General features: G+C 44.6%; 57 protein-coding genes (2 of these 57 cut by a window edge). 38 read left to right on the top strand and 19 right to left on the bottom strand.

Annotation, left to right across the window (positions count from 1 at the left end):
* The 8 genes from ACOJUR_RS13285 to ACOJUR_RS13250 all read left to right on the top strand — a co-directional run.
* Nucleotides 1-376 carry the 3' portion of a sulfurtransferase TusA family protein gene (locus tag ACOJUR_RS13285; protein WP_072874801.1) on the top strand. Its footprint begins 236 nt before the window's first position, so the window shows 376 of its 612 coding nt (coding positions 237-612); the start codon falls outside the window, past its left edge; it ends in the stop codon at nucleotides 374-376.
* On the top strand, nucleotides 373-1,518 hold the full coding sequence (locus tag ACOJUR_RS13280; RefSeq protein WP_420950272.1) for an MBL fold metallo-hydrolase: 1,146 nt from the start codon (nucleotides 373-375) through the stop codon (nucleotides 1,516-1,518). Before ACOJUR_RS13285 ends, ACOJUR_RS13280 begins: the two co-directional genes overlap by 4 nt.
* A gap of 106 nt (nucleotides 1,519-1,624) precedes the next feature.
* A complete protein-coding gene (locus tag ACOJUR_RS13275) occupies nucleotides 1,625-2,419 on the top strand; it encodes a sulfite exporter TauE/SafE family protein (RefSeq protein ID WP_306952516.1) in 795 nt (264 codons plus the stop codon).
* A gap of 15 nt (nucleotides 2,420-2,434) precedes the next feature.
* Entirely contained in the window at nucleotides 2,435-2,821 is a 387-nt protein-coding gene (locus ACOJUR_RS13270) for a rhodanese-like domain-containing protein (protein WP_072875450.1), read from the top strand.
* A gap of 90 nt (nucleotides 2,822-2,911) precedes the next feature.
* Nucleotides 2,912-3,172 carry a metal-sensitive transcriptional regulator gene (locus ACOJUR_RS13265; RefSeq protein WP_072875451.1) on the top strand — a complete coding sequence of 87 codons (261 nt, stop codon included), beginning with the start codon at nucleotides 2,912-2,914 and terminating at the stop codon, nucleotides 3,170-3,172.
* Between the two features lie 14 nt (nucleotides 3,173-3,186).
* Complete coding sequence (locus ACOJUR_RS13260) at nucleotides 3,187-3,573, top strand: DUF302 domain-containing protein (protein WP_072875452.1); 387 nt, start codon at nucleotides 3,187-3,189, stop codon at nucleotides 3,571-3,573.
* Nucleotides 3,574-3,600: 27 nt separating this feature from the next.
* Nucleotides 3,601-4,167, top strand: a complete 567-nt coding sequence (locus tag ACOJUR_RS13255; RefSeq protein ID WP_072875454.1) for a class I SAM-dependent methyltransferase — start codon at nucleotides 3,601-3,603, stop codon at nucleotides 4,165-4,167.
* Between the two features lie 49 nt (nucleotides 4,168-4,216).
* Nucleotides 4,217-4,660 carry a DinB family protein gene (locus ACOJUR_RS13250; protein ID WP_072875457.1) on the top strand — a complete coding sequence of 148 codons (444 nt, stop codon included), beginning with the start codon at nucleotides 4,217-4,219 and terminating at the stop codon, nucleotides 4,658-4,660.
* Between the two features lie 101 nt (nucleotides 4,661-4,761).
* Here ACOJUR_RS13250 and ACOJUR_RS13245 read toward each other — a convergent pair whose 3' ends face one another.
* Nucleotides 4,762-5,538, bottom strand: coding sequence for an IclR family transcriptional regulator (locus tag ACOJUR_RS13245; RefSeq protein WP_306952527.1), 777 nt, complete (start codon nucleotides 5,536-5,538; stop codon nucleotides 4,762-4,764).
* Nucleotides 5,539-5,743: 205 nt separating this feature from the next.
* Between ACOJUR_RS13245 and ACOJUR_RS13240 the strand changes: the two genes are divergently transcribed.
* The 6 genes from ACOJUR_RS13240 (at nucleotide 5,744) to hpaI (ending at nucleotide 12,009) form a co-directional block, all read left to right on the top strand.
* Complete coding sequence (locus ACOJUR_RS13240; RefSeq protein ID WP_238413722.1) at nucleotides 5,744-6,229, top strand: flavin reductase family protein; 486 nt, start codon at nucleotides 5,744-5,746, stop codon at nucleotides 6,227-6,229.
* A gap of 83 nt (nucleotides 6,230-6,312) precedes the next feature.
* Entirely contained in the window at nucleotides 6,313-7,059 is a 747-nt protein-coding gene (locus tag ACOJUR_RS13235) for a fumarylacetoacetate hydrolase family protein (protein WP_072875347.1), read from the top strand.
* 41 nt (nucleotides 7,060-7,100) lie between these two features.
* Nucleotides 7,101-8,576 carry a 5-carboxymethyl-2-hydroxymuconate semialdehyde dehydrogenase gene (gene hpaE, locus ACOJUR_RS13230; RefSeq protein WP_420950554.1) on the top strand — a complete coding sequence of 492 codons (1,476 nt, stop codon included), beginning with the start codon at nucleotides 7,101-7,103 and terminating at the stop codon, nucleotides 8,574-8,576.
* Between the two features lie 28 nt (nucleotides 8,577-8,604).
* A complete protein-coding gene (hpaB, locus tag ACOJUR_RS13225; RefSeq protein WP_306952532.1) occupies nucleotides 8,605-10,086 on the top strand; it encodes a 4-hydroxyphenylacetate 3-monooxygenase, oxygenase component in 1,482 nt (493 codons plus the stop codon).
* An 11-nt stretch (nucleotides 10,087-10,097) separates the two neighbouring features.
* A complete protein-coding gene (hpaD, locus tag ACOJUR_RS13220) occupies nucleotides 10,098-11,096 on the top strand; it encodes a 3,4-dihydroxyphenylacetate 2,3-dioxygenase (protein ID WP_306952534.1) in 999 nt (332 codons plus the stop codon).
* A gap of 28 nt (nucleotides 11,097-11,124) precedes the next feature.
* Nucleotides 11,125-12,009 (top strand): 2,4-dihydroxyhept-2-ene-1,7-dioic acid aldolase, encoded by an 885-nt coding sequence (gene hpaI, locus ACOJUR_RS13215; protein ID WP_420950271.1) that lies wholly within the window; start codon nucleotides 11,125-11,127, stop codon nucleotides 12,007-12,009.
* 38 nt (nucleotides 12,010-12,047) lie between these two features.
* On the opposite strand, the gene ACOJUR_RS13210 is transcribed toward hpaI, so the two are convergent.
* From ACOJUR_RS13210 to rnz, 4 genes are all read right to left on the bottom strand, one after another.
* The gene (locus tag ACOJUR_RS13210; RefSeq protein ID WP_420950270.1) at nucleotides 12,048-13,049 is read right to left on the bottom strand and encodes an ABC transporter ATP-binding protein; all 1,002 of its coding nucleotides are present in this window, start codon (nucleotides 13,047-13,049) and stop codon (nucleotides 12,048-12,050) included.
* Nucleotides 13,042-13,821 (bottom strand): ABC transporter permease, encoded by a 780-nt coding sequence (locus ACOJUR_RS13205; RefSeq protein WP_072874341.1) that lies wholly within the window; start codon nucleotides 13,819-13,821, stop codon nucleotides 13,042-13,044. The genes ACOJUR_RS13210 and ACOJUR_RS13205 overlap by 8 nt, the downstream gene beginning before the upstream one ends.
* Before the next feature lie 8 nt (nucleotides 13,822-13,829).
* On the bottom strand, nucleotides 13,830-14,837 hold the full coding sequence (locus tag ACOJUR_RS13200; RefSeq protein WP_420950269.1) for an extracellular solute-binding protein: 1,008 nt from the start codon (nucleotides 14,835-14,837) through the stop codon (nucleotides 13,830-13,832).
* A 109-nt stretch (nucleotides 14,838-14,946) separates the two neighbouring features.
* The gene (gene rnz / locus ACOJUR_RS13195; protein WP_420950268.1) at nucleotides 14,947-15,864 is read right to left on the bottom strand and encodes a ribonuclease Z; all 918 of its coding nucleotides are present in this window, start codon (nucleotides 15,862-15,864) and stop codon (nucleotides 14,947-14,949) included.
* 284 nt (nucleotides 15,865-16,148) lie between these two features.
* On the opposite strand from rnz, the gene ACOJUR_RS13190 reads away from it, so the two are divergent.
* The 4 genes from ACOJUR_RS13190 to ACOJUR_RS13175 all read left to right on the top strand — a co-directional run bounded on the left by ACOJUR_RS13190 (nucleotide 16,149) and on the right by ACOJUR_RS13175 (nucleotide 20,953).
* Complete coding sequence (locus ACOJUR_RS13190; protein ID WP_072874338.1) at nucleotides 16,149-17,171, top strand: NADH:flavin oxidoreductase/NADH oxidase; 1,023 nt, start codon at nucleotides 16,149-16,151, stop codon at nucleotides 17,169-17,171.
* Between the two features lie 30 nt (nucleotides 17,172-17,201).
* The gene (locus tag ACOJUR_RS13185) at nucleotides 17,202-17,921 is read left to right on the top strand and encodes a 3-ketoacyl-ACP reductase (RefSeq protein WP_420950267.1); all 720 of its coding nucleotides are present in this window, start codon (nucleotides 17,202-17,204) and stop codon (nucleotides 17,919-17,921) included.
* 228 nt (nucleotides 17,922-18,149) lie between these two features.
* Nucleotides 18,150-19,763, top strand: a complete 1,614-nt coding sequence (locus ACOJUR_RS13180) for a sodium:solute symporter family protein (protein WP_420950266.1) — start codon at nucleotides 18,150-18,152, stop codon at nucleotides 19,761-19,763.
* A gap of 182 nt (nucleotides 19,764-19,945) precedes the next feature.
* Nucleotides 19,946-20,953 carry an LLM class flavin-dependent oxidoreductase gene (locus ACOJUR_RS13175; RefSeq protein WP_420950265.1) on the top strand — a complete coding sequence of 336 codons (1,008 nt, stop codon included), beginning with the start codon at nucleotides 19,946-19,948 and terminating at the stop codon, nucleotides 20,951-20,953.
* Nucleotides 20,954-21,030: 77 nt separating this feature from the next.
* Here the strand turns inward: ACOJUR_RS13175 and ACOJUR_RS13170 are convergent, their stop codons facing one another.
* Together ACOJUR_RS13170 and ACOJUR_RS13165 are read right to left on the bottom strand one after the other, a co-directional pair.
* Nucleotides 21,031-22,206, bottom strand: coding sequence for a S53 family peptidase (locus ACOJUR_RS13170; protein ID WP_420950264.1), 1,176 nt, complete (start codon nucleotides 22,204-22,206; stop codon nucleotides 21,031-21,033).
* Between the two features lie 62 nt (nucleotides 22,207-22,268).
* Nucleotides 22,269-23,333: a G1 family glutamic endopeptidase gene (locus tag ACOJUR_RS13165; protein ID WP_420950263.1), complete on the bottom strand. Its 1,065-nt coding sequence runs from the start codon at nucleotides 23,331-23,333 to the stop codon at nucleotides 22,269-22,271.
* 327 nt (nucleotides 23,334-23,660) lie between these two features.
* On the opposite strand from ACOJUR_RS13165, the gene ACOJUR_RS13160 reads away from it, so the two are divergent.
* From ACOJUR_RS13160 to ACOJUR_RS13145, 4 genes are all read left to right on the top strand, one after another.
* On the top strand, nucleotides 23,661-24,869 hold the full coding sequence (locus ACOJUR_RS13160; RefSeq protein WP_420950262.1) for a helix-turn-helix domain-containing protein: 1,209 nt from the start codon (nucleotides 23,661-23,663) through the stop codon (nucleotides 24,867-24,869).
* Nucleotides 24,870-25,154: 285 nt separating this feature from the next.
* Nucleotides 25,155-26,021: a glycosyltransferase family 2 protein gene (locus tag ACOJUR_RS13155; protein WP_420950261.1), complete on the top strand. Its 867-nt coding sequence runs from the start codon at nucleotides 25,155-25,157 to the stop codon at nucleotides 26,019-26,021.
* 47 nt (nucleotides 26,022-26,068) lie between these two features.
* Nucleotides 26,069-27,049, top strand: coding sequence for an aldo/keto reductase (locus tag ACOJUR_RS13150; RefSeq protein ID WP_420950260.1), 981 nt, complete (start codon nucleotides 26,069-26,071; stop codon nucleotides 27,047-27,049).
* Between the two features lie 150 nt (nucleotides 27,050-27,199).
* A complete protein-coding gene (locus tag ACOJUR_RS13145; protein WP_420950259.1) occupies nucleotides 27,200-28,399 on the top strand; it encodes an ornithine--oxo-acid transaminase in 1,200 nt (399 codons plus the stop codon).
* Nucleotides 28,400-28,485: 86 nt separating this feature from the next.
* Here ACOJUR_RS13145 and ACOJUR_RS13140 read toward each other — a convergent pair whose 3' ends face one another.
* The gene (locus ACOJUR_RS13140; protein ID WP_420950258.1) at nucleotides 28,486-28,842 is read right to left on the bottom strand and encodes a winged helix-turn-helix transcriptional regulator; all 357 of its coding nucleotides are present in this window, start codon (nucleotides 28,840-28,842) and stop codon (nucleotides 28,486-28,488) included.
* 152 nt (nucleotides 28,843-28,994) lie between these two features.
* On the opposite strand from ACOJUR_RS13140, the gene trxA reads away from it, so the two are divergent.
* From trxA to ACOJUR_RS13120, 4 genes are all read left to right on the top strand, one after another.
* Nucleotides 28,995-29,315: a thioredoxin gene (gene trxA / locus ACOJUR_RS13135; RefSeq protein WP_072874328.1), complete on the top strand. Its 321-nt coding sequence runs from the start codon at nucleotides 28,995-28,997 to the stop codon at nucleotides 29,313-29,315.
* 284 nt (nucleotides 29,316-29,599) lie between these two features.
* The gene (locus tag ACOJUR_RS13130) at nucleotides 29,600-30,784 is read left to right on the top strand and encodes a M20 family metallopeptidase (protein WP_072874327.1); all 1,185 of its coding nucleotides are present in this window, start codon (nucleotides 29,600-29,602) and stop codon (nucleotides 30,782-30,784) included.
* Between the two features lie 22 nt (nucleotides 30,785-30,806).
* A complete protein-coding gene (locus ACOJUR_RS13125; RefSeq protein ID WP_072874326.1) occupies nucleotides 30,807-30,995 on the top strand; it encodes a DUF3311 domain-containing protein in 189 nt (62 codons plus the stop codon).
* Nucleotides 30,996-30,998: 3 nt separating this feature from the next.
* The gene (locus ACOJUR_RS13120) at nucleotides 30,999-32,438 is read left to right on the top strand and encodes a sodium:solute symporter family protein (protein ID WP_420950257.1); all 1,440 of its coding nucleotides are present in this window, start codon (nucleotides 30,999-31,001) and stop codon (nucleotides 32,436-32,438) included.
* Between the two features lie 63 nt (nucleotides 32,439-32,501).
* Here the strand turns inward: ACOJUR_RS13120 and ACOJUR_RS13115 are convergent, their stop codons facing one another.
* A complete protein-coding gene (locus tag ACOJUR_RS13115; RefSeq protein WP_072874324.1) occupies nucleotides 32,502-32,897 on the bottom strand; it encodes an acyl-CoA thioesterase in 396 nt (131 codons plus the stop codon).
* Between the two features lie 132 nt (nucleotides 32,898-33,029).
* Between ACOJUR_RS13115 and ACOJUR_RS13110 the strand changes: the two genes are divergently transcribed.
* Both ACOJUR_RS13110 and ACOJUR_RS13105 read left to right on the top strand, forming a co-directional pair.
* Nucleotides 33,030-34,154, top strand: coding sequence for a zinc-dependent alcohol dehydrogenase family protein (locus ACOJUR_RS13110; protein ID WP_072874323.1), 1,125 nt, complete (start codon nucleotides 33,030-33,032; stop codon nucleotides 34,152-34,154).
* A gap of 12 nt (nucleotides 34,155-34,166) precedes the next feature.
* On the top strand, nucleotides 34,167-35,267 hold the full coding sequence (locus ACOJUR_RS13105; protein WP_420950256.1) for an NAD(P)H-dependent flavin oxidoreductase: 1,101 nt from the start codon (nucleotides 34,167-34,169) through the stop codon (nucleotides 35,265-35,267).
* 22 nt (nucleotides 35,268-35,289) lie between these two features.
* Here ACOJUR_RS13105 and ACOJUR_RS13100 read toward each other — a convergent pair whose 3' ends face one another.
* The 5 genes from ACOJUR_RS13100 to hutU (ACOJUR_RS13080) form a co-directional block, all read right to left on the bottom strand.
* Nucleotides 35,290-36,252, bottom strand: a complete 963-nt coding sequence (locus ACOJUR_RS13100) for an agmatinase family protein (RefSeq protein ID WP_420950255.1) — start codon at nucleotides 36,250-36,252, stop codon at nucleotides 35,290-35,292.
* Nucleotides 36,253-36,270: 18 nt separating this feature from the next.
* Nucleotides 36,271-37,539 (bottom strand): imidazolonepropionase, encoded by a 1,269-nt coding sequence (gene hutI, locus ACOJUR_RS13095; protein WP_420950254.1) that lies wholly within the window; start codon nucleotides 37,537-37,539, stop codon nucleotides 36,271-36,273.
* Between the two features lie 82 nt (nucleotides 37,540-37,621).
* Nucleotides 37,622-39,286, bottom strand: coding sequence for a urocanate hydratase (hutU, locus tag ACOJUR_RS13090; RefSeq protein ID WP_420950253.1), 1,665 nt, complete (start codon nucleotides 39,284-39,286; stop codon nucleotides 37,622-37,624).
* Between the two features lie 177 nt (nucleotides 39,287-39,463).
* Nucleotides 39,464-40,414: an AraC family transcriptional regulator gene (locus tag ACOJUR_RS13085; protein ID WP_420950252.1), complete on the bottom strand. Its 951-nt coding sequence runs from the start codon at nucleotides 40,412-40,414 to the stop codon at nucleotides 39,464-39,466.
* Nucleotides 40,411-42,024 carry a urocanate hydratase gene (gene hutU, locus ACOJUR_RS13080; RefSeq protein WP_420950251.1) on the bottom strand — a complete coding sequence of 538 codons (1,614 nt, stop codon included), beginning with the start codon at nucleotides 42,022-42,024 and terminating at the stop codon, nucleotides 40,411-40,413. Before hutU (ACOJUR_RS13080) ends, ACOJUR_RS13085 begins: the two co-directional genes overlap by 4 nt.
* 153 nt (nucleotides 42,025-42,177) lie before the next feature.
* On the opposite strand from hutU (ACOJUR_RS13080), the gene ACOJUR_RS13075 reads away from it, so the two are divergent.
* The 3 genes from ACOJUR_RS13075 (at nucleotide 42,178) to ACOJUR_RS13065 (ending at nucleotide 46,720) form a co-directional block, all read left to right on the top strand.
* Complete coding sequence (locus tag ACOJUR_RS13075; protein ID WP_420950250.1) at nucleotides 42,178-43,545, top strand: purine-cytosine permease family protein; 1,368 nt, start codon at nucleotides 42,178-42,180, stop codon at nucleotides 43,543-43,545.
* 142 nt (nucleotides 43,546-43,687) lie between these two features.
* Nucleotides 43,688-44,932, top strand: coding sequence for a beta-ketoacyl-[acyl-carrier-protein] synthase family protein (locus ACOJUR_RS13070; protein WP_420950249.1), 1,245 nt, complete (start codon nucleotides 43,688-43,690; stop codon nucleotides 44,930-44,932).
* Nucleotides 44,933-44,980: 48 nt separating this feature from the next.
* On the top strand, nucleotides 44,981-46,720 hold the full coding sequence (locus tag ACOJUR_RS13065; protein ID WP_420950248.1) for a class I adenylate-forming enzyme family protein: 1,740 nt from the start codon (nucleotides 44,981-44,983) through the stop codon (nucleotides 46,718-46,720).
* Nucleotides 46,721-46,865: 145 nt separating this feature from the next.
* Here ACOJUR_RS13065 and ACOJUR_RS13060 read toward each other — a convergent pair whose 3' ends face one another.
* On the bottom strand, nucleotides 46,866-47,171 hold the full coding sequence (locus tag ACOJUR_RS13060) for a LysM peptidoglycan-binding domain-containing protein (protein WP_420950247.1): 306 nt from the start codon (nucleotides 47,169-47,171) through the stop codon (nucleotides 46,866-46,868).
* 172 nt (nucleotides 47,172-47,343) lie between these two features.
* Here ACOJUR_RS13060 and ACOJUR_RS13055 point away from each other — a divergent pair, with 172 nt between their 5' ends.
* The gene (locus tag ACOJUR_RS13055) at nucleotides 47,344-48,264 is read left to right on the top strand and encodes a DMT family transporter (RefSeq protein ID WP_420950246.1); all 921 of its coding nucleotides are present in this window, start codon (nucleotides 47,344-47,346) and stop codon (nucleotides 48,262-48,264) included.
* Between the two features lie 85 nt (nucleotides 48,265-48,349).
* On the opposite strand, the gene aceA is transcribed toward ACOJUR_RS13055, so the two are convergent.
* The 3 genes from aceA to ACOJUR_RS13040 form a co-directional block, all read right to left on the bottom strand.
* A complete protein-coding gene (aceA, locus tag ACOJUR_RS13050) occupies nucleotides 48,350-49,630 on the bottom strand; it encodes an isocitrate lyase (protein ID WP_072874312.1) in 1,281 nt (426 codons plus the stop codon).
* Between the two features lie 79 nt (nucleotides 49,631-49,709).
* The gene (locus tag ACOJUR_RS13045; protein ID WP_072874311.1) at nucleotides 49,710-49,913 is read right to left on the bottom strand and encodes a hypothetical protein; all 204 of its coding nucleotides are present in this window, start codon (nucleotides 49,911-49,913) and stop codon (nucleotides 49,710-49,712) included.
* A gap of 151 nt (nucleotides 49,914-50,064) precedes the next feature.
* Entirely contained in the window at nucleotides 50,065-52,107 is a 2,043-nt protein-coding gene (locus ACOJUR_RS13040) for a S9 family peptidase (RefSeq protein ID WP_420950245.1), read from the bottom strand.
* Between the two features lie 137 nt (nucleotides 52,108-52,244).
* Between ACOJUR_RS13040 and ACOJUR_RS13035 the strand changes: the two genes are divergently transcribed.
* Entirely contained in the window at nucleotides 52,245-53,366 is a 1,122-nt protein-coding gene (locus ACOJUR_RS13035; RefSeq protein ID WP_420950244.1) for a hypothetical protein, read from the top strand.
* A gap of 47 nt (nucleotides 53,367-53,413) precedes the next feature.
* Here the strand turns inward: ACOJUR_RS13035 and msrB are convergent, their stop codons facing one another.
* On the bottom strand, nucleotides 53,414-53,851 hold the full coding sequence (gene msrB, locus ACOJUR_RS13030; RefSeq protein WP_072874309.1) for a peptide-methionine (R)-S-oxide reductase MsrB: 438 nt from the start codon (nucleotides 53,849-53,851) through the stop codon (nucleotides 53,414-53,416).
* A gap of 134 nt (nucleotides 53,852-53,985) precedes the next feature.
* Here msrB and ACOJUR_RS13025 point away from each other — a divergent pair, with 134 nt between their 5' ends.
* From ACOJUR_RS13025 to ACOJUR_RS13005, 5 genes are all read left to right on the top strand, one after another.
* The gene (locus tag ACOJUR_RS13025) at nucleotides 53,986-54,357 is read left to right on the top strand and encodes a hypothetical protein (protein WP_072874308.1); all 372 of its coding nucleotides are present in this window, start codon (nucleotides 53,986-53,988) and stop codon (nucleotides 54,355-54,357) included.
* 134 nt (nucleotides 54,358-54,491) lie between these two features.
* Nucleotides 54,492-54,629, top strand: coding sequence for a hypothetical protein (locus ACOJUR_RS13020; protein WP_420950243.1), 138 nt, complete (start codon nucleotides 54,492-54,494; stop codon nucleotides 54,627-54,629).
* A 208-nt stretch (nucleotides 54,630-54,837) separates the two neighbouring features.
* Entirely contained in the window at nucleotides 54,838-55,650 is an 813-nt protein-coding gene (locus ACOJUR_RS13015) for a DUF4430 domain-containing protein (RefSeq protein WP_420950242.1), read from the top strand.
* Nucleotides 55,647-56,582 (top strand): energy-coupling factor transporter transmembrane component T family protein, encoded by a 936-nt coding sequence (locus tag ACOJUR_RS13010; protein ID WP_072874306.1) that lies wholly within the window; start codon nucleotides 55,647-55,649, stop codon nucleotides 56,580-56,582. Before ACOJUR_RS13015 ends, ACOJUR_RS13010 begins: the two co-directional genes overlap by 4 nt.
* Nucleotides 56,579-56,750, top strand: the start of a protein-coding gene (locus ACOJUR_RS13005; protein ID WP_420950241.1) for an ABC transporter ATP-binding protein. The gene runs 1,550 nt beyond the window's last position; only the first 172 of its 1,722 coding nucleotides appear in the window; its start codon is at nucleotides 56,579-56,581; its stop codon lies off the right edge, out of view. The genes ACOJUR_RS13010 and ACOJUR_RS13005 overlap by 4 nt, the downstream gene beginning before the upstream one ends.

The raw sequence follows: 56,750 nt of genomic DNA, 5'->3' as shown, positions 1-56,750 counted from the left end.
CAGACACTATATTCGCAAATCTGATCCAAACGAAGTAAAACCAGATACAAAGTTTCCTCATGTGATATCGAATGAGGAATTAAGCAAGCGGCTGGAGGCCAATCCCATTCTTTTGGATGTTCGTGAACCCATGGAATACGCCTTTGGTCATATTCCAGGTGCTCGTCTTGTTCCGCTTGGAAAATTGGAAGAGGAAATCCCTCAACTGAAATCATTTGCTGATCAGGAAGTGTTAGTGATTTGCCGTACAGGGCAACGCAGTGATATGGCTTGTCACATTTTAAGTGAACATGGCTTCCAGCATGTCTTTAACGTCAAACCGGGTATGTCAGAATGGCAAGGACCAATAGAAACAACGGAGGTGAAAGAATCATGAGTATCACACCCGAACTCAGCAGCATGACAGCAGCTGATGTTTTTGGGAAAATATTGTCAGCTGAGCCTTTGTTCATTCTGGACGTGCGTAATCCAGAAGCGTACTTGGATTGGAAAATAGAAGGAGATCAAGTGACTTCTATCAATGTTCCTTATTTTGATCTCATAGATGGAGTTGAACCTATTCTTCATCAACTACCTAAAAACCAGCCTATTTTAGTGGTATGCGCCAAAGAAGGTTCATCTGTCTATGTTGCGGAACAGTTAGTAGCTGCAGGTATATCACAGGTTTATTATCTACAGGGCGGCATGAAATCCTGGAGTGAATACCTGTATCCGGTCAAAATTGGTGATTTAAAATCCGGAGGTTCTATTTATCAATTTGTTCGTGTTGGTAAAGGGTGCTTGTCTTATGCCATTGTTTCCGATGGTGAGGCAGCTATTATAGATACAGCTCGAATGATAGAACCTTATCTGAACTTCGCCAAGGAACAAGGTGTGAAAATCAAATATACCATTGATACTCATTTGCATGCCGATCACGTTTCAGGCGGAAGAAGGCTTGCTGAACAAACGGGGGCAGCCTATTATCTGCCGCCTAAAGACGCTACGGAGGCAACTTTCCAATTTCATCCGTTAGAAGACGGAAATGATCTGCTGGTGGGAAGTACGGTTGTTAAAATTCACCCGATTTATTCTCCTGGACATACGATTGGCAGTACTTCGCTGATTGTTGACGATGCTTATTTGCTCTCGGGGGATATTCTCTTTGTCCAATCCATTGGACGTCCCGACCTTGCGGGTAAGGCAGGAGATTGGGCAGGAGATTTACGCAATACTTTATACGATAAATATAAAAAGTTAAACCAACGCCTGATGGTATTACCAGCTCACTATGCTGACTCTAGCGAAATGGATCAAAAGGGACGAGTCGCTGCTCCCTTGCAAGAACTCTATCAAACCAATGCGGGATTGCAGATTGATGATGAAGCAGAGTTTCGCAAAGCGGTTACGGAAAATTTGCCTGCTCAACCAAATGCGTATCAAGAAATTCGCCTTACGAATATGGGAAAACTAACGCCTTCAGAGAGTGAGCAGAGTGAAATGGAAATTGGACCGAATCGCTGTGCAGTTCATGGTTGAGATAGCCTATACAGGGTAAATACCCTGTATAGGACTCTTTTTTGTTACGATTCCTTATATACTCATACAACTATACGTATGGAGTGGTTGAGAAGGGAGATTATTCATGATTGCTATTCATTTGACCACTGCCCAGACCATCCTTTCCGTTATTTCAGGTGGGTTAGTTGGCTTTACGCTTGGATTAATTGGCGGCGGAGGTTCTATTTTAGCCGTTCCGTTGCTGCTGTATGTTGTGGGCATTCATGATGCTCATGTTGTCATTGGTACAACCGCATTAGCTGTTGCAGTCAATGCTTTTGTCAATCTTATTCCTCACTGGCGCGCTGGACATGTTCGTTGGAAAGCAGCAATTTTGTTTGCCATTCCGGGAGCGGTTGGGGCTGTTTTGGGTTCTTTCATTGGAAAAATGGTAGACGGTAAGGCTTTACTGTTTCTGTTTGCTATACTCATGCTAGTGATTGCCATTCAAATGTTGCGAAAGAAACAGGTGGACCAACAAGATACTGCAAGGCAACAGATCAAAATAGGTCCTGTACTGGGTACAGGAGCAGCTACAGGGATGATTTCTGGATTTTTTGGTATTGGCGGAGGATTTCTTATTGTACCTGGTTTGATATTGGCAACAGGAATGACCATGATAGATGCCATTGGAAGCTCTTTGTTTTCTGTAGGTACATTTGGGCTTACAACAGCAATTTCTTACGCACTCTCAGGTTTGGTGGACTGGTGGGTTTTTCTGCTTTATGTGATTGGCGGTATCTTGGGCGGTATAGGAGGAGCCCTGCTATCGAATCGATTGGGTAAAAACAAAAGAACATTACAAATCGTTTTTTCCATGATCATTATCATCGTGGCCATTTACATGCTTTACGACAATCTGTCGACTCTACATTGGTAGGTGAAAACGAATACAATGGAAAATATCATTTGGATTATTTTATTGATAGTCGTTTTATTTATGGTAATAAGGAGGGTATTGCCGACTAAGGGCATATCCTCCATTCAGGCAGAAGAGTTGCAAAATTATTTGCAACGGAAAAATACAGACAGGCCAGAGTTTATTGATGTAAGAGAACCGCATGAATTCAGCTCTGGACATATCCCTGGGTTTCGCAATATCCCTTTAAGTAAGCTTGGAAGTTCAACGGATCAGTTGCCGAAAGATAAAGAAATCGTAGTGATGTGCAGAAGTGGTATGCGAAGTATGCAAGCTGCGCGAATTTTAAAAAAGAAAGGATTTTCCAAAGTCATCAATGTCTCGGGAGGCATTATGGCCTGGAGAGGAAAAACGACGAAATAAGCGTTTTACTACATGAAAATAGAGAAAATGATATGTTGGTTACAGGTTCGATATAGAGTATAAGAAAAACTGCAAAGGGGGATGACAAGAATGAATTATAACGATCAAATGAAAAATCGGCTGAAAAGAATAGAAGGCCAAGTACGAGGTGTACTTGGAATGATGGAACAGGATAAAAGCTGTAAAGAAGTAGTGACCCAATTAACGGCAATTCGCTCTGCGGTCGATCGCGTTATCATGTATGTAGTTGGGCAGAATATGGAAGATTGTATCCGAGAAGAAGTTTCAGGCGGAAAGTCTGCAGATAAAGTGGTCAAGGAAGCTATAGAATTATTGATGAAATCCAGATAGAGGTGTTACCTGATATGGATTTTTATTATTCAGTTGTGACAGAGAAAACGGTTGACGAAGCAGTCCGTGCTTTGGAAGAAAGTTTGCAAGCTCATCAATTCGGTGTTCTCTGGAAGCTCGATCTTTCATCCAAGTTGCAGGAAAAAGGTGTTGATTTTAGAATACCTTACCGTATACTTGAAGTCTGTAATCCTCATGAAGCCAAAAAAGTATTGACACAGAATTTGCTTGTTGGTTATTTCTTGCCGTGCAAAATAGTAGTCTATGAGCAGAATGGGAAGACACATATTGGTTTGCCGAAACCAAGTCAATTAATGGACATCATTGGAGATTCCACATTGTCAAGTATTGCTCAAGATGTTGAAACAAGTTTGGTTCAGGCGATAGATGCAGCCAAATAAATATTTTTAAGAAAGGTTGAGTTGGGTATGGGGCATCGTTTTAATCCAGCGCATGTGGACAGGCTTTTGAGTGAAGAGCGGCGAACGATTCTACCTCCTGAACCCATACTGTCTCAACTCGACATCCAATCTATGCATACGGTGGCTGACGTTGGTTGTGGTCCTGGCTATTTTACTCTACCAGCCGCGCAAATGACTCAGTCCAGTGTTTATGGAGTAGATGTTTCTTCGGAGATGCTCGCCTATTTGACGGATCGAGCTAAAGAAGAAAACATGCCAAATATCATTCCTATTCAGAGTTCAGCGGAACAGATTGACTTACCTAATGAGAGTATTGACCGATTACTATGTTCTTTTGTTTTACATGAAGTCGATAATTTACAGAAAGTGCTTTCTGAGTTTCAGAGAATTATTAAAACCGATGGAAAAATGCTGTTTCTGGAATGGGAAAAAAAGATGACTGGCTTTGGTCCACCTGTAGATGAACGTTTAGATGCGGAGACTTTGGAGGCTCATATAAAAGAGATGGGTTGGCGCAGTCAGCGTTTTCAGCCCAATACCAATCATTATGGACTACTGATTGAACGCGTATAAATTAAGGAATTTGTTAGTCAGTAAATTGAACAAGAGGGGAATGACGTGTATGTTAAAAGAAGTTGAAGATCAATATCAAGTACTGACCATGGTTCATCAAAGTATCGATCAAATGTTGGAAGGTCTTCATCAGGACGACTGGCAGAAATGTCCCAAGGCAGGCTTTAATTCGATTGTTTCTATTCTCGATCACGTAATTCTTGTAGAAAAAAAATTCTTTTCTGCTGTTTCAGGGAATCCCATGGATATGGATACTCAGTTACCCTTTAAAGTCGATCATTGGGATGTTTCTGCTGTACAACAGGCGTGGTCGGAAATACTTCCCTACGCTCAATCGGTTTTAGAGCCTTTGAACGCGTCAGATCTTGAAAAACCAGGATTAAACTTACGAGTGGGTCAATTGAATCGCAGACAACTGATTACTTATGCTATTGGACATACCACCCATCATCGTGGACAAATTCCGTTGCTTCTCAAGTTGCTTAAAGGATAAGCGTTAGCAGTAGGAAATATCTGAACGATGGCGTGCTGATGAATCGCAGTGCGCCATTCGTTTGGTTATCCATAGAAATAAATCCCTATTCTACATAGATTTCATTTTGCAGAAGCATAGCCCAGTTTCTGAGATATCTTTTCAGATGCCGCTTGAACAGCCTTTATACATTCCTCTAAGTGCGTGTCAACCATGGTCATGGTAGGTCCGTTGATGCCCACAGCTGCTACAAATTTTCCTTGCCCATTCAATACGGGTGCAGCAACTCCGGTCACACCATAAATCGCCTCGTCACGTTCAATATAAATTCGTTGCGAACGAATGGCGCGAATTCGTTCTTGAATGATCGATACATCTGTAACTGTAGCAGGAGTGAAAGCGGGAATGGGTTTGCTGAGAATCGTTTTTTGCGAGCTTTCGTCCAGGTAGGCAAGTGATACAAGACCGAATGCTCCATAAACTAGAGGTCGTTGAGGTCCTTCAAACAAGGATACTTTCAGTCCCTCGCGCACTTCTTTTTGATAAACGTAGACAAGATGATCGTCCTCGACAATCGAAAGAAAGACAGTTTGATTTACCTGCTCGTGTAAGGCTTCCAAAATGGGTTCCGCTTCTTTTCGAATATCCAGATTAGCCGTTACAATGTCTGCGTATTCCAAAAATTTAAGGCCAAGTTTATAAGTCAACGTCTGTGGATTAAACGTAACCCATCTTCGGCGTTCGAGAGTATATAAAACACGGTAAACAGTAGCTTTAGGAAGCTTGACTCGGTGCGTAATCATTTCAATGGTCAATTCAGAATCTTGATGGCGAAAAGCATTGACTACATCAATAGCTCGGTCAATAGCACGTATGGAATCCATTTTTACGTCACGCAAGTGAATTTCCTCCTATACTAAAGGTTACTTTTCAATTTAGTAAAATGACAAGCAGAAATGATTGACATTTCTGCTTGATCGCGTTACGCTTTTTTCTGAACAAAATGAATTATATAACTCATCAGATGAATTGACAATCTCTATATGAAGTGTCTTTTTCTCGTTTATTCCATTCTCTCCAAAGGAGATGGTCGCTTTGGAAAAAGTGCTGGATGATACGTTGTTTAAGCGAGCTATGGGTTCCTTTGTCACTGGGGTTACCGTTTTGACCACTGAAGTACAGGGTAAAGTTCATGCAATGACTGCCAACGCGTTCAGTTCACTTTCTCTTCATCCTCCATTACTGCTGGTTTGTATTCATGAGAACGCTAAAATGTCTGAATTGCTGGCTCATGGACATCCATTCTGTGTAAACTTACTCTCACAATCGCAACGCGAATTGTCCGGTTACTTTGCCGGATTTAGCACAACGGCCACATTTCCCGCCTTTTCTTTTCTGCCTTTTGCACATACGCAAAGACTTGATGGCGCTATCTGTTCCGTCGCTTGTCAGGTTGAAGAGCGAGTTCACAGCGGAGATCATGTCATTGTGATCGGACGCGTACAAGAAGTCGTTTTTCCGGATGAGATGACACAACCCCTGGTCTACTTTCAAGGTCAATATTATGACCTGCAGAAACTAGAAAATTAATCAATTCAACGAGCAAGATTTGTAAGCGTTTACTTCCAACTCTACCAACTATCATAAATTCTTTATAAAAAGTGAGGGATACGATGAAACATGCTAGATTTTTTTGGCAAGGTGGCATCCATGAAGGGACGGTCGACGCGGGAGGTCGTCTGCGCGATGAAGCAGGGCGAGAAGTTTCTACCACAGATATTGCCTGGTTACCGCCACTTGTACCACACACTGTTTATGGATTGGCTTTGAATTATTCCGATCACGCTAAAGAACTTCAACTGGAAGTTCCCAAAGATCCGGTTCTCTTTATCAAGGCGCCCAATACGTTCATTGGCCACGGTGCTCCTGTCGTATATCCCAGTGGTGTGGCATACATGCACTATGAAGTGGAGTTGGCTGTTGTCATTGGAAAAACTGGCCGGAACATTAAAAGAGAGCACGCGATGGAGTATGTTTCCGGGTTCACCATAGCCAATGATGTGACAGTCCGGGATTTTGTGGGAAATTTATACCGCCCTCCTATCAAAGCGAAAGGTTTTGACACGTTTGGTCCTATGGGACCCTGGCTGATTGATAAAGAGGACATTGACGACCCGCACCAATTGACGCTTCGCACCTATGTCAACGATGAACTCCGTCAGGAAGGAAACAGCAGGGATTTGATTTTCACTATCGACTACTTGATTGAGTATATCAGCTCATTTACTACACTTTATCCAAATGACATGATTTGGACGGGCACGCCGAAAGGAGTTTCCCATGTTTATCCGGGTGATGTGATGCGTCTTGAAATTGAAGGAATTGGAGTTTTGGAAAACAGGGTGGTGGCTGAACAGTGACAACACAAACACATAACTATCAAATAACCGGCAATCGTCAGGTGGAAATTCAACCGGCACGTCATTTTATCCAGGGCGCATATTGTGATGGCGTACAGGGGAAATGGTTTGAAACCATCAATCCCACCAATGGCGAAGTGATAACCCAAGTAGCAGAAGGGTTTGAAGAAGATATACATCGTGCTGTATGTGCTGCGCATCAAGCTTTTCATGAGGGACCCTGGCGGCGAATGTCAGCTAAAGAACGCAGTCGACTCATGGTGAACATAGCCGAAGGATTAGAAAAGAACGGAGAAGAACTTGCCTATCTCGAAACATTAGACACTGGACTACCCATTGCGCAAGCACGAGGTCAGGCGGCACGAGCAGCGGACAACTTTCGCTTTTTTGCCAAGAAGGCGGAAGAAATGACAGGTGAGACCTATCCAGTAGATGAGTCGTTTCTCAATTATACCGTGCGTAGACCCGTAGGCGTGGCCGGTTTAATTACGCCTTGGAACACGCCTTTGATGCTATCCACTTGGAAAATAGCCCCTTGTTTAGCTACCGGAAATACAGCCGTACTCAAACCAGCAGAATGGTCGCCGTTAACAGCTACAAAATTAGCTCAAATTATTCATGATGCTGGCATACCGGAGGGTGTGTTCAATGTAGTCCACGGCTTTGGAGAAACTGCTGGTGCCGCTCTTGTAGCCCATCCGCTCGTCAATCTCATTTCATTTACGGGTGAAACCACAACAGGTAAAGAAATCATGCGTAACGGTTCGAGCACTTTAAAACGATTTTCTATGGAACTAGGTGGGAAATCGCCAGTTGTTGTATTTGCTGACGCCGATTTAGAACGTGCCTTGGACGCTGTTGTGTTTGGATTGTATTCCTTGAATGGAGAACGTTGTACAGCAGGATCGCGCTTGTTGATTGAGCGCAGCATCAAGGATGAATTTGAAGAGCGTCTAAAGGAGCGAGTCGCTCGTATTCGTTTGGGCGATCCGTTTGATCCGAAAACTGAGGTAGGGCCATTGATTCATCGTAATCATTATCAACGTGTTCAGGAATATATCCGTGTGGGTTTAAGCGAAGGTGCGACTCTTGCTGTTGGTGGTTTTTCGCCAGATGATCAAGTTGGCAATTTTGTGCGTCCAACGCTTTTTACGAATGTGCGCAATGGTATGCGTATCGCTCAAGAGGAGATTTTTGGTCCAGTACTCGTCAGCATCCCTTTTGATTCTGAAGAGGAGGCTGTTCATTTAGCCAATGATGTTGCTTATGGTCTTGCCGCTTACGTATGGACCAACAATTTAACAAAAGCGCATCGTGTTGCTGGACAAATTGAATCTGGAATGGTGTGGATCAACTCGCAAAATGTTCGAGACTTGCGGACGCCTTTTGGTGGTTCCAAAAATAGCGGTATAGGTCGTGAAGGAGGACACTACAGTTTCGAGTTCTACACAGAATTGAAAACCATTCATGTGTCCATGAGTCATCACCCTATTCCTAAATTCGGAAAAGTTGAATGAGTCTATAGAACGGGAGGAGGAATTGAGGATGGGAGCAAGACGTGGGCAAGACTATTTGCAGCGGCTGAACGCAGAATCTCGGGATGTATGGATTGATGGACAACGTGTTCAGGGTTCTGTGACGGAACATCCTGCTTTTACAAACGTAACAGAGAGCATGGCCAAATTGTACGATTTACAATTTAACCCTAATCTGAGGGACATCATGACCTATGAAGAGGAAGGAGAACGTTACGGTACGTCATTTATGGTTCCAAAGACGAGTGCTGATTTAGAAAAACGTCGACAAATGCATAAAATTTGGGCCGATGCTACTTGCGGAATGATGGGACGGTCCCCTGATTATCTAAACAGCGCTTTGATGGCTATGAGTCAGGCAGGAGATTATTTTGCACAAAATAATCCAATGTTTGCTGAAAACATTCGTGCCTACTATCGCTATGTTCGTCAGCACGATTTAAGTCTGACTCACACACTCATCAATCCGCAGGTTAATCGTGCGCTCAGTGTCAGTCAGCAATCTGATCCAGACGTTGCGGCGCATGTGGTCGATAAGAATAAAGATGGTGTGGTCATTCGTGGCGCACGATTGCTCGCCACACAAGGTCCCATAACGGACGAAATCATGGTTTTTCCGTCCACCCTTCTTAAAGGAACAGAAGAAGATAATCCTTACTCGTTTGCTTTTGCCATTCCCAATTCAACTCCAGGTCTGCGTTATCTTTGTCGAGAAACTTTCGATTACGGCAAATCTCATTTTGACCATCCACTTGGCTCTCGTTTTGAAGAAATGGATGCCGTAGTTGTTTTTGATGATGTCCTAGTTCCCTGGAATCGAGTATTTTTGCTGGAGGATGCAAAACTTTGCAACGATTTGCACCAGATGACTGGGGCCACCATTCATATGACCTACCAAGTTTTGCAAAAAAATATTGCGAAAGCTGAGTTTGTGCTCGGAGTGGCAGAAAATATTGTCGATGCTATAGGTATCGGTCAGTTCCAACATGTGCAGGAAAAGGTCAGCGAGATCATGCTCGCCGTAGAGACAATGAAAGCGTTTGTACGATCTTCAGAAGCTGATGCTTCCCTGAATCGTTGGGGAGTCATGACGCCTAAATGGGAGCCTTTGAATGCGGCTCGACAAATTTTTCCCAAACTTTATCCGCGATTGGTAGAAATTTTACAGTTGCTGGGAGCGAGCGGATTAATGGCTATTCCTTCAGAAACCGATATGACCAGCGATGTGCAAGCGGATATCCATAAGTATCTAGTTTCTCGCAATCGCAATGCGGAAGATAGATTGCGATTGTTCAGGCTCGCTTGGGATGTTTCGCTCAGTGCGTTTGGCTCTCGCCAAGTTCTCTATGAACGCTATTTCTTTGGTGATCCGGTTCGCATGGCAGGAGCCTATTACCATTCGTACAATAAAGCGCCAATGGTGGAGCGCGTTCAACGTTTTTTGCATCAAGATGATCCTGTGCAGGTTGAGGTAGCGTCTACCCAGGCATGAGGAGGAATCATATGTCGCACCATCCATTTCAAATTTTACGGGCGGCGCATGCAGAACTGAGAGTTTCCGATTTGTCAAAATCACGTGCGTTTTATGTGGATGCGCTCGGGTTTGTGGTCAGTGATGAAACGTCAACTGAGATTTATTTGCGTGGTGTTGAGGAACGAAATCATCACAGTTTGATTCTCAAAAAGAGCGATACACCAGCTGTGGGACATCTCGGATTTCGTGTAGCATCCAATGAAGATGTGGAAGCACTCTATCAATTCTATTTACAACAGGGCTGCTATGCCCGGCTTCGTGAGCCCAATGAAGAAAAAGGACAGGGTTTGGCTGTTCTGGTTCAAGATCCCTTTGGCTTTCCTGTTGAATTTTTTTCAGATATGACGGCTTTGGAACCTTATCATCAAAAGTATCATTTGCATCGCGGCGGAGCAGTACGAAGAATGGATCATTTTAATCTTTTTGTGCCCAATTTCTCGGCAGCTTTCGAATTTTGGCAGAAAGAACTTGGTTTTAAGCTCACAGAGTATGTGGAAACAGACGAAGAACCACAGGAAAAGACAGCAGCTTGGCTCTGTCGCAAACCCAGTGTCCATGATATCGCTCTCATGAAAGGCGCAGGTCCACGAGTGCATCATATTGGATTTTGGATGGACGATATGATGAGTATTATTCGCGTGTGCGACATTCTGGGCGGTGCAGCTATGCATGAACATATAGAGCGTGGTCCTGGGCGGCACGGCATCTCCAATGCGTTTTTTTTGTATTTGCGCGACCCTGATGGACATCGTATCGAACTTTATACGAGTGATTATTTAACCATCGATCCGGATTTGCAACCGATTCGATGGAGTGCTCAGGATCCGCGGCGACAAACACTTTGGGGGCACAGTACGCCAGAAAGCTGGTGGAAAGAGGCTTCTCTGGTGCTAGATGTTCAAACTTCTCAGAGGGTTGCAGTGAGCGATTGTCCGCCCAATGGAGTGGCAGCCCAATATATCAAATGAATATAGAAAATTAGGAGGAATATGGAAAATGGCAGAATTGGTTGGTTCTATTGCGCCTATGGTCACGCCATTTTTAGAAGATGGTTCATTTGACGAAACAACATTTCGCGAATTAATAGAATGGCATATTGACAGCGGAACACACGGTATCTCTTGTACCGGTACAACGGGTGAGCCGAGTTCGTTGAGTATTGCAGAAAGAAAACATATTATGGAAGTTACTGTTGATCAGGTGCGAGGACGTGTGCCCACTGTATTAGGGACCGGATCGACCCATTTTGAAGAAACCATGGAACTTACTTTGCATGCCCAAAAAATTGGCGCAGATGCAGCTTTGGTTATTGTACCGTATTATTCTAAACCTTCTCAGGAAGGTCTCTATCAACATTTTTGCAGTGTGGCTGATGCAGTCGATATTCCTATTGTCATATACAATATTCCTGGTCGGACAGGGGTGAATATGGAACCCACAACGATGGCCAGATTGCGAAAAAATTGTCCTAACATTATAGGTGTAAAAGAGTCAAACAAAAATTTTGAACAGATTAGCCATGTCCTGCACGCCTGCGGAAGAGATTTCAATGTCTATTCGGGCATAGAAGAATTGTGTTATCCTATGCTCGCGCTTGGTGGAAAAGGGCATATCAGTGCTACTGCCAACTTAATGCCCCGTGAAGTATCAGAACTTTATAATCTATGTGCGGCAGGGAAGTGGGAGGCTGCGAGAGATTTGCATTTTCAACTTTTAGAAATCAATCAGGCGCTTTTTTGGGAAACCAATCCTGGTCCACTGAAAGCTTGCATGGCGATGATGGGGAAAATTCGTCCGGTGATTCGAAAACCTTTAGTATTACCAGATGATGAAATGCAGGATAAACTTCGTAATGTACTCCAAAAATACAGTTTGATTTGAAATTCAAATATAGAATTATGCACCTGTAGCTGTAGATGTTATATGTTTTCAGAGATTACAAATTCATGTGAAAAATATGGGGGATGAACGGTAGTAAATGGCTGTATTTCTCCGGGTTGAATATCCGTGTCTATAGGCACGGATATTTCTACGTTTGAATCATCTGGATAAACTGACCTATCCATGAGTTTTATGGTTACTCGACACTCTCCCTCATACCAGAATCGACGTTGAATCCTACCTTGCAGAACAGGACCTAAGTGTGGATGATTGCCAAGTAATACGCGATTGGGATGAAGAGCAAATTTTTGTCCACGAATGTCTTCCAGTAAGTGAGTGTAGCCAAGTAGCTTTGCGGTTTGCCAGGAATGAGGATGTAACATCAATTCTTCAGGTGTTCCTTCTTGCAACAGCTTACCGTTATGGAGAATACCTAATCGGTCAGACATGCGTTGAGCTTCTGACAATTGATGCGTGACCATGATGATTGTAGTGCCCAGTTCTTTTTGTAAATCCATAACAGCACCTTGGAGAGTACGGCGAAGTGGTCCATCCAATGCAGAAAAGGCTTCATCCAGAAGCAACATTCTTGGCCTTTTGGCAAACGCGCGTACGAGTACGGCCCGCTGAACCAAGCCTCCTGATAATTGTTTGGGTTTGGCATCCAAATAAGGTGCCAACCCGAATTCTTCTATCCATTTCTCTAACTCGTCTTGGTGATGTCGATTCACAGCATAATAGATATTTTGTTTAACGGTTAAATGAGGAAAAAGTAAAGAACCTTGTTCTATAAGAATAATGTTGCGTTGCCAAGAAGGGACATTGATGGTTTTTTTTCCACCTACCTGAAGCAGAACCTGGCCATCGACAGAAAAATATGCTTGTTGCATTCTGTTCTCAAAACCGGCCATGACATGTAATGTACTTGATTTTCCCGCAGCAGACGGGCCAAAGAGACTATAGACTGTTCCTGATTCAATTTGTAAACGAATATCTAGTGTGAATGTATGGCGTGGAAGTTTGCAACTCAATTCAATCATGGTGTACTCTCCTCCACAACACGGTAGCCAAAGGTAATGGGAGGGCTACCAGAATTAAAAGCAGCGCTAATGGTAAAGCGCTGGGCAGGCCCTGTTCTTCCAGCGCAATCCATATACTGACGGGGAGTGTGTTGGGATAATAAGCAACGACAATGACGGCTCCAAACGCGCCAATGGCGCGAGCAAAGGCCATAGCAAAACCAATCAAAAGTCCAGGACGAGCAAGTGGGAAAATCACTCGTCGCAAGGTTTGCCATGGTGAAACACCCAAAGACAGAGAGATACGTTCAAATTTAATATCGATTTGACTGAAAGCAGCTTGAGCGGCAAACACATAATATGGCACAGATTCATATAACTGCGCTAGAACAACGGCTAGAATCGTATTGGTTGCGCTGAGTCCAAAGTGTGTCAAGAGATGACCCATAATTCCGTATGGTCCATAAAAATAGACGAGTAATAGACCTATTACGAGCGGGGGCATCAACAGCGGAATCAATAATAAAATCTCTATAGCCTTCCATAGGATCCCCTGACCGCGTGCAAGATACCAGCCAAGAGGAGTACCAAATAAAAGAGTGACGCATAAGCTGATAGCGGTGCTCCACAATGAATAAAAAAGCGGCGTGCCACCACTCTCTATCCAGACAGACCAAATATTACGCCAAGATAGATGAAGTAGCAGCGATACAAAAGGCAGGATAAGAAATGCTGTGCATAACCATCCAGCAAGAATTGCAACAGATGGAGCCAAACGCAATTTCTTCATCATTCACGAACCTATCCTTGGATTTCGCTATGTATAGACGCAGGAATATCTTGCTTGTTCCCCCAAATTTGAAATGGGGTGATGGAGTAACCGTTTTTCTTGTAAATTTTTATTCCTTGTTTAGATAAAAGAAAGGAGATAAATTTTTCTCCCGCTTTCTGATCTGGGTTGCCTGGTACAGTAGTGATGTAGATTTCAATCGGTTTTCCCTGAATGGTTTTGCCGTTTATATTCATGTGAACGCTGGCATAGACAGTCTTGTCAGACGGATCGCCCATATTGATGGTAGCTGGCAAGCGGATGAACGGTAAGTGATGCTGTATGGCTTCAGGTAAATAAGCGCTGGTTGCGTCCAATTGTCCAGCTTGCAAACGAGATAGAATGGCTTCTTCGGCAAATAATTGCTTGGGATTGGTATATGATCCAATAATTTTTTGCACCGTTCCAGAAGGCAGATGAAATTCTTTCTCCGCCAATTTAAGCATGAGAATAAACGCTTGCCCTTGTGGATCGGTTGCAGGATTCGTCCGTCCGAGATGAAATCCCGGTTGCTCCATTAGGGTAAAAAGATTACGCAGTGGCTTTTGGTCATCGGCAATCTCTTGCAATTTTGAGGCGAAGGGACTATTCGGTGAATAGGCAATAACGAGCGGAGAGCTTGCAAATCCAATGGCCCATTTAGGCGTCTTTGCTCCCATTTGCTCGAGAGGAGCAGTTCCTATACTTTCAAAAACATTCGGTGAGATTTCGTTGTTTGCAATGAGGTGCGCTACGCCAAGTGCTCCTCCTCCACGTCCTTCGTAAGGAATACCCGTAACTTTTGTGAAAGCAGGTCCAATGAATTGGTCATTCACGAGTTGCAGTGAACCAGCATAAGCCACATTGGCTGTCCCTGAGGTTGGATTCGCGACTGTAGAACGGTTTGTTTGAGAAGAAGGCGAATGTGTTCCGCAGCCCGTCACGAATGTTAGGATAGTCAACGTACTCAGAATGGCCCAGTATCTCGATTTCGTTTTCACAGATTCACCTCATCATGAATATGAGCTTCCTTCCTAATTGTCCATAAAAACTCTTCTTTTGCAACGAGGCTAAGATGTATGGTTGTGCTGGTGAGGTCTGATTTTTTCATCATGACAACGGGATCGACATATAATCGTGCGCTATTAGAGTATTGGGGAATATAGCAGCCGCCTCTTGCCAATAGTCATGTAATTCTTTTTCATTGTAGCGGGCACTCAGATGGGTAAGAATTAAACATTGGCTACCAGCTTTTTTAGCAATCATGGCGGCTTCCACATTCGTGGAATGGCCATGGGTTAGAGCAAGATGAGCATCTGAATGTCGATAGGTTCCTTCATGAACAAGCCAATCGCTTTGTTGAGCCAGATCAATAGAAACTTCTGTAGGTCTGGTGTCTCCCAATAGAGTAATGATGCGTCCAGGTCTGGGTGGGTCAAGGTAATCTTTGCTACGCAGAATGGTGCCGTCTGGGAGTCTGACATCTAACCCTTTTTTCAAATCTCCATACAGAGGTCCAGGCGAGATACCGAGCAGTTGAAGTTGTTTTGCTCGCAATCTCCCTGGTTTTTCTTTTTCTTCTATTCGAAATCCGTAGGAAGTTATAGTGTGGTTGAGCACTCTGCAATGTATTTGGAACTGGTCATCCTCAAACGACCATCCATCATAAATCGTGACAAATTGAACATGATAGGGTAAATAAGTGTGACTGACAGAAAACGCTGTTTTCAAAAAATCTTCCACGCCATGAGGACCATAAATCACTACAGGTGATTCTCCACCTTGAAAACCACGGCTGGCCATCATTCCTGGTAGACCATAGAGATGGTCGCCATGAAGATGACTAATAAATACTTTTTCTAATTTTTGAGGACTGAGCGGCGAGTTCAGCATACGTTGTTGAGTTCCTTCACCACAGTCAAACAACCAAAAGCTAGATCGCTCACTTTCTAAACGCAGCGCCAACGAAGAAACATTGCGTCGCTTGCTCGGCAATCCAGCTCCCGTTCCCAAAAAATAAAGTTCCACACCTCAATCCTCCTTTCCCTTGCTGGAGCAAGTTTACCAGTAAAGTGAGTATGGCAAACCAGTGAACTGTTCATTCTGAAGGATTCCAATGGTAGTCAGTCTCATCTGTATAGGCATAGATGCAAACTTTAAGTTCCTGTGTAAATATATTATACTGACTATTGGTTAGGAAGTTATGTTCATCCATCAGCCAGATAAAAGCGTTGCGAACTCATCTTTCTGGATATAGGAGATACGACAGTATATCCTATACGGGTGGCGAAACGCCTAAAGGAGGAAGAGAAATGGCCTATCTATTTACCCCATTTCAATTAAAAGGGTTAGAGTTAAAGAATCGAATTGTCATGGCACCCATGTGTCAATATTCGGTTACTGCGAAGGATGGCAAACCGAATGATTGGCATTATACTCATTTGACCAGTCGGGCTATAGGCGGTACCGGGCTCATTTTGGTTGAGATGACCGATGTAGAACCAGACGGAAGAATTACAGATTACGATCTCGGTCTATGGTCTGATGATCAGATTCCTGCATTTGCTCGAATTATTGATGCTTGTCATAATTATGGTTCGAAGATTGGCATTCAAATTGCCCATGCTGGCCGAAAAGCGGAAGATGCAGTACAGCCAGTAGCGCCTTCGGCCATCCCTTTTGAAGGACCTCGATATAAAACTCCCAAAGCGCTTTCCACAGACGAAGTCAAAAGAATGGTGGAGAAATTTGGACAAAGTGCGCGCAGAGCTGTTCAAGCAGGTGTTGATACCATTGAATTACACGGGGCGCACGGCTACTTAATCCATCAGTTTCAATCGCCTTATACCAACCATCGAGACGATGAATATGGTCAGGATTTGGCTCGATTTGGAGTGGAAGTCATTCAAGCGGTCAAGAGTGAAATGCCAAGCAACATGCCGTTGCTGATTCGTGTTTCTGCGGTGGAGTATGTTGATGGCGGTTATGGATTAGATCATATGATCGAGATCGGCCGCAGATATAAGGAAGCTGGCGTGGATATGTTTCATGTCAGTTCAGGTGGGGAAGGAAGACCAGGGGCACGGAAACCCGGCAATTATCCTGGTTATCAGGTGCCATTTGCGCGTGCTATTAAAGAGGCACTCAATGTACCTGTGATTGCTGTCGGCATTTTGGAAGATTATCAATTGGCTGAGTCGGTGATTGGCAATCAGGACGCTGATTTGGTGGCAATTGCTCGAGGCATGCTGCGTGATCCGTATTGGGCCACTCATGCTGCCAAGGCTCTGGGTGTTGAACCCAACGTGCCTAAACAGTATGAACGTGCTTATTAAGTTTGAATTTCAGATAGGGTGATGATGAAGATGCAGTTCAAAGGTAAAGTCGCACTCGTAACTGGTGCAGGAAAAGGCATTGGTCGGGCTATTGCGCATCGATTGGCTGCTGAAGGTGTACATTTGGGTTTATTAGCCCGTAATGAAACAGATTTACAAACGCTGAGTGAAGAATTAACCCGCTCTTACCATGTCAAAACCTCTTTTGTCAGTGCGGATGTGGCTCAACGGGATCAAATAAATTCGGCAGTTGCGAAATTAACACAATCACTCGGTCCGATAGATATTCTCATCAATAATGCAGGTATGGCAAAGTTTGGTACGGTGGCAGAAATGGATCCGGATGAATGGGAGCAGATTGTCAAAGTTAATTTATTTGGCACGTATTACGTTACACGCGCCGTTTTGCCGGAGATGATGAAGCGCAATACAGGTAACATTATCAACATCAGCTCTACGGCAGGTCAGAAAGGGAATGCTACCACTTCCGCCTATTCAGCGTCCAAGTTTGCCGTCCTTGGATTTACGGAGTCTTTAATGCAAGAAGCGCGTAAATTCAATATTCGTGTAACGGCGCTGACACCTAGCACCGTCAATACAGAAATGGCGAAATCAATCGGTTTAAAAATAGGTGAGGAAGATAGGATGTTACAACCGGAGGACGTTGCCGAGCTCATTTACTCCATTTTAAATCTGCCTGATCGCGCTTTTGTCAATTTAGCAGGGATTTGGACGACAAATCCGCAATAACGCTTGTATAGTTTTCTGTTTATCCTTACAGATCAGCAAAAAATCCAGTGCTTGGCCTGGAAAAATCAGAGCTGTCCCAATTGTGGTCAAACCACAGACGGGGCAGCTTTTTTGGTATGAAAATTTATGAATAAAAAGTCTTAAATTTAAACTTTTCCGATTGACAAACTCGGATAAATAACGATATAGTATGACATCGGAATGATTTAGCGCCGAGGGGGTGCAGGAATGCTTTTTTTGTTCTTGATTCTTCTTTATACATGTTTACTTTTGCTTCTTAGTCAATTTGCAAAACGACGTGCCCAAACTGCTAGTCAATTCATGGATGGTGGGCGGCGTTTTGGTGTATGGAACGTTTTTATCATGATGACCGCTATGTGGGGTTCATCCATGTTTGCTGTGGAGATAGATACGGCTTATCAAAGTGGTATTTCTGCCCTTTGGTATGGGGTCTCAATCATTGTTTCTTCTCTCGTCGTTGCAGCGTTTTTGCTTAAACCTTTCCGTAATATTGGATATTTAACAAGTTCTCATTTGTTGGGTCAAAAATACGGAAACAAGGCTCGAGATGTTGCTGCGCTTGTGATTGGAATAACATTTCCTATTTTTGCAATGAAAAATGTATTGGCAGCTGCTTCTTATTTGCATGTCATTCTTGGCTGGAGTTTGCCTATCGTATTGATTGCTACGACTTTGTTGGTGATTATCTATGTTTCTCTTGGTGGACTGTGGTCATTGGCTTATGTCCAGGTAGCTAATCTGCTTCTTTTTACGGTTGGACTAGGTGTCGCTGCATATTTTAGTTTCCGGGGAACACGCTCGGTTCATGTCACTCATCTTCAAACCTTGCCTGTTTCGTTTCACGATTTGTTTGGGGTTGGTGCTAGCACTTTATTAGTCTGGTTTGGCATGAATCTTTTAAATTCCGTTAGTGCTCAGGCTGAATTTCAGACAATTGCTTCGGCTAAAAATGTAAAGAAAGGCAAGATGGGAGTTTATTTGTCATCGGTCGTTTTAATTGCATTTGCCGTAGTACCAGCTTGGCTAGGTGTGGCTGCAAGAATGGGTCATCCTTTACAAAAAAATGGCTTATTGGCTTTTCCTGCTTATTTAAAAATCGTGGCACCTCATTGGGCCATTGTCTTGGTAGGGTTGGGATTTTGGGCTTCTGCGCTCATCTGGTGTGCGCCACTAATGTTTTCTGGAGCATCAAGTTTAGGATTGGATCTCTTGAATCGTAAGAGTCTTTCCCATAACCATGATCGTATTCGTTGTTTGGTTCGCTTGTCCATGTTGATTCAGGGAATGATGATTGTTCTATATGCATTGGCGAGACCGGGAGATCTTGCTTGGTGGGCTGTATTCGGTTTAACATTGCGCAATGCTGCGATTGTTGGCCCTACTTTATCTGTTTTGCTTTGGCCAGCCGTACGGGAAAAAACTATAGTTTTTTCGATGATTGCCGGAGTTTTGGCTGGATTTGGCTGGAATGCTGTGACAGGTTTGTCAGCAACGGTCTTTCCTTTCGGGATTAATCCTATGTGGGTAGGCAGTGGTCTGTCATTGCTGGTTATTTTGCTAGGAACACTCATCGAAAACAGAGACAACTTACAATGGACAGCCGTCAAAGCAAGACGTCGATGGAGTGCTGTATTTATCTTTTTCTGTGTGGCATTGCTAATTTTAGGAGTTTATCTGCCCAAATTGCATTTTCAATCGTTTTTAGGAGCGGATTTATTTCTAATGATTTTCACGCTCTTCCTAGCGACAGTTCTGTCTACAGAAAGAATTCAGGATACCTCCCCTGTACCGTTTTCCATGGGAAACAGGGTTCTTTCCTGAAATTCCTTTACTTTTCGCTGATTTATTTTTCTGACAAGATAGAAATATGCCGTTTGGGATGATGTTCGTTTAACGATTGGGTAAAATAAAAGAATACAATTCATTTATTGGAAGAGCTGCTCCAGGCGGCTTTTTATCTTGATGATCTCATCTTTATGAAAATTTTTAGGGGGATATATAGGTTGTCTAAAACATTTGCGGATACTGGTGTCCGTTTGTCGGTCTTGGATTTAGTGCCCATCGTGCAGGGAAATACGGCAGCAGATGCCCTTCGTAATAGTTTGGATTTAGCTCAACATGTTGAGAATTGGGGATATCATCGTTATTGGCTGGCCGAGCATCACAACATGCCCGGTATAGCGAGTTCTGCTACATCGGTGGTTATTGCGCATATTGCTGCAGGTACCCAAAAGATTCGCGTAGGCTCAGGTGGAATTATGTTACCCAATCATTCTCCGCTCATGATTGCTGAACAGTTTGGAACATTGGAATCATTGTTTCCTGGTCGTATCGATCTCGGTCTAGGACGGGCACCTGGCTCCGATCGTGCAACCATGCGGGCTATCCGCAGGGGATTACAGCAAGATGGCGATGATTTTCCTGAATTGCTGAATGAATTGCAACAGTATTTTGAACCGCATGGTGAAGAAAGGCGCGTTCGAGCTATTCCCGGTGAAGGATTGTCCATTCCTATATGGTTGCTCGGATCCAGTGATTTCAGTGCCAGACTAGCTGCGCGACTTGGACTTCCTTTTGCTTTTGCTAGTCATTTTTCTCCAGGTTATCTGCTGTATGCTATTCAACAGTATCGACAACTCTTTCAATCTTCATCAGCTGAAGCTAAGCCATACGTAATGGTAGGTGCAAATGTGATTGTCGCTGAAAGTGATGAAGAGGCAAAATTCCTGGCTACCTCCATGCAGCAGCAGGTGCTCAGTTTAATCAGAGGAAAACCTGGTCAACTGCCACCACCTGTGGAGAATATAGATGAACTGTGGAATCCAATGGAAAAGGCAGCGCTAGAGGAAAGAGCAAGGTATACTTTTATTGGAACTCTTTCTACAGTTGAAGCAAAGATTCTAGACTTCATTAGAGAAACATCAGCGGATGAAATTATTATCAGTTCGTCTATTTATAGTCATTCTGCAAGAGTAGAATCTTATCGCCGGCTGGGCAAATTATTGCAATAGTTTGTTGGCGGTTATGTATCGCGTTGCATCATTGGCATTTTTGCCAATGATGCAACGCATATTGGCTTACGGTTACATCATGGAGCTGAAACAAGCGCGCCTAGCAAATTGTTCATTTGCCCACTGCCAATTCCAGTGACCAAGTCGTAACCGGGTAAAGCTGGGTTGCCATTACTGCCGGAAGTAATATCGTGAAAGTAAGTTTCGTATCCAGTGCTATCTGTTGTACCCGCAAGATTATAGAGATCGGTATTTAATTGAATGTTGGAAAATGGATTTTTACCGGCAGCTACTCTTCCTTCATCAGCCAATGCTATCATGGCTGCCCAACTAGGAGCTCCAACACTGGTTCCGCCAACTACAAACCAACCTGACTGTCCTTGATCGGGCGTACTGTCATAGATAGCAACACCTGTACTTGGATTGGCATCCCAAGCCACGTCAGGAATACCACGTTGCGTACCTACGACGGATTGCCAGTTGTTTTGATAAGCTGGACGGGACTCATATTGACTGGTCCCTCCGCCTGAGTCTGACCAAGCTGTCTCGCTTTGCCATGTACCATTGCTGTTTAGATTTAGAGTTGTGCCACCGACAGAGAGGACGTAAGGAGAAGCGGCTGGCCATTCTGCACCAGCTCCACTATCACCTGCAGAGGCGGTATAAACAATCCCTTGATGTTGAAAATCGCTGTCGTAACTTGTTTCACCTGAAAATTCGGAACCACCCCAACTATTGGAAACCACTTGAGCCCCATGAGAAGACGCATAGTTAATAGCATCAACTAAATCGGATGTAGAAGCTGATTTGGCTACCACTAATAGGATTTTGGCATCAGGTGCTAAAGCATGTACCCATTCGACGTCAAGGGAAGTCTCTAAAGCCCAACCACTGTCAGTTTTATTCGGTGTTCCATCAGGATAAGCAATCGTTACATTGGCGCTTGGCAAACCAAATTGAGAATCAAATGTATTCAAATCGCTTTGGATTGTTGGACTGCCATACGCGTCTATAATCGCTACGGTTTCTCCTGCACCGGTATAGGATGTGCTGTTTATGCCATAAGCTGTTTTAATCTGTAAAGGGGTATATCCTGATTGATAAGAAGATGTTGCATTGCCTCGAATGTGAATAGGAGGATGGGCTTCCCACACGGGCTTATGAACACTGACTTGTGGCGAAGCAATTCCGACAAGAGCGAGAGGGCTTAAAGAGAATAAGCTTATAGGTAATTTCCAATTTTTAATTCCCATTTTCTGCCACCTCATTAAGATGTAAGTTATTTATATGGGATATTTTCGTTTAGAAAATTGGATTAATTTCCACTTGCGTACCATGTGGCATTAAAGGACGTCGAAGAGAGTAAAGAACCTACACCGGATAACAGTTGACCACTGGAATCATACATATCAATTCCACTGTTGTTGTCATCTCCAAGATTTTCCCAATTTCCTGTATATGCGTTATAGGCTTGGGCTTGTGTCCAGGTTTGAGATCCATAATTGGCTAATTGCGAAAGGCTTCCATTAATCTCTGGACGTTCATTAATCCATTCCGCAGTTGATCCATCATAGTAAGCAGAACCTAAATTGACCGTGGCAGATTGGGATGTTCCGTTCGTTTCGTCCTCTACATAAAATTGGGCTTGTCCATTGTTAGGATTGTAGGACACAAACGTGTACATCTCGTCGCCTGGATTGACGGTGATATTGTTAAAATTAATCTCCGGTACCCCTAAACCCCCGTTACCCAGATATTCATACCAAGCTCCATACTGTCCTGCGTTCATTTGTGTTCCATCCTGAATGAGTGCCCCTGAATTCACTCCGCCGAGGCCAACCCAACTCGATTCGAATTTATTAGCAGATGTAGAGTAATCGGTGGGTTGTGCAAATGTCCCCTGTACGGCATCCCATTGATTGTAGCTTGAGTCTGTATAGTATCCGGACCAATTGGAGGATTCTGCTGTATTGTGCATTTGACGGGAGAGTTTGTGCAGAGGTTGATTGTAAATTTGAGTAACGGTAATTACAGGAGCGGGAGATGCTTTCCAGGCAGACATTGCTTTTTTCCAAACTGCAAGTTGTGCAGGATTCGTTGGTCGAGTTGGAAATCCATACATTTTTAATTCAGTATTACTCGCAGTTAGTGGATGAAAATCAATCGGTGGGGTGGTGATAGTGTTAACAGCGCCATCTACGGTAAATTCGTATTGTTTGGCACCATTTCCAAGACTTCGTACCATAGTTGGATGAATAGTCATTGGACCTGGATGGGACAAAATTGGAGGAGCCGCGGCGCCCATTGTCGCTAAAGGAATGCAAACCATTCCAGCCAACATACTGCTGCCAATCAACATCTGCTTAACTTTTTTCCCCATATTTATGCCTCCTTTGGATGGTCGGCTAAAAGAAATAAACTTTTTCTTTTAGCCTTACCTAGTGGTTATCGACTCTACTTTTGTGTAGGTCGTGTTTCTATTATCCGATATATTCAGAAGATTGCTAGAAAAAGTTGATTAACAAAATGTTAAATGATATATCATTTCAGTCGATGTGATTCAGTGAATTCAGTCTAAAAAAGAGGAAAATGCACGAAAAATGCGAATTCTAAAGATTTATTAAAGATTTATAAACGGTTGAGAAAATAGTTTGTAAAAGTAGTCATCATTTTGTTAAGCAGATTTATCGACTCGGGAGGTGAAAAAATGCCCACATTCGGTGAGATATTACGTACAATACGTACAGAAAAACACTTAAAGCAGACTGATATTGTAGTTGAAGGGATAACATCGGCTACCATTAGTCAGTATGAAAGCAATAAGCGGTTGCCCTCGTTTGAGATCTTGACAGCGCTGGCTAAGAAATTAAATGTATCAGTTGCCGTTTTTTTCCCTGACTCAAACAATGAGGGATACAATCAGGTTTTCGCAACGCTGATGAATCAAGCGGAACGACATGAACGGCGCAAGCAATGGGAAGAAGCTCTCGAAAGTTGGGAAGCCGCACTATTATTCTGTCGCTCCCATCATTACACCAGTTATCTTTTTCAGATTTTACAACATAAAGGAATTGTTTTGGCAGAATTGAATCGCAATCAAGAAGCGATAGATACGCTTCTTGGACTCTTAATCCATCCTGAATTTACGCACGATCGCGACGAGTCCTACCAAATTCTTTCCGTGCTTGGCAAATGTGCTCGAGAACTCGGGCAAACAGAACAGTCTATCACTTTTGCCCAATTAGCAGCGAGTTTGGTAGGCCCTTCTGACGAACGATGGATTCGAATGCAGATCAATTTAGGTTCTGGTTTTCAAAATCTTGGTGAATGGGATCGCGCTATTTATTATTTCGAAAATGCAGTTGCTCGTTCTCGAGAAATTGGACATGGACTTTTAGAAGCATGGTCATTGGTAGGGCTTATTTCGGCGTATTTGAGCAAAGAAGAGCTGGATTATGTGAATGAGTATTTTGAAAGAGCCAGACAGTTGGCTGAATTATTACAAGATTTGAAACTTCGCAGATCGATTCAGCATACAGAAATCGTTTATTATCGGCTAAAAAAACAATGGATGCATGCTAAACAAACGCTTTTTGAGTTATTGCAGAGTGATGAATTATCTGATCAAGTTCGCGCAGAGTTGCTTCATGAACAGTTGTTGATAGCGGCAGGTAGTAAAGACTTCAGACTGGGTGAGGAGGCGCAACATGCGTTTGAATTTCTTTCGGTGTCGAGCTCCATGATGGGATTATTTTGGCTAGGTGCAGCTGAGTTTTATATTTCCTTTCAGAATGAAGAAAGGGCCAATGAAATACTTAGGCATGCAGCTAGTTTTTTAAAAGTCTCCCATTATCACGACACCAAACAATTATTGCAGCTTGCTAGTCTGCTTGAAAGGAGGGGCAGTCATGCGTAAAAGTCTATTTAACCAATGGATAGTTGCCACTTCGGTCTTGGCAGTAGTCGCCATTGTAACAGTTGCACCGCTTATTGGTCCTTCTCCGCCGTGGCTTTAATACCATTTACATTTGCTCTTTAACGGAACTTTTTTGATTTTTCTATTTGGCAAGTTCGTGCATTTGTAAGGATGCCGCAATCACCACGAGCTTTTCTGGCTCGGGGTGTTGCGGCTTGTTTGTCCTGCTCAAAATCGGGTCCTCTTTCATACCCTGAAGTATAAAGGTGGACAGGAAGTGAAGATGTGGAATCCGATCGTTTGGCTATTATTGTAATAAGTTATAATACGAGAGAAAAAACAAAACGTTGCATCGAACATCTCTTGCGTAATACAGATTTGCCTTTTTTACTGTGGATCGTTGACAACGGATCGACGGATGGCAGTCTAGAGATGCTGCGTGCGTTTCAACAGAGATATGAAAAAAAGATTACTCTTTTGGAAAACCGCATAAATTTAGGGTATGCAGGTGCTATGACTCGTGTTTATAGGCAAATACCTGAGGACTATCATGTGGCGTATGTCAATTCTGATGCCTATGTAGGTCCGGGGTGGGCAAGTCGTTTGTGTCGGCACTTCTATCGAGATGAACGAGTCGGTGCTGTAGGACCGCTTGGCGCGATTCTAGGCGGCCAACATGATTTTCTACATCGTTTTGGTTCTATTCCCGTAGATTTAGCGCAACCTTGGTCATCTGTACATGAAGTATTCCTGACGAAAATCAATCAGCAATTGTCAAGTCAAGAAGTTGTGGCAGAAACCAGCAAACTGCTCATTGGTGCTGTCATGATGGTCAATGCTAACGCTCACCAGCAGTTGGGAGGGCTCGATCCGCTCTATACTTTTGGGGTGGACGATTTTGATTATTCACTCAGGTTGCGTATTGCATCTTGGAAACTTCTCATCGCGTTAGATACGTTTGTATTTCATGACAATCGTTCTACAGTCCAACTGGTCGGGCAAGGAAATCATTTCACAGAAACTGCTTGGAACTACTTTAACCGTAAGTGGAGTGGCTGGTTTTCTGATCTGAACTGGGACGATTTATTTCTTAACCGCGCTTCTACAGTTTGGCCACCATTTGAGTATAAAGAATATTTGAGTGTAAACTAAATTTTAACGTTTCATGATGGAAGGAAACGGGGACGGAGGGGTGATTTATGGAATATGTTAAATTTGGCCGTACAGGACTTGAAGTTTCGCGAATTTGTCTGGGTTGTATGAGTTATGGTGTACCGGAACGAGGTAATCATCGATGGGTATTGCCGGAAGCGGAAAGTCGACCTTTTATCAAACTTGCTTTGGAACTTGGCATTAATTTTTTTGATACGGCTAATGTGTATTCTGACGGGACGAGTGAAGAGATTTTAGGAAGAGCTTTGCACGATTTAGTTCCACGCGAGGAAGTGGTTATTGCCACTAAGGTGCATGGAAGAATGCGTTCGGGTCCAAATGGTGCGGGATTGTCACGTAAGGCAATTTTTCATGAAATTGATCAGAGTTTGCGTCGTTTGGGAACAGATTATGTTGATCTTTATCAAATTCATCGATGGGATTATCAAACTCCCATAGAAGAAACCATGGAAGCCTTGCACGATCTCGTTAAAGCAGGGAAAGTTCGTTACATAGGTGCTTCATCCATGTATGCTTGGCAATTCATGAAAGCTCAGCGGGCGGCGGAACGCAATCATTGGACACGTTTTGTTTCCATGCAAAATTATGTCAATCTGTTGTATCGAGAAGAAGAACGGGAGATGTTACCGCTTTGCAAAGAAGACGGAGTCGCGGTTATCCCATGGAGCCCTCTTGCTCGTGGTCGTCTGACACGCAAATGGGATGAGGTAACGGCACGCTCGGAAACGGATGAGTTCGGTAAGTCGTTATATGCGGTAACTGCTGATGCGGACAAACGTATTGTGGATACTGTGGAGGCCATCAGCCGGGAAAGAAACTTACCCATGGCACAAATTTCACTCGCTTGGCTCCTGCAAAAAGAAGGCATTACCGCGCCCATTATTGGAGCTACAAAGATGAGACACTTGAAGGACGCTGTCGCTGCACTGGATGTACATCTAACTCATGAAGAAGTGAAACGATTAGAAGAGTTTTATGTACCGCATCCGGTATTAGGATTTCGTTAAGTTTTGATTGAAGATTTTCTTCATTTCGGCTTGTCTTGCAAATTATTTGCAATCTTTCTCACACAATTTGGGCGAATTCGATAGAATAGAGTATATAGGCGCAAGCGCCGCCAATAGGCGGCGCTGCGTATGTAGAAAGGGGACAGTCTGATGCAGGCGGTCAAGGCTATGGACTTAGAAGAACAATTAGGAGCACATAATTATCATCCTTTACCGGTGACACTGGTCAAAGGTGAAGGTGTTTGGGTTGAGGATGAGCATGGCAAACGTTATATGGATATGTTGAGTGCGTATTCAGCGCTTAATCAAGGGCATCGCCATCCTAAAATTATTCATGCTCTAAAGGAACAGGCAGATCGGATTACTTTAACTTCACGCGCGTTTCATAATGACAAACTAGGAATTCTTTATGAACGACTAGCTCAATTGACAGGGAAAAACATGTTTTTGCCGATGAATACAGGTGCGGAAGCGGTGGAAACAGCTGTTAAAGCAGTTCGACGCTATGCTTACGATATCAAAGGCGTACCTGACAATCAGGCAGAAATTATTGTAGCAAGCGGTAATTTTCACGGGCGAACGACTACAATTATTTCCTTTAGCTCAGATGTAGAATATCAGCGTGGATTTGGACCGCTTACACCAGGTTTTCGTATTGTACCCTATGGAGATATTGAGGCATTAAAAGAGGCTATTCAACCCCATACGGCTGCCTTTTTAGTCGAACCTATTCAGGGGGAAGCGGGGATTATCATTCCGCCCAAAGGGTATTTGCAACAAGCTTATGAACTTTGCCAAAAACATCAGGTGTTGTTTGTGGCAGATGAAATACAAACGGGGCTGGGCCGAACCGGAAGAATGTTTGCTTGTGATTGGGAAAATGTTACACCTGATATGTACATCATTGGTAAAGCTCTGGGCGGAGGAGTCTTTCCAGTTTCGGCTGTTGCTGCAAATCGAGAAATACTTGGTGTTTTTGAACCTGGTTCACACGGTTCAACATTTGGCGGAAATCCATTGGGGAGCGCCGTAGCAGTAGCAGCATTGGATGTTATAGTTGAGGAGAAGTTAGCCAATCGTTCTGCAGAATTAGGAGAGTATTTCTTAGAACAATTGCGGCAATGCCAAAGTCCGGTCATTCGTGAAGTGCGCGGGCGAGGTCTGTTCATTGGAATGGAGTTAACCCAACCAGCGCGGCCATTTTGTGAGGCGTTAATGAAAGAAGGTCTGCTTTGCAAGGAAACACATGAAATGACCATTCGCTTTGCTCCACCGCTTATTATTCAAAAACAAGAAATTGATTGGGCTGTAGAGAGAATAAAAAAAGTGATCATGGAAGCCGGTCAATAAGTCAAATCAAAACTAACCCCCTGGATGGTTTATTAGGGGGTTAGTGATATCCAATGGATTCATATAGCCCGACATACGATCTAAGTTCACGCTCTCTGGCTATTTGATGGAACTGTATTATCCTCCTGTTGCCCTTTGCACCATTTGTTAGCCCAAACTTGAATGGATTCCAGAGCTGGCGCTAAATCGCGGCCTTTTTCTGTAAGTTTATATTCTATACGAACGGGAGTTTGCGGATAAACAATCCTCTCCAGAATTCCAGCGTTCTCTAATTCTTTAAATCTTTCTGTCAGCATACGCGCACTCATTCCAGGAATAGATTCTTCTATTTCTGAAAAGCGCTTGGCTCCATCCAGCAGGGATCGCAAAATAAGACCTGTCCAGCGCTTACCCAAAAGCGAGAAAGCTTCTTCAAATTTAGGACAGACAGTATATTCCTGCATGATTCATCACCTCGATAGATTCATCTTAACATATCTGCTTGACAAAAGTAATTAAATTATATAGTATGATATTAGGTTACTAAAAATAATCTAATTACACAAACTAACCCTATTGTGAAGGATAACGTTGAACTGAGAAAGGAGTTTTCTAAATGGCTACACAGAAAGTTACTGATCAAACATTTGCTTCGTTGCTTCAACAAGGCAAACCCGTTCTTGTTGATTTTTGGGCGGCGTGGTGTGGTCCATGTCGCATGATGGCTCCTGTACTGGAGGAATTGTCTAACGAATATGCTGATAAACTGATTGTGGCTAAGCTTGATGTGGACGAAAATCCCCAAACCGCAAGTCAATTTGGCATTATGAGCATCCCTACGCTGCTTTTATTTGAAAATGGTCAAGTAAGCAAATCAGTTGTTGGTTTCCGTCCCAAAGAACATTTAGTGGCGGAATTATCTAGCGTACTTACTTAACTTTTCCTTTAAAAAAATTCTATAAGATTGCATGTGTGATTAGAAATAAATTTCTATTGCCGACTGGGTGTACATGATGGATACTGCCAAGTCGGCAGTTTTTTGCGCTTTTTTGCAGATAGAGTATGAAACTTTTTTCCACAGTACATATGGAATTTCTACTTTCAACAAAGTGCGTACATATTTGGTTTGTCGTGATCGTACTTATCATTCTATATTTGTCAATCTTGTCTATAGGGCATTTGAGTCAAGCAGAATTTTAAAATCAGTAGGGAGGCGTTGGAATGTCTGTAGAAATATCAGAATTATCGGATATGATTGCTTCCATGCGAGATCAGTTAATCCGTTGGAGACGACATTTACACCGAAATCCAGAGCTGTCGTTTCAAGAGAAGAAAACATCTCAATTTGTCTATGACACGCTAGTTCAGTTTCCTAATTTGCTACTTTCTAGACCTACACCTACGAGTGTCATGGCTCGCCTTATAGGAGCACATCCTGGTCCGGTACTGGCGATTCGAGCCGATATGGATGCTTTGCCTATTCAAGAAGAAAATCAATTTGATTTTATATCTTCAGTGCCGGAGACTATGCACGCTTGTGGCCACGATGGACATACTGCCATCTTGCTTGGTACAGCGAGGATTTTGAGTGAATTGCAGTCCGAATTGCATGGGGAAGTTCGCTTCCTTTTTCAGCATGCTGAAGAATTGTTTCCAGGTGGAGCTTCACAAATGGTGGCTGCTGGTGTCTTGGATCATGTAGAGGCTGTTATAGGGTTACATCTTTGGTCGCCGCTTGAAGTGGGAAAGATTGCCATTAAATCCGGGCCGTTTATGGCAGCCCCAGATGTATTTCATATTACCATTCAAGGCCGGGGGGGTCATGCCGCTATGCCTCAAGCTGTGGTCGATCCGATTCTTACGGCTGCCCATGTGGTCACCGATTTGCAACAAATTGTTTCACGCAGAATAAATCCATTACAACCAGTTGTTCTTTCTGTGACGCAGTTTCATGCGGGTACAGCTCATAATATTATTCCTGAGAAAGTTGAATTAAATGGGACGGTACGTACTTTTCAGGCAGAATTGCGCAAACAGATACCACAGATGATGGAACAGATTGTCGCTGGGATTTGTAGTGCACATGGTGCAACCTACTCTTTCCACTATGAAGAAGGATATCATCCTGTGGTCAATGATGAACCATTGACGGATAAAATTCGAGCCGTGCTGATTGAAGTTTTTGGGGATGAGACTGTCATTGAAGGAGAACAGCATATGGGGGGAGAGGATTTTTCAGCTTACCAGCAATCGGTGCCAGGTACGTTCTTTAATGTGGGGGCTGGAAATGTGGAAAAAGGAATTATATATCCGCATCATCATCCCAGATTTACGATTGACGAGGATTCCCTACCAGTAGGGGTCAAGGCGTTTGTCAGTATAGTTCTACGTACAATGGTCGATTGATAACCAAATAGGAGGGGTGAAAATGGCCATTCGTTGGCTAGCTTGTTTACCTATTATTGTAATTTTTGGAGGCGTTTTTTTTGTCAATCATGTTTATCCTATTTTACTAGGTATGCCATTTCTCTTCTTTTACATGGTGATGGCTATTCTTTTCACTTCTGTTTGTATGGCTGTCATATATCATTTCGATCCGGCCAATAAGGAGGAATAGAGCATGCATGAAGCTCCCATCATTCTCATATTTGCAACCATGTTGGTGGCACTATGTCTGGCGCTTTTATCGAAAAAAAGAAAACGTTTGGATATGGAACAATGGTCGGTAGGCGGCAGAAGATTTGGAGTTCTTTTTGTTTTTCTTTTGTTGGCAGGAGAAATTTACACTACGTTTACGTTTCTTGGTGGCAGTGGATGGGCTTATGGAACAGGTGGTCCAACAGTCTATATTTTGGCTTATGGAGCAGTAGCCTATTTGTTCTCTTATTTTCTCTTGCCTCCTATTTGGAGATATGCCAAACGTCATCAACTCATTTCTCAACCAGATTTTTTTGTTCGTCAATTCAATAGCCCTGCTTTAGGTGTTTTAGTTGCTTTGGTGGGAGTTGTCGCTATTATTCCTTATCTTCAGTCACAGATGACAGGGCTTGGTCTGATTGTTCAAATGGCTTCGTATGGCGCTTTGCCTCAATGGGTGGCTATTGCTATAGCCATGTTTCTGTTGGCGATATATGTAACCGTTAGTGGCATTTATGGTACGGCATGGACAGCTGTATTAAAAGATATACTCATTCTGGCAGTTGTTCTAGTTGTAGGTATTGCTTTACCCATTCGTGCTGGTGGCTTACATCAATTGATGGTTCATATAAATCAAGAGAAGCCTGGGTTTTTAACACTTGGGCAACATGGCATGGGAATTCCTTGGTTTCTCTCCACAGTTGCCTTGACAGGACTCGGATTCTATATGTGGCCACATGCTTTTGGTGCGGTTTATACCGCTAAAAATGAACGAATCTTTCGAAGAAACGCTACTTTTTTACCGCTGTATCAACTGATTCTATTGTTTGTCTTCTTTGCAGGGTTTGCTGCCATATGGATTGTACCTGGTCTTAAAAATACTAACCTAGCATTGCTGGCTGCAGTCCAAAAGACATTTCCGGCTTGGCTTGTTGGTGTGATAGGTAGCGCAGGTGTGTTGACAGCGATTGTGCCTGGTTCACTCATGATGATGTGTGCAGGGACACTTGTGGCAGAAAATCTTTACAAACCATACTTTAAGAATGCTTCTTCTCAACAGGTGCAACGGGTGGCGCGTGTTGTAGTTTGGTTGGTAGCCATTGTCACTTTTCTTTTTTCCATTCATAGCAATGCTACAATCGTTGCGCTGTTACTCATGGGATACAATTTTGTTTCTCAATTTTTCCCCACTGTGCTTTTGACCTTATTTGCTCCATCGAATGTGACAAAAGCAGGGGCTTTCAGCGGGATCGTCATAGGGGTCGTTTTGGTGGTCTACTTTACGCTCACTAAACAATCCATTCTTTGGGGAGCCAATACAGGTTTTTGGGCGCTCCTCGTCAATATGCTGGTTGTACTCTTGGTTTCTGTTGCGACACGTCAGAAAAGTTTATCTCCTGTGCAAGTCAACACAGGGATGTAAGGTTTCTATAGACTTGCCAATTCAGCGGCCGAGATTGGATCGGCCGCTTTTGGGTTGTGAAAATTATTTTTCAATGAGATGTGCTAATAATTGATGGCGTATAGTTTCAGGAATGGGTTCGCTTTTTTGATGGATAAAGTTAAAGTTGACATAGACAGTTGTCGCAGTGACACAGAGGTTGCCCTCCTGCTCAATCTCTTCGTTGAGGGTCAAACTGCTGTTGCCAATGCGTTCAATGGCTGTGCGGATTTCTACTTTTTTACCATAAAAAATTTGGTTGAGATAACGGATACGCGTTTCAGCTACAACCATCTTCCAATCAGCAAAGGATAAGTTGGGTGTAAAGAGACGAAACAGTTCTTCTCTTCCAGCCTCAAGCCAAACAGGGATAGTGGTATTATTGATATGTCCTGAACCGTCGGTTTCTGAGACTCTTGGTTGAATGATGGTTCTCCACATTGTTTTTATCGCTCCTCATCGCCATTCTATGGATGATTTTAACCTTTGCTTTAACTAAGGCAAATTTGATAAGTAAGTTTTCTTTTTATGGAATAGAAAAAAGATAAAAAGTTCAAAATGAGGTGTATCTAGTTGAAAATGCGTGCCGCTGTTTTGCGAGAAATGGGGTTACCCAAACCGTATTCTCAGAGTAAACCATTGTCTATTGAAGAAGTAGAATTGCATCCGCCTCAAGCGGGGGAAGTATTGGTGAAAATTCATGCTGCCGGGCTCTGTCATTCGGATTTATCTGTTTTAGAGGGTAATCGCCCACGTCCCATGCCTATGGTACTGGGGCATGAAGCGGCAGGAGAAGTGATAGAAGTCGGGGCGGGGGTGCAAGATATTCGTCCAGGACAGAAAGTCGTCTGCGCTTTTGTGCCAAGCTGCGGACATTGCGCGCCATGTCGCGAAGGCAGGCCAGCCCTCTGTGAACCAGGTGCGGTAGCCAATGGAGCAGGAGAGTTGTTGACGGGAGGTCGACGTCTCTATGCTGGGAAAAATGTACTCCATCATCATCTAGGAGTTTCAGCGTTTGCTGAATACGCCGTGTTATCGCAACATTCTATCGTCCCTGTGGAGACAGAACTTCCTTTTTCTCAATTAGCTCTATTTGGATGTGCTGTCATGACCGGAGTAGGGGCGGTTATTCACACAGCCCGTTTACCTGTTGGGGCGAGTGTTGCTGTGGTTGGTCTGGGAGGTGTTGGCCTTTCAGCGTTGATGGGAGCACGGTTGGCGGGAGCTCGCCAAATGATAGCCATTGATACCCAGCCGGCTAAATTAGCTCTTGCAAGCGAGCTTGGTGCTACGCATACGTACGACGCTCGTTTGGACAATCTGGTTGAACTTGTCAGAGAAGAAACTGGTGGTGGCTTGGAGTTTGTCTTTGAGACGGCTGGCGTGGTTACTGCCTTGGTCAATGCTTATCAGATTACACGTCGAGGAGGGACCACAGTTACTACTGGATTACCTCATCCTCATCACATGTTCTCTATTCCACAGGTATCAATTGCTGCTGAAGAACGAACAATTAAAGGCTCGTATGTAGGTAGTTGTATCCCCTCGCGTGATATTCCACGCTTCATTCAACTTTGTGAACAAGGTTTGCTGCCTGTACAGAAGTTGCTTTCCAAAACAATGCCATTGGAAGATATCAATCAAGGATTTGATGAACTGGCTGGCGGTGAAGCTAGTAGATTGGTAGTTGTCATGTAAGGGGGAGATGTTTTGGGAATCGATTGGATAACAAAAGTTGGCATTCAAATTCCTATCATTCAAGCTGGTATGGCAGGAGGACCTACGACTCCTCAATTGGTAGCATCGGTTTCCAATGCTGGCGGTCTAGGAACGCTTGGAGCTGGATATATGAAGCCTGGCGATTTGCGTGATGCCATTCGCCAAACGAAATTACAAACAGAAAAACCGTTTGCGGTCAATTTGTTTATTCCAGAAAAAAATAATCGATCGATTCATCAAGAGCATGGTCAGCAGATGGAAAAAGCTCTTCAAAAGATCCGCCTTAGACTGGGACTTGCCGAGCAAACCCAAACCCAATGGCCTCAGAGTCAGGAATCACTTTTTGAACAACAAATGGAAGTTGTCATCAATGAAGAGGTTCCTGTTTTCTCGTTTACATTCGGACGATTATCGCAAGAATGGATAAATCTTTGTAAACAAGCAGGGATTTATATGATAGGTACGGCCACAAGTGTGCATGAAGCTGAACAATTGGAAAAATCTGGTGTGGATGCAGTAGTCGCGCAAGGCTACGAAGCTGGCGGACATCGTGGTACGTTTGATCACGCTGTGGAAGAGGCTTGTATAGGGAGCATGGCTCTATTGCCTCAAGTGGTGGATGCTGTGCAAATCCCGGTCATAGCCGCAGGAGGTTTGATGGACGGCAGAGGTGTGGCGGCCGCATTTTTGCTAGGCGCGCAAGCTGTTCAAATGGGAACGGCTTTTTTGACTTGTTATGAGAGTGGAGCACACCCTGCTTATCAAGAAAAACTTCTTCAAGCTGAAGAAACGGATACGCGTTTGACAAAAATTTACTCAGGAAAATCTGCTCGTGGTTTGATCACGGCAATGATGAATGAACTGGCTGATTTGGAAGATGCCACGTTGCCGTATCCTATACAGAACGAGTGGACTCGCGATATTCGCAATCGTGCCGCACAAATAGGAAATGTGGACTATATGTCACTTTGGGCCGGACAAGGAATTCGTTTGCAACGCAGGCGTCATGCTGCAGAACTCGTAAGCGAGACCTGGCAAGACGCCTTACACCGATTGGACGACTGGGGAAAGATTGCCCGCAGTTTCCTATAAAAGTCCAAGTACAATGCTTGCTTTATTTCGTGGATGAATTGAGTGCCTGCCCTGTCAGAAAGCTCATTAATAAAGTCGTAGCAGCACGCACAGTCAAGTCACGCACATCGCGTTCTGGGTCAATACAAACGAGATCGAAACCTATAACGTCTGGCTGGCTGCCGAGCCATTCCAGGGCTTCAATTGCTTGCCACATATCCAGACCACCGCTGCTCGGCGCTGGTACAGCGGGCGCAAAACTTTGGTCTATGACATCCATGTCAAAGCTGACGTAGATAGCGTCCACCTGCTTACGCAATCGATTTACTTCTTGCTCGATTAAAGTCATCAGCCCAGTATGTCGCACTTGCCGGGCGCTGTGGACTGTTACTCCGTGTTGCAGAACGTACTCATGATAGATCCGGCTGTTTACATAATCCTGGATACCAATCTGTACAATATTTTTGCCCTTAAAATTCCCCGACTCTAGTACCGTACGAAATGGAGTGCCATTGCTGCGTCCGCCATCTTGCAAGTTACGCACATCATGATGCGCGTCAAAATGGAGGATTCCATAGTTTCCCGGTCGAGCTTGAGCCAATCCGAGCAGCGATGCCCCGGTTATTGCGTGATCGCCACCTAAAAGAATCAAACGTTGATGAGGAAATTGTTTCCAATAATCGAGACAAGCCCATTCAATGGCTTCCAAGCAAGCGTTTAAGTCTGTCAAATGCATGCGGATATTTCCCATGTCTACCAAACGTAAATGTTCGCTCAAGTCCAGACGATGGTAAATTGAAAAGGGAGTAAAAGTTTGAAATAGAGAACGAATAGCGTCTGGCAGGCGAAAGGCCGCAGAGTGGCTGATGGATGTTTTGGATAGTGGGGCTCCAAGTAACGCTGTGTCGAATTCAATCGATTCGTCATAAGGACGTATCCAGTCCATAACTTTTTGATCAAGATGGTCACGAAAGCGAGTGCCTGCTTTTTCTACACCGCGAATCATAAGTATTTTTCTCTCCAATCAAGGATTATCGATATAAAGACCGTTTACCACCACATGTTGGCCTTTTTTCCAAACATCTGCTATATGGTTGATACCAAAGTGGTAGACCAAATAGGCAGGATTGTCCGCGTTGAATAGACAGAGATCTGCCTGTTTACCTACTTCAATAGAGCCTACGCGATGAGCTTGGCGAATGGCATGTGCGGAATTGATGGTTACAGCTGTCAAAATTTCTTCAGGCGTCATGCGCAGTTCATTGGCTGCCAGAGCCATAATGAATTGCAACGATTCTGTCGGACAACTGCCAGGATTATAATCTGTGGCCAGTGCCACGGGGGCTTGAAGCGTATCTATGAGAAAGCGTGCGCGCGCAGGCTTGGCACGTAAGTTCCAGGAAGTTCCGGGTAACAGTACAGGCATGACGCCAGCTGATACCAATGACCGCAGACCGTTTTCACTGGCTGCTAATAAATGGTCAGCAGAAACAGCTCCGAGTTTAGCGGCTAGTTCCGCACCACCCAGCGGTTCGACTTCGTCAGCGTGAATTTTCAATCCGAAACCAGCTTTTTGAGCGGCTTCCAAAAATCTTTCGCTTTGTACCACACTGAATACACCATGTTCGCAAAAAATATCGGCAAAATCAGCCAACTGCTCAGCTTGGATGGCTGGCAGTAATTGAATCATCTGTTCTAAAAAAGCATCCGGACGATCTTGATATTCAGGCGGTATGGCATGTGGGCCGAGGAAGGTTGAAATAATTTCCACAGGCTGCAACTTCCGTAACTCTTGAGCCACACGTAACTGCAGCAGTTCAGTGGGCACATCTAGACCGTAACCGCTTTTCGCTTCTACGGTTGTTGTGCCCCAGAGGAGCATCGTTCGCAAGGAGCGAAGTGCTTGCTCTATGAGTTCTTCCCGACTTGCTCTGCGTGTAGCATGGACGGTCGAAAGAATACCCCCGCCTTGTTGCAAAATTTCCAAATAAGGGATACCGGCCAGCTTTTGCGCCAGTTCACTTTCGCGCGATCCGCTGTGCACAAGATGTGTGTGTGGATCGACGAGACCAGGCGTCAACAGTCTGCCTCGAGCATCCAGACACTCTTTGGCCTCCAGCGCTGCAGCATCTTGGCTGCTGCCCACAAAAGCAATATTGCCATCTATGATGCCTACGGCTGCGTCGTTCAATAGGCCTATTTCACGCATGGAGCTCCCGCAGTGGGGGGCAGAACCGGCTATGGTAGCGACTTGAGCGTGCACAATTAATGAATCGAATACTCTCTCTGTCATGCCAAAACTCCTTTTCCGTGAGTTCATCCTGCCCATGGATGAGCAGGATGGTTGTAATTGGTTTTTGGAGGAATGGATGACATTAATTTTCCCACATTGGAATGTTGACACCTTTTTCGCGTGCTACTTGTTCTGCTTTTTCATACCCTGCATCCACGTGACGGATGATACCCATGCCTGGATCTGTCGTCAACACGCGCTCCAGTTTACGCGCTGCGCGTTCGCTGCCGTCAGCCACTACGACCATCCCCGCATGTATGGCGTACCCCATACCTACACCACCACCGTGATGGACAGAAATCCAACTTCCTCCTGCCGCTGTGTTGACCAGTGCGTTTAAAATCGGCCAGTCAGCCACTGCATCACTGCCATCGCGCATAGCCTCCGTCTCACGGTTGGGGCTTGCCACGGAACCACAATCAAGGTGATCGCGACCAATCACAATCGGTGCGCTTAATTCACCGCTTTTTACCATCTCATTTAAGGCGAGACCAAACCGCACACGCTCACCATAGCCCAGCCAACAGATGCGTGCTGGCAACCCTTGAAATTGTACACGTTCTCTGGCTAAGGTTATCCAGCGACGCAAATGTTCATTGTCCGGGAAAAGTTTAAGAACGAGATTGTCCGTTTTATAGATATCTTCTGGGTTTCCAGAAAGCGCTGCCCAGCGAAACGGTCCTTTGCCTTCGCAAAACAAGTCGCGAATGTATGCGGGAACAAATCCAGGAAAGGCAAACGCGTCTGTTACACCCTCGTCGTAAGCTACCTGGCGAATATTATTGCCATAATCAAACACAGTCGCTCCTAGCTTTTGCAAGGAAAGCATAGCTTTTACATGTCTAGCCATACTGGACTTGGCAAGTTGAATATATCTTTCTGGGTTCTCCAGACGTAAGCGCGTGGCTTCATCGAGAGACAATCCTTGCGGGATATAACCGTTGAGCGGGTCGTGAGCTGAGGTTTGGTCAGTGACAAAGTCGGGAACCATCTCTCGCTGCACCAATTCCTCCAGAACATCCACGGCGTTGCCAAGCAGTGCTATGGATAGTGCTTTTTTCTTGATTTTAGCTTCTTTAGCCAGAGCAAGTGCTTCATCCAGGCTGTTGGCCTGAACATCGCAGTATTTCGTTTCGATACGTCGGGCGATTCGCTGCGGATCGACTTCCACCACAATGGCGACGCCTTCATTCATAGTCACGGCAAGTGGCTGTGCGCCTCCCATCCCTCCCAGTCCAGCAGTTACAGTAAGTGTACCAGCCAGTGAAGGAAGGCCTTTTTGTCTAGCCGCAGCAGCAAAAGTTTCATAGGTTCCTTGGAGGATACCCTGTGTACCAATGTAAATCCAACTTCCAGCAGTCATTTGGCCAAACATCATCAGACCTTTGGCATCTAATTCTCGAAAATGCTCCCAAGTTGCCCAATGCGGTACTAACATGGAATTGGATATCAGGACTCGTGGGGCATCCTCGTGAGTGCGAAATTTTCCGACCGGTTTACCCGATTGAATTAACAAGGTCTCATCGGATTCAAGCTGTTCTAGATTGCGCACAATGGCGTGGTAGGCTTCCCAATTGCGGGCAGCCTTGCCAATCCCTCCATAGACGACCAAATCTTGTGGACGTTCGCCTACTTCGGGATCCAAATTGTTCATCAGCATACGCAATGCGGCTTCCTGTTCCCAGCCTTTACAGCGGAGTTTTTTTCCGCGAGGGGCGTGAATCGGATATTCAAGATTAGCAGACATCCAAGCTCTCTCCTTCAAGGGACATCAATGGCAATCAACAAACGTATCCCTTCTATGGTCTTTTGCCCATCATGATAGCGTATTCAAACAGGTATGTCGCTGGAGCGGTTTGCGAAGTTAAGGCAAAGATTTGCTGACTGCAGCTTTCAGGATGTTCCAGTAATTCAAGTAAAAATTTTACTCTTGAATGGATGCTTTTTTATGGCGTCTAAACTCACTAGGCGAGAGAGCGTATGTAGCACGGAAACACTTGCTGAAATAATTGGCGTCAGCCATGCCAACCGCATCTGCTACTTCGTTGATGCTTTTATCGCTATTGGCAAGCAGTTCAGCCGCTTTGGCAAGCCGTGCAGATCTTACATAAGAAGTCACAGTAGTCTGTAAATGTTGGCGAAAAAGATGGCTTAAATGAAAACGGCTGACAGCTACTTGAACTGCGATTTCTGGGAGTGTCAAAGCAGATTGCAGATGACTGTGTATATACGCTACAGCCTGTTCTACAATAGGCGAAATCGCAGGTGTTTCTCTGCCGTCATGAGTTTGCCAAGCAGGGATAGGTTGATCATCATTTTTTTCGGCATGATGGTTAGGTGCATCACAATGGTCTAAATCGAGTTCCATTTCCTCCACCGAGAGAATCTGTATCTGATGTTCCATGGCTTGCAAGGCAGCCCTGCGTGCCAGGCGCAGCGCTTGTGGAATTTGTACTACCGTGTCCACCACTTTTTCCACTCCGATAAAGAGTCGCACAGGTAAAGGAATGGGTAAGCTGGCTAGAATGGCTTGCAACATATTGGAGAGATTCTCTTCATTCAGTACAGAATGATAGTGTGGAAAAGAGATCCACTCGTCTTCTTCTTGCCAAATTTGCAAGCATTGAGGAATATAATCGCGAGAAATCTCGGTAATATGTTGACGGATAGTAAATTTTTGCGTGTCACCCAGAAAAATTTGCGCCTCTTTGTCTAATTGCCAGCGTAAAACCATGACTTGATGGGGTGCCTGTTGCCAATCGAGATCGCTAAGAATATTCCAAAGCATCTTGGCGCTCAGTGGTTGACCCAGTATCCAATGCCTCAGCAAATATTCTTCACTCTGAACACGTTGCCAATCATACGGTTTTTTCATATAACGCCATCTTTCCCTTCCCTCTTTGGCTGGGGTGGGTAACCAGCATTTTGGTAGCGCAGTACGCCAAGTTTGGCTTCGCCCATTAAAACGCGCTGCAATCTTGTGGGTAAGTCCTCTGTAGGATGCAGTACCAGTGTCATTCCCGAGTGTAGAGATTGGCCCACACCGACACCTCCACCTTGTTGCACGGTTACCATCGTGGCGCCACTTGCGGTCATAAGCAGAGAATTTAGAATCGGCCAGTCAGCTACTGCATCGCTTCCATCTGGCATGGTTTCTGTTTCGCGATGCGGAGATGCCATGGTTGATCCGGCAAAATGATCGCGGGTGATAGCCAATGGTGCTTCAGGCGGTTGCTGGTTGAGATATTCTGGGAGCCATTCGCATAATTGTTCGCGTTCTTCGTAAGTCAACCAAACAGAACGGGCAGGCAATCCCTGAAAGTGCACGTTTTCTTGAGCATAATGCAGCCAGTGTGTCATGCGTTGATTATGTGGGTAGTGTTTGAGCAAAGCAGCATCGAGTTGAAAAATATCCTGTGCTTTTCCAGAGAGTGCAATAAATCGTAAGGGGCCATCTCCTCGACTGAGACGTTGACGGGCAAATAAAGTAATAAAGGAGGGAATATTGACTGCCTGTTCTAGACCAGCTTCTTTTGCTGCTGCACGCAAATGGTTGCCATATTCAAAGATGATGCTGCCCATTTTGGCAAAACGCAGCATAGCCGCGGTGTGACGAACCACACTTTGAGCGGATAATGTCAAATAGTGACTAGGATTTTCCGTCCGTAAACGTAAAGCTTCCGACACACTGCATTCATCTGGAATGTAGCCTCTTAACAAATCGTGGGCAGGTGTCTGGTCAGTCACAATATCAGGGACCATCCCACGGTTAGCTATAGAATCGTAAATTGTTCCAGCATGACCGAGCAAGCCAATAGAAAGGGGGTATTTCTTGCGGCATGCTGCCTGAGCCATTTGCAAGGCATTTTCTATACTGTTTGTAGCTACGTCGATATATCCTGTATCGAGTCGCCGCTGAATCTGTTCTGCGCTTACTTCTGCTACAATGGCCACTCCGCCGTTCATTTTGACGGCCAAAGGTTGCGCACACCCCATGCCGCCAAGTCCACTTGTCAAGACCCACTTGCCCAACAGTGTACCGCCCCAGGACTCGGCAACTTCACGAAGCGTTTCGTAAGTATTCTGTAGAATGCCTTGAGCGCCAATGTATGCCCAAGATGCGGCCGTGGACTGTCCATACATCAGTAAACCTTTTTGCTCTAATTGATAATGGTGCTCCCAATTTGCCCATTTGGGCACGAGCATGCCATTTGAAATAAGAACGCGCGGAGCCATGGGATGAGTAGCAAAAACGGCAACAGGTTGGCCTGACTGAATAAGCAACGTCTCGTCTTCTCGCAAGTCAGCAAGTAAGTTTTGTGTTTCTAGCAGTGCTGCTTTGTTGCGAATCGCTCTGCCGGTACCATAAACCGTCCATTCGTAAGGGTTTTCGGCTACAGCGGGGGAAAGAACATTCTCTAATAAGCGATACAAGCCTTCCTGTGGCCAACCTTGACAATGCGTAGGTTGCATTCGATAAGACATCATGTCACTCCGTTCTTTCTTGCCGTTCGCAATGAAACGCTTTCATTACCACAAATTCCTGCTAAAAGTTCGCAATATTTTGCGTAGTCTGTTGATTGAAACTGCGTTAGTCTTCCTATGAGAATCCACAATATGAGGAGGTAGTCAGCGAACATGTTCATGGAAAAGCACAGTATTGATTATATTCCAAGTCATGAGCGACATGGAAAGGCCCGAAGTTTGTTCACGATTTGGTTTTCTGCTAATGCTCAAATCACGACTGTGGTTACAGGAGTCTTGGCCATTGTACTGGGACTCAATCTAGGCTATGCCGTGCTAGCCATCGTGATCGGCAATCTGCTTGGAGGTCTCTTTATGGCTTATCATTCTGCTCAAGGTCCGAAGCTTGGCGTTCCGCAAATGATTCAAAGTAGGGCACAATTTGGGAAGATAGGGGCTATTCTGCCACTTATTTTAGTTATCGTCATGTATATTGGTTTTTTCTCGAGCAGTGCTGTGCTTGGTGCGCAGGCACTGTCTGGGGTTCTCCATCTTTCTGTCACCATGAGCATCATTATCGTGAATATCGCAGCAGTTTTACTGGTAACAATCGGCTATGACCTGATTCATACTTATGAAAAATATGTAGCTATTGTTTTTGTGATTTTATTTCTCTATATCAGTGTGCGTATGTTGCAATTTTTACCGCATGTTCACTCGACACCCGTTCCGTTTCACTGGAGTGCCTTTTTGCTGGTCATTTCCATCATGGCAAGCTGGCAACTGACCTACGCTCCTTATGTAGCAGATTATTCTCGCTATCTGCCGGAGAACACGTCGGTAACAGCTACCTTTTTCTGGACCTATTTGGGTTCAGTCATCAGTTCATCCTGGATGATGATACTAGGGGCTATGGCTGCAATAATTGCACCTAAACAATCTGCGGATATGGTTCAATATCTTGAACAACTTTCTGGAACTCATTGGTTTTTTGTCACGGGTATCATCATTTTTCTGGGCGTTTTGGCTATTAATGCTCTCAATTTGTATGGAGGATTTATGTCGGTAACGACAACGCTAGGGGCCATTCGTCATTTACATGTTACAGGTTGGCAACGCATGCTTTTTATTTTGTCAGTTGGAGCCATTGGTACGCTCATCAGCATTCTTGGACAGGGGGATTTTTTGACAGAGTACTCAAATTTCATTTTGCTGTTACTTTATTTTATAGTGCCTTGGACGTCCATTAATCTAGTGGACTTTTACTTCTTACGCAAGGGGAAATATGACATAGAAGGTATTTTGGGACGTAACGATGCTTATGCCGGCATCAATCTTGCAGCTATTGTAGCTTATGTCATAGGTGTTCTTGTACAGTTTCCCTTTATGAATACAACCTTACATGAAGGATTCATCGCTAAATGGATGCATGGCGCAGATATTGCCTGGGTGGTGGGACTGTTTGTCTCAGCATTCTTCTATTATCTGCCCATGCGTCTCCAAATGAATCGGGAACTTAGCAAGACTCAGTTAAATTTGTAAAAAATCAGAGGAATTGTTTCAAGTGAAGACGAAGTTTACAATATTGTTGGATTTATGGTTAGTTTTTCGTTTGCGATGATAGATGTCCATGAAGATTCTATTTTTTTGACAAGCATCAGAGAGAACGGCAGGAGGTTTTTTTGTGCGGGTTGTCGTGACGGGGTATGGCATCGTATCGCCGTTAGGGTTAGGGGTTCCAATCTTTTGGGATTCTTTGTTGGCGGGTGTTTCTGGTATTCATGCTTCACCCGCCTCTTTGGCCAATTGGTCACCGGCGAGCGCAGATATTCCTGATTTTCAAGCGGAGCAATTTCTAGATAAAAAACGAGCGTCGGAATTGGATCGGGCAGCGCAGATGGCGATGGTAGCCGCTCGGGAGGCCCTCACTCAGGCGGGTTACGAACAAAGTGGTGAAGTAAACTGGGGAGTACCTGTTCATCGAGTAGGTATTGCCGTTGGGACTACCTATGGAGGTGTGGGTTCGCTGGTAGAAGGTGCGGAGGCGATTTATCGACAGGGTAGGAATCGCGTCAGTCCGCGTCTGGTTACCAAATCTATGCGGAGTGGCACGGCTGGTGTACTGGCTCGTCATTATGGCGTGATGGGACCTGTGCTCACCATTTCTTCCGCTTGTGCTTCTTCGGCCAATGCTATTGGCGAGGCGGCTGCATGGATTGCTGCGGGGCGAGCGGATATTGTACTGGTGGCTGGCACAGAGTCGCTGTTCAATCCACCAATTTTAGCGAGTCTCTCTGCTTCTGGGGCGCTTGCTAAAACGGGGAATGGCGACCCATCCACCTGGTCCCGTCCGTTCGATCGCGATCGGCAAGGGATGGTCATGAGTGAGGCAGCAGCTGTGTTGATTCTTGAGTCAAGGGCACATGCTGAAGCACGTGGTAAAGAAATTTTAGCTGAATTCGTTGGTTATGGAATCTCGAATGATGCCTATCATGATACTTCCCCTCATCCGGACGGTGTTGGCGCGGCGCTCGCTATGGAACAAGCTTTGCAGCAAGCTGGACTCCAGCCGAAGCAAATTGGTTATATCAATGCCCACGCCACTGCTACGCAAGCGGGTGATGTGGCAGAGTGTCGGGCATTGCGCAAGGTGTTTGCCGATGCGTTGGCAGATATTCCTGTTAGTTCAACCAAAGGAGCTACAGGACATGCTTTGGGGGCGGCAGGTGCCTTAGAAAGTATTGTCGCTCTTTTGGCACTGCAAACGAGCCGCTTGCCAGTGAATTTGCATTGTGATGCACCGGATGAAGAAGCGCCTCCGCTTTTGGTTTTAGGTGAGGTCATGTACCGCTCTGTAGATTATGTTCTTTCCAATTCTTTTGGTTTTGGTGGGCAGAATGCTTGTTTAATTTGGAAGAGAACGATATAAAGTCATTTCTCTAAGAAACCAGGAAATAGAGAAAGGAGAAGCCAGCACATGGTCATGACGGCTGAAGAACGTCGGCAGTATTTGCAAGACTTGTTTCCGGTTTGGCCGCGATATACCTTGTCTCAGCACTTTGAACATTTATTGACTCTTTATGCCCATCGTCCACTTCTGATTGTTGAAGATAATGTGTTTACCTATGAAGAAGCGTGGGAAAAGGGAAAAGCGTTTTCCAAATCTCTTCTCAAACTTGGTGTCAAACGTCGTCAACATGTGGCGTTGCTGATGGCTAATGAGGCGGACAACTTCTTTGCGATGCTCGGAGTATGGATGATCGGTGCTGTTTGTGTGCCCATTAATACCATGTTGCGTAGCGATGAAATCCACTATCTACTGCGTCAATCAGACAGCCGTTGGTTGATTATGCACCAGACTGCCAGTGGTGTGGCTCACGATGTTGAAATAGAGAAGATTTATGATGAATTGACGAATCGTGATCGGTCTATACATCTTGAACAGGTTGTTTGTATTCAAAATAGTGAACGGCCGCTTGACGGGCGATTTATATCCTGGGAAACTTTTCAGCATCTTGCCGACGATGTCAGTGATGAGATTTGGCGCAGGGAACTTGAAAAGAATCGTTATCCAGACGAAGTGGCAGATATTATCTATACATCAGGATCAACTGGGCTGCCAAAGGGTGTCATGATTACGCACGATATGTTTTTGCGATGCGGTTTCTCCACTGCACTCAGTCGTGCTTTTGAAGATGGACGAAGAATTTATACGGCGTTGCCGCTTTACCATGTCTTTGCATTGGTGGAGGGGATTTTAGCGGCTTCTTTTGTTGGCGGTACACTGATTACTTCGCCACGATTTACCGCAACGACTACTTTGCAAATGATGGAAAAATATAAGGCGACGGATTTTCTCTGCGTACCTTCAATGCTTGTGGCAGTTGTCAATCATCCTGAAGTTTCGCGTTATGATGTCTCTGCACTGAATGCGCTGATGTGTGCAGCAGCACCTGCCCCCATTGCCATTTGGGAGCGAGCGGTAGATGTGCTCGGAGTTCAGGAAATTTGTGCGGGTTATGGTGGTACAGAGGCGACTGCAGCCACAGTACATACTGAAGTTGGGGCTCCAATTGAGATTGTGGTCAACAAAGTAGGGCGGATTAAGCCAGGTGGCTCCAGTGGCTTACCGGAATTCGGCGGGGCAAATTGTCAGTATAAAACCATTGATCCGTTTACCGGGGAGGATTTACCACCTGGCGAGGTAGGAGAGTTGACGGTCCGTGGCAATCTGGTAACGCGTGGCTATTACAACAAGCCAGAAGAAACGGCAGCGGTTATTGACAAGGACGGTTGGTTTCGTACGGGTGATCTCGGTCGAATCGATGAAGAAGGTTATCTGGAATTACTTGGGCGCAGTAAGGAACTCTACAAAATTTCAGGAGAGAATGTAGCTCCCAAAGAAGTAGAGGATGTCATTTGTAAGCATCCAGCTGTAGCTCAGGCATACGTCGTAGGTGTCAAAGATGCTATGACTCACGAAACAGGGGCTGCCTTTATTGAACTGAAACCAGGAGTGGAATGTTCGCGTCGTGATATCATAGAGTTTTGTCAAGAACGCTTGGCAAAATTTAAAATTCCTCGTCATGTATGGTTTGTCAGCGTTGAAGAATGGCCAATGACTGGAACAGGAAAGATTCAAAAATTCAAGTTGCAAGAGATGGCAGAAGCTCGTTTGAATCGTGATGAGAGTGATATGCGATTCATGGAATCCTGAACCAAGATGTCCAGGTGCCAAGAAAAATTTCTAACAAGCAAAGCTCAGCCAGCCATCTGGTGTTGGCTGGCTTTTTTCCTTGTCGGCATCGCCTGCAAGATGGGGTATTCTGACAGACCCTTACTGATGCGAGGGACTGTTACCATCAGGAATTGTATCCGTTGTGTTTGTGTGAACTGTGATATTTCTCGTCATGCATTTCATAGTGTTTGCTAGGATGCATGGAATGTGAATGCGAGTGCATGGAATGATGCATGGAATGGTGCATAGGACTGTAACTGGACTTGCTTTTCTCTGCGTAATGAGGAGAAGGTATTTTTAACATTTGTCCGGGATAAATCATATTGGGGTTGCGAATACCGTTTGCTGATACGATAGCTTGCACGGTTGTCCCGTATTTGACAGCAATATCACCGAGTGTATCGCCCTTTTGAACCATATAACGTACCATGAATGGATGGACACTCCCTTCTGTTGCTAGATCGTGGACCGTGCAGTAGTCTATGCTGATCTGCAAAAAGAGTAGCGGGATCAATGCCTATGAAGAGAATCCAAAAAGGCCTATTTAGGACGAAAAGATGATAGCGAAGTGCTGTGGTTGGAACAGGTTAGGAGTTGGCATCATGAAAACAGTTATCTTGTTGATTGTCACAAGTATATTATGGGCGGGAAATTTTGTAGCCGGTAAAGATTTGGTGGGGCATGCATCGGCTTTGACCCTGACAGAATTGCGCTGGCTTCTGTCCGCGGTTTGTTTGGTGCCTGTCATACGATTAACAGAACAAAAGTTTTGGCCTCAAAAATCCACTTGGCTGCCACTGGTGGGCATGAGCGCTACAGGCGTCGTGTTATTCAATGTATTTACTTATCAGGCACTTGAGCATACAAGCGCCGACCAAGTCGGGCTTCTTTCAGCGCTTAACCCACTTGCCATAGCTTTGGCTTCATTATTTTTTCTTCGTGAGCGACTGCGTGGTCTACAGTGGATAGGCATGTTTATCTCTTTAGCTGGCGTTGTCGTTGTGATTACGAGTGGTCGCTTGATGAAACTGTTGCAGTTACAGGTCAATCAAGGAGATTTATGGATGTTGCTCGCAGTCGCCATATGGGGAATTTATGCGGTCTTTAGCCGACAAGCGATGCGCGATGTATCTCCTTATCTGGCTACTTTTTGGTCAGCCGCTATAGGAGCCGTAGTCTGCCTGCCTTTTACAGCTTCCGGTTTATATCATTTGCCTGCTTATCCCGCTTTTTGGTATGCAGCAGGATATACTGCCGTGTTCGGTACGGTAGTGGCTATGGTTTTTTGGAATCTTGGCGTTTTACGGATGGGCGGAACCGTTGCGGGCATGTTTCTCAATCTCAATCCCATCTTCACGGTCCTCATTGCTTTTTTTACGCTTGATGAGACTGTAGGGTGGGCAGAATGGTTAGGCACAGCTTTAGTCATAGGAGGTATGCTCCTGTTTGCTGTACGTAAACCATTAAGAAGACATCGTGTCCAGGCAAAACTTGCAGATTCTTTATCCTGTCAGGAGGATTAAATCATCATCGGTGTTCATATACAGGAAAAAGTCCTCCTTTACCCACAGAGGGTCGGGAAAAGGAGGATTTTGTATAGGGATAGGCTCACACAAATTGCTCTTCTTCGGTCGATCCGGTCAAGGCCGTGGTGGAGGAGAGTCCGCCAGCAATCACTTGAGTTACTTCATCAAAATATCCTGTGCCAACTTCTCTCTGATGACGAGTAGCGGTATATCCTTCTGCTTCACTTGCAAACTCTGCTTGCTGAAGTTGCGAATAAGCAGCCATGCCAAATTGACGATATTGATAAGCGAGAGAGAACATGCTGTGGTTCAAGGCATGGAATCCAGCCAGAGTGACAAATTGGAATTTATATCCCATATCACCTAATTGTTCTTGGAAGGTGGCTATTGTCTTTTCGTCCAATTTCTTCTTCCAGTTAAAGGACGGAGAACAATTATATGCTAATAATTTGCCAGGAAATTGCTTGTGAATAGCTTCAGCAAAAGCTCTGGCCTCTTCTAAATTAGGTTCTGAAGTCTCGCACCATATCATATCAGCGTATGGTGCATAGGCGAGACCTCTGGCAATGGCTGCATCCAGGCCTCCACGCATTCTGAAGAATCCTTCCACTGTACGTTCTCCAGTCAAGAAGGCTTGATCTCTTGGATCCACGTCACTGGTTATCAAGTGAGCACCATTTGCGTCTGTTCGGGCAATAATGACAGTGGGTACACCCAAAACATCCGCAGCCAGGCGGGCAGCAGTCAAGTTGCGGATAGCTTGTGAAGTCGGTAACAATACTTTGCCGCCCATGTGCCCACATTTTTTCTCTGATGAAAGCTGGTCTTCAAAGTGTACGGCGGAAGCTCCTGCCTCAATCATTTGCTTCATGAGTTCAAACACATTCAGCGGACCACCAAAGCCAGCTTCAGCGTCAGCTACAATCGGCACAAACCAGTCTATATCACCTACGCCTTCTGCAGATTGAATTTCATCAGCGCGCATGAGTGCCTGATTAATTCGTTTGACTACGTGGGGAACACTGTTGGCTGGATATAAACTTTGATCAGGGTACATATGGCCCGATAGATTCGCATCAGCAGCGACTTGCCAACCGCTTAGATAAATGGCTTTCAAGCCAGCTTTAACTTGTTGGACTGCTTGATTGCCCGTCAGCGCTCCCAATGCTTTAATATGGTGTTCTTGATGCAATAATTTCCAAAATTTTTCCGATCCGATTTCTGCAAGTGTATGTTGAATGCGCACGCTGCTTTGTAATCTAACTACGTCAGTCGCTTGATAATTTCTTGCAATTCCGCTCCAACGCGGGTTCGTATTCCATTCTTCTGTCAACTGGGCAATTTTCCGTTCTCTTTGGCTCATTCTGTTCTCTCCCTTTTTTCTGTTATATCACTTTTTATTCTTCTTGATTATTGTTGTATAACAGTTGTGGTAAAAAAATTTATTCGTTGGACAAATTCATACAACGTTCACATTCATAGAGTGCTCCAGATGTACTTGTTGAAATAGGACGATTGCAACGATAGCAATAAAAACGGTTCTCATTTTCCGGGAATTCTGGAGACACCCATCCGAGTTGAACAGCAGGATGCAGTGGCTGATACGGTCGAGGTATCCATCCATAATCGTCATAAATATTTTTCATGAAGATTCTCCTTTCTTCACTTTCGGATGATTGTATAATATAACAAATGATCTGAAATTTCTACTGTTATAAAACAGTTTGTGAAAAAATTTTTATAAAAATATGCACATCAAAAAAGAGGCGTTGAAAAACGCCTCTTTTTTGATGTCAGTTATGCGTGAATGCCTATTTTGTCGAGTAGAAAAGCCATTTGTGTGGCACGTTCTTTCCACATTTCCAGACGTCCTGAAGAACCGAAATGTCCAGCTCCCATGTGGATACGCATGGCAATCATGTGCTCATCCGTCTTCATGACGCGCAATTTGGCGACCCATTTTGCCGGCTCCCAATAACCTACTCGCGGATCGTTCAAACCTGTAGTGACTAGCAGGTGGGGATAATCTTTCGCTTTCACGTTATCGTAAGGACTATAGCTCTTCATATATTGATAGTCTGTTTCATTTTCCGGGTTTCCCCATTCGTCATACTCCAATGTTGTCAGTGGAATGGTTGGATCCAGCATTGTAGTTACTACATCCACAAAGGGGACATCAGCCTCAATGACAGCAAATAATTCTCCAGCCATATTAGCGACGGCACCCATCAGCAGGCCACCGGCGCTGCCACCACGAGCCGCCAATATCTCAGGAGAAGTATAACCTTTTTTGATGAGGTGTTTGGCGCAGTCGATAAAATCAGTGAAGGTGTTCATCTTCTGTTGGAGCTTGCCTGACTCATACCAGGAACGCCCCATTTCGCCGCCACCACGAACATGTGCAATGGCTATGATCAAACCGCGATCGAGCAAAGGCAGATTTTGAGCTTGGAAGACAGGATCAAAACAAATACCGTAAGACCCGTAGCCGTTTAGAAGCAGTGGGGCAGGTCCCTTATGAAGTGCGTCCTTGCGATAGACAAGTGAGACGGGAATCTTTGTTCCGTCTTCGCTGTAAGCGTATTCGCGTTGCTGCGTGTAGAGGGTAGGATCGAATTTTCCTGGTATCTCCTGTACCAGCAAAGCTTCTTTGGTAAGTTGCTGAAGATGAACGGCATACGTTGTTTTGGGTGTTAAAAATGATTCGTATTGCAGCAAAAGTTCATGGGTCTGAAATTCGTACTGTTCGAGTACACGAACGGTATAGACCGTTTCAGACCATTCCAAACGGTGCAACTCGCCTTGCGCATAGATCCAAACTTGCGTCAATCCGTTATCTCGACCCTCCAGCACTAGAGCATCAGCAAATGGATAAACGTTTGTCAAATAACGTGTCTCATCATAGGGAAAAACATCTTCCAGTGGCTGGCGATTGGTCGTTGGACATTTTTGAAGTCGGAAGTTCGTAGCATTTTCATTGGTTAAGACGAGAAAATCTCCCTGCCAGTGTTCCAGGGTATATTCGATATTCGGCCGTTTGGCTTGGAACAGTGTCCAGTTTTCAGTTGGCTGATGAGTATGCAAATAGCGTGTTTCACTGGTGGTCTTGCTGCTCGACTGCAAAAAGAGATATTGACCGTCACGTGATTGGCTCAGGCTAATGACGCAGGTCATATCCGCTTCTTCATAAATGAGTATGTCCTCTTTGTCTCCGAGCTTATGTCGCCATAGCTGATAGGGCCTTTGGCTTTCATCCACACTTATGTAAAAAAGGTATTGGCCGCTTGCATCCCATTCTATACTGTCGCTGATAAACACATTGGGCACTTCGTCACTCAGCCATTCCCCGCTGGCTAAATCTCGCACGCGTAAGGTATAGCGGTCTGTACCGTCTCTGTTTTCTAAATAGGCCAGATACTGTTGATTGGGAGAAATACGACGTTCTGTCACACTCAAATATTCTCCTGGTTTAGCTAATACATTTAAATCGAGCAGTACCTCCGGGGTAGAATGAGCCAAATCCGCCCGGTGATTAGCCTTTTGGCGAAAATAGACGGGATATTGCCAGTCCTTTGCCTGACGACGGGAGTAAAAGTAAGAGCCAAAACGCACTGGGATGGCTTGTTCTTCGTCTGGGATACGGGCAATAAATTCCTCGTAGAGATTTTCGGAAAGTTGGTTTAGAGGTTGCATAACTTCGTCATAATAAGCGTTTTCAGCTTCCAGATACCGTAGAACTTCATCATTGTCTTTCTGATTGAGCCAATAGTAATCATCAGTCCGCACATCTCCGTGTTTCCTTTGCGGTTGAGGATGGCGGGGAGCGAGTGGTGGCTGCATGGGAAAACCTCCAATTTGTTTCGTTTCAAAGTCGTTGCCAATGATCAACATTATACTCTTTTTAAGATTTTGATTGGTGAAGAAACGCATTTCGTGATACTCTTTCGACATACAACAGCGTGTGAGGATGAGATACCATGCAGACGCTCAAAGGTTTTGAGGCCATCAAGGTGGCGGAAGAATATCAGGTTCAGTTATTTGATACTGAATACCGTAGTGAAGTTAGTGTGGAGGAAGCGAAACAGTTTATTGCCAGTCAACGTCGACCGCAATCTTTTGTCTTGTCCAATTGGCCTGATTCGGAAGAAGAAGCGGAGTCTTTGGTCTTGCAAGTGATGGAAACTCATTTGCAGGAAACATGCAATGCTCAAATTCGTCTGGATGAAATGCTTGTGAAAATGGATCAGATGGGTCAATCCATGCATCCTTATGCAGTGGAATTGGCGGCAGAACGTTTGGTGGCGCAAAGAAAATTAATTTTGGCCAGCACACAAAAAGATGTACCTGTTTTAGAATTACCAAGAACCATTTATTTCCGAGATAGTTTTCTTGAAAAGATAGATGATTTAATCTGTCCCGATTGTGCTCGGCTCGATCTCGATGGACCTTTTCATGCAGCTTGTGTTGTCAAACTGGTCGACTTTCTGGCTAGTGGTACCTTTACTTTAAATGATATCACTGAGGAACGAGAACCTTCCACAGGCGCATCTCTGCTTGGCAAGTGGACATCTCGTCCGGGGTTGGATATCCAATGGCTATCCAAGAGGGCTCAAGCTGCTAAAACAAGGTGGCAATCTGTCATTAAACCGTTTTTTACGCGTGAAGATGAAGATGAATATACATTGCCGAATACTTCAGCGAAAAATGTTTTTGTTTCTCCGCCGCCGTCAACGCCCGTTGTCCATGAGGAGACTACTGTGGAGAAGATCGAGGAGCGTCCGTTATCCTCGGTGGATAAGCGAATTAGCAAACAACAATTGATTGAATATCTCCAATCTGTTGAAATCATTGATGAAGGTGGAGAAATCGTCAGATTGCGCAGAGAGCGCGGAGAACTTGAAAATCGGCTGGAATTGCGTGAGCAGGAGATTCGTCGATTGCAAAAGGAACAGGCGCTGCTTGAGAAACAATGTGAAGAGTTACAGGCAGATGTAAACAAATTTGTAGAAGCTATGCAGATTGTCTCTAAACGCAGTTCACGAAGTCTCGTGCAAGAGGCATCCGCCACCCAAACGCTCGACAAAGATCATGAATCTTAAGCTACCCTTGTTTTTGCGATGGGGAGCGGCAAATCAGAGGAGATGGATTAAGAACGGTTCTCAAATAGTTTGAGATAAGAGCCGTAGCCTTCTTCCTCTAGTTTATCTTTCGGTATGAATCGTAAAGCAGCAGAATTAATACAGTAACGCAGACCGCCTTTGTCTAGAGGGCCGTCTTCAAAAACGTGGCCGAGATGGCTGTCTGCATTCTTGCTGCGCACTTCCGTTCGAATCATGCCATGACTGAGGTCTGTTTTTTCCATCAGACAATTTTTATCAATAGGTTGACTGAAACTTGGCCAACCACAAGCTGAGTCAAATTTGTCCAGTGAAGAAAAAAGCGGTTCACCACTGACGATGTCAACGTAAATTCCTTCCGCGTGATGATTCCAGAATTCATTGCGAAACGGGGGCTCCGTGGCGTTCTCTTGAGTGACAGCGTATTGAAGTGGTGTCAAGCGTTGTTTAAGGGTTGGACGATCCATATTTTCCCGCCTTTCGTTTCGTAAGGGTGTTGACTGCCTTTATTATGGCACTTGGACGAAGCGGCTTCAATGAAGCGAATAGCACAGGAGTAGCGATTTGGTGTGTAAATTGAACAGAAACGGATGGGATAAACTTGAGTTTAGAATGGATGGCTGGTTTTGCTCGTTTTTTGGCCGATCACGGTTATACAACGACGATGTGGGAAAATGGTTTTCATTCTGAGGATGCTAACGAAGTCTGTCAAACGTTGAGTCAATGGTTTCAAGAAAAAACTCATATGGATGGAGAGTTTTTAATCATTTGGGGTGCTCTGGATGGTGTGCGCTTTTCAGGAGACGCTGAACTTGCCTATTTTGACGGTCAACAGGCTTACGTTATGCCAAACCCTTTTCTGGAAGGCAATGGTGACGCTTTTGTAGCTGCATTGGATGCGCTTGCTCATGATAGAAAAGATTTGCTTTATCCAGCAGAAATTCAAAAGCGTATACTATTTAATGCTGTTTGATCTGCATTTTTAGAGTAGTTGTTGATAATCGGTAATAATTGCGAAGAATTTTCCTGGCCAATAAGGCTGAATAAAATAGTATACTAAGTAATAGACATCGCATGAATGTTTAATAGATAAAGGAGTGGATCCTTATGTACGAATATATTCCTTGGTATATTGGTTTGGCAGTGAGTGTGGCTGTGCTGGGAACCTATTTTATCAATATGATTCACGAAATTCGCAAGGAAGAATCTGATGAAAATTTTCATCATCCTCACACTTCTCATTGACATTGAGCAGTGCAGGGAGCGCCATGCGCGTTTTGGGCCCTCTTGGGCTCATTTTTTATGTTGCTTTTGGCCCGGACTGAGCCTTCAGAACGTAACGTAGGCGGTTGCGTCATGCGTGTTCTGAGAAGCCCCTGCCTTTAGGTATGGGTAGTGGCCACGAATGGTAGATAAAAAAAGCCTAGAAAGAAACTTTGAAGGAGGATGGGACATGCGGGGCGTTCAATGGCTGCGGCTGGTTCCTTTGTTCATTGCTGCTGCATCAATCGGCGTAGGTGTATATACCAGTGAGCATCAGTCTAAAGAAACGTCACCCGTTTCTTCCGCATGGTTACAGAAAGTGGGTCAAATTTCTGCCCAGTCATCCTCGCCTCAGCTTTCTGGCCCATCTCCTGAAAAACATTCTTCTTTGCATAGTCGTAGCACCACAAATGCTAGGCTTGATACCAAACGTGTGTCGAAGGCAGCTCAAAAGCAGGTAAACGTTAAGCATCATGCAACGACTATAAGTTCGCTTAGCAACTCATCTGTCGTCGGATCCAATCAAAATTCCACTCAACAACAGAAAAGTAAGAACTCTGTTTCAACCCGTTCAGGTTCAGATTCAAGCTCAATTTCAGGGGCTTCCTCAGTTTCTGCTACCCAACATACATCAACACCCGAACAAAGCTCGTCAAGTTCAGAACAATCGCATCCATATGGCGAATTCACATTGATTGTGAGTAAGTTTGAACATGTAATCGCTCAAAAAGAGATCCCTATTGTCCCTGACGAGAATCTGATGCAATATACCGAGCAGAATTTTCAAGTACAAACCGCTTATGGAGGCGGATTTGTAGTCTCCATTAACGGCATTCGTTCGCAATGGACGGGTGTACCTGTGAGTCAGCGTAAACCTTACGACTGGTTTTTATATATCAATGGTCAGGAAGCGCCCGTAGGTGCTCTCCAGATTATTCCTAAAGCTGGAGATGTCGATGTATGGGATTATCACAAATGGAATCCTGCCACAGGTCAAGGATGAATCAGAGACCAATAATAATTCGCCAACCTCATCCGTATGTTTATCTCTGTTTGGCAATAGCTTGGCTTTTTTTGATTTTTTCAATTACTTCTCTCTGGCAAATGATTTTTTTATGGGGTGTATCGGGCTGCTTATTCTTTCTGCAGCAATCCCGTACACGACGTTCTTTATTATCCTGGCGTTATTTATGGATTCTGGCTATTGTATATGCGATTGTACAGATATTCGCTGATGCAGGCACACCATTTGCCCCTTTGATTTGGACGAGTGGACGTCTGTGGGGAGGCTGGGAGTTGCGTTTAACTCCGGAAGGCTTATACGCTGGGATACTGCAGACTCTTCGTTATCTGACAGCGCTACTATCCATGACGACTTTGGCTCTAGTTGTGAAGCCGGAAGATATTCAACATTGGCTGCCTCATTCATGGGCTCGTTTGCGTATTCTGCTTTCACTTCTTTTCAATATGTTGCCAATGGTGATGGATGAGTACCAGCAGATTCGTGAGTGGCTGTCGTTTCAAGATCGGCTTTTTCCCAGCAAACAGCGACAAAACGCTTTTCTGGCTGCAGTGTTGAAAGTGGGCGTTGCCTTGCGAATGTTACTCTCACGTGCGCTCGAGCGATCCTGGAAACTTTCTGAAACCATGATGGTGCGTGGCTATGGAATAGGTCAGAGCAGCCGTTACTTGCGTATGCGTTTTCACAAATCTGATGGGCTGCGTGTAAGTCTTTTGATAGCGATTATGCTCGTTTACGGATATGCCTTACTGAATCTTTCTATCATCAAACCCGATTGGATTTCCTTAAATTCCTTTAAAAGATTCTGCGAGTGGACATCATTGCTTATGTTTCTCTTCACCTTATTCTCGAGCTTTTGGGGAGATGTTAGAAAAGGGAGACTTGATATACAGAAGAGGGGAAATGGTGATTGAGCTTCGCAATCGATATTGGTCAACTGCTTTATACTTACCCCAATCAACTACAACCTGCTCTCTCTATAGAGAACTGGCAAGTGGAGGCGGGAGAGTGGGTTTACATACAAGGAAAGAATGGCAGTGGAAAATCAACCTTTCTCAAAATACTCAGTGGTGCCCTGCCTC

This window comes from Alicyclobacillus tolerans (genome assembly GCF_048984885.1).
Taxonomy (GTDB): domain Bacteria; phylum Bacillota; class Bacilli; order Alicyclobacillales; family Alicyclobacillaceae; genus Alicyclobacillus_I; species Alicyclobacillus_I tolerans.
Note: the sequence above shows the minus strand (reverse complement) of the source record. Positions and strands in the feature narration are given on the sequence as shown.

What these genes read in the sequence shown, in the direction of transcription:
- ACOJUR_RS13210 (WP_420950270.1), bottom strand. Translation starts at nt 13,049, where the DNA reads ATGATTGAATTGAGTTGCAAACTTCCACGCCATACATTCACACTAGAT.
- hutI (WP_420950254.1), bottom strand. Translation starts at nt 37,539, where the DNA reads ATGACAGAGAGAGTATTCGATTCATTAATTGTGCACGCTCAAGTCGCT.
- ACOJUR_RS13205 (WP_072874341.1), bottom strand. Translation starts at nt 13,821, where the DNA reads ATGATGAAGAAATTGCGTTTGGCTCCATCTGTTGCAATTCTTGCTGGA.
- hpaB (WP_306952532.1), top strand. Translation starts at nt 8,605, where the DNA reads ATGGGAGCAAGACGTGGGCAAGACTATTTGCAGCGGCTGAACGCAGAA.
- ACOJUR_RS13190 (WP_072874338.1), top strand. Translation starts at nt 16,149, where the DNA reads ATGGCCTATCTATTTACCCCATTTCAATTAAAAGGGTTAGAGTTAAAG.
- ACOJUR_RS13145 (WP_420950259.1), top strand. Translation starts at nt 27,200, where the DNA reads ATGCAGGCGGTCAAGGCTATGGACTTAGAAGAACAATTAGGAGCACAT.
- ACOJUR_RS13020 (WP_420950243.1), top strand. Translation starts at nt 54,492, where the DNA reads ATGTACGAATATATTCCTTGGTATATTGGTTTGGCAGTGAGTGTGGCT.
- hpaD (WP_306952534.1), top strand. Translation starts at nt 10,098, where the DNA reads ATGTCGCACCATCCATTTCAAATTTTACGGGCGGCGCATGCAGAACTG.
- ACOJUR_RS13015 (WP_420950242.1), top strand. Translation starts at nt 54,838, where the DNA reads ATGCGGGGCGTTCAATGGCTGCGGCTGGTTCCTTTGTTCATTGCTGCT.
- hpaI (WP_420950271.1), top strand. Translation starts at nt 11,125, where the DNA reads ATGGCAGAATTGGTTGGTTCTATTGCGCCTATGGTCACGCCATTTTTA.
- ACOJUR_RS13075 (WP_420950250.1), top strand. Translation starts at nt 42,178, where the DNA reads ATGTTCATGGAAAAGCACAGTATTGATTATATTCCAAGTCATGAGCGA.
- ACOJUR_RS13010 (WP_072874306.1), top strand. Translation starts at nt 55,647, where the DNA reads ATGAATCAGAGACCAATAATAATTCGCCAACCTCATCCGTATGTTTAT.
- ACOJUR_RS13065 (WP_420950248.1), top strand. Translation starts at nt 44,981, where the DNA reads ATGGTCATGACGGCTGAAGAACGTCGGCAGTATTTGCAAGACTTGTTT.
- ACOJUR_RS13150 (WP_420950260.1), top strand. Translation starts at nt 26,069, where the DNA reads ATGGAATATGTTAAATTTGGCCGTACAGGACTTGAAGTTTCGCGAATT.
- ACOJUR_RS13055 (WP_420950246.1), top strand. Translation starts at nt 47,344, where the DNA reads ATGAAAACAGTTATCTTGTTGATTGTCACAAGTATATTATGGGCGGGA.
- ACOJUR_RS13125 (WP_072874326.1), top strand. Translation starts at nt 30,807, where the DNA reads ATGGCCATTCGTTGGCTAGCTTGTTTACCTATTATTGTAATTTTTGGA.
- ACOJUR_RS13100 (WP_420950255.1), bottom strand. Translation starts at nt 36,252, where the DNA reads ATGATTCGCGGTGTAGAAAAAGCAGGCACTCGCTTTCGTGACCATCTT.
- ACOJUR_RS13120 (WP_420950257.1), top strand. Translation starts at nt 30,999, where the DNA reads ATGCATGAAGCTCCCATCATTCTCATATTTGCAACCATGTTGGTGGCA.
- ACOJUR_RS13260 (WP_072875452.1), top strand. Translation starts at nt 3,187, where the DNA reads ATGGATTTTTATTATTCAGTTGTGACAGAGAAAACGGTTGACGAAGCA.
- msrB (WP_072874309.1), bottom strand. Translation starts at nt 53,851, where the DNA reads ATGGATCGTCCAACCCTTAAACAACGCTTGACACCACTTCAATACGCT.
- ACOJUR_RS13035 (WP_420950244.1), top strand. Translation starts at nt 52,245, where the DNA reads ATGCAGACGCTCAAAGGTTTTGAGGCCATCAAGGTGGCGGAAGAATAT.
- ACOJUR_RS13115 (WP_072874324.1), bottom strand. Translation starts at nt 32,897, where the DNA reads ATGTGGAGAACCATCATTCAACCAAGAGTCTCAGAAACCGACGGTTCA.
- ACOJUR_RS13185 (WP_420950267.1), top strand. Translation starts at nt 17,202, where the DNA reads ATGCAGTTCAAAGGTAAAGTCGCACTCGTAACTGGTGCAGGAAAAGGC.
- hutU (WP_420950251.1), bottom strand. Translation starts at nt 42,024, where the DNA reads ATGTCTTATCGAATGCAACCTACGCATTGTCAAGGTTGGCCACAGGAA.
- trxA (WP_072874328.1), top strand. Translation starts at nt 28,995, where the DNA reads ATGGCTACACAGAAAGTTACTGATCAAACATTTGCTTCGTTGCTTCAA.
- aceA (WP_072874312.1), bottom strand. Translation starts at nt 49,630, where the DNA reads ATGAGCCAAAGAGAACGGAAAATTGCCCAGTTGACAGAAGAATGGAAT.
- ACOJUR_RS13060 (WP_420950247.1), bottom strand. Translation starts at nt 47,171, where the DNA reads ATGGTACGTTATATGGTTCAAAAGGGCGATACACTCGGTGATATTGCT.
- ACOJUR_RS13130 (WP_072874327.1), top strand. Translation starts at nt 29,600, where the DNA reads ATGTCTGTAGAAATATCAGAATTATCGGATATGATTGCTTCCATGCGA.
- ACOJUR_RS13140 (WP_420950258.1), bottom strand. Translation starts at nt 28,842, where the DNA reads ATGCAGGAATATACTGTCTGTCCTAAATTTGAAGAAGCTTTCTCGCTT.
- ACOJUR_RS13280 (WP_420950272.1), top strand. Translation starts at nt 373, where the DNA reads ATGAGTATCACACCCGAACTCAGCAGCATGACAGCAGCTGATGTTTTT.
- ACOJUR_RS13045 (WP_072874311.1), bottom strand. Translation starts at nt 49,913, where the DNA reads ATGAAAAATATTTATGACGATTATGGATGGATACCTCGACCGTATCAG.
- ACOJUR_RS13270 (WP_072875450.1), top strand. Translation starts at nt 2,435, where the DNA reads ATGGAAAATATCATTTGGATTATTTTATTGATAGTCGTTTTATTTATG.
- ACOJUR_RS13235 (WP_072875347.1), top strand. Translation starts at nt 6,313, where the DNA reads ATGAAACATGCTAGATTTTTTTGGCAAGGTGGCATCCATGAAGGGACG.
- ACOJUR_RS13170 (WP_420950264.1), bottom strand. Translation starts at nt 22,206, where the DNA reads ATGGGAATTAAAAATTGGAAATTACCTATAAGCTTATTCTCTTTAAGC.
- ACOJUR_RS13265 (WP_072875451.1), top strand. Translation starts at nt 2,912, where the DNA reads ATGAATTATAACGATCAAATGAAAAATCGGCTGAAAAGAATAGAAGGC.
- ACOJUR_RS13165 (WP_420950263.1), bottom strand. Translation starts at nt 23,333, where the DNA reads ATGGGGAAAAAAGTTAAGCAGATGTTGATTGGCAGCAGTATGTTGGCT.
- ACOJUR_RS13160 (WP_420950262.1), top strand. Translation starts at nt 23,661, where the DNA reads ATGCCCACATTCGGTGAGATATTACGTACAATACGTACAGAAAAACAC.
- ACOJUR_RS13040 (WP_420950245.1), bottom strand. Translation starts at nt 52,107, where the DNA reads ATGCAGCCACCACTCGCTCCCCGCCATCCTCAACCGCAAAGGAAACAC.
- hutU (WP_420950253.1), bottom strand. Translation starts at nt 39,286, where the DNA reads ATGTCTGCTAATCTTGAATATCCGATTCACGCCCCTCGCGGAAAAAAA.
- ACOJUR_RS13255 (WP_072875454.1), top strand. Translation starts at nt 3,601, where the DNA reads ATGGGGCATCGTTTTAATCCAGCGCATGTGGACAGGCTTTTGAGTGAA.
- ACOJUR_RS13275 (WP_306952516.1), top strand. Translation starts at nt 1,625, where the DNA reads ATGATTGCTATTCATTTGACCACTGCCCAGACCATCCTTTCCGTTATT.
- ACOJUR_RS13180 (WP_420950266.1), top strand. Translation starts at nt 18,150, where the DNA reads ATGCTTTTTTTGTTCTTGATTCTTCTTTATACATGTTTACTTTTGCTT.
- ACOJUR_RS13085 (WP_420950252.1), bottom strand. Translation starts at nt 40,414, where the DNA reads ATGAAAAAACCGTATGATTGGCAACGTGTTCAGAGTGAAGAATATTTG.
- ACOJUR_RS13250 (WP_072875457.1), top strand. Translation starts at nt 4,217, where the DNA reads ATGTTAAAAGAAGTTGAAGATCAATATCAAGTACTGACCATGGTTCAT.